Source organism: uncultured Oscillibacter sp., assembly GCF_900544955.1.
GTDB lineage: Bacteria > Bacillota > Clostridia > Oscillospirales > Oscillospiraceae > Oscillibacter.
Map to the genome: position 1 here is coordinate 1 of NZ_UQXD01000010.1, position 56,263 is coordinate 56,263.

Genomic DNA, 56,263 nt, shown 5'->3' on the forward strand with positions numbered 1-56,263 from the left:
CGGCCGCGGACGCCGCGCCCCCGGCGCCCCCCTCCCGGAGCCGGGAGGCCATCACCGCCCAATTGGAGGAGGTCCGCAGCCGCCGGGCCGCGGCCTGTTCCGCCGCCGACCGGCTGGCGGGGCAGCTCCACGCCGGCGGGGACCCGGTGGTGCTCCGCTCCGCCGCCGACCATCTCTCCCGGCAGATCGGCGGCCTGGAGGCGGAGTACGGCGCTATTCAGCTGGCCATGGAGGCGCTGGACCAGGCCAACACCGCCCTGCAAAACCGCTTCTCCCCCGCCCTGGGCCGCCGGGCGGCCCAGATCTTCCGGGAGCTGACGGAGGGCCGGTACGGCGGCGTGGTGCTGGACCGGAGCCTTCATCTCTCCGCGGAGCCGTCGGGGGACGGCGTGTACCGGGATGCAGGGCTGCTGTCCGCCGGCACGGCGGATCAGCTCTACCTGGCCGCCCGGCTGGCCATCTGCGACCTGGTTTTGCCGGAGGAGGCCGCGGTGCCCCTGGTGCTGGACGACGCCCTGGCAAACTTCGACGACCGCCGCTGCGCCGCCGCCCTCCGCTGGCTGAAGGAGGCCGCCGGAAGGCGGCAAATCCTCCTCTTCACCTGCCACAGCCGGGAGGCCGCCTTTTTTGCCGAAGACGGGGAGGTTTCCATCCGGCAGTTGACGGACGCGGCGGAGTTGGTATAAGATAGAGAAGATTATTGAACAATCGCCACCGGAACGGTAAGACATCAATAAAGGAGATCAGACTGTTATGAGCGAATGCACCCATGATTGCGCCTCCTGCGGCGAGAGCTGCGGTGAGCGGCAGGAGCCCCAGACCCTGCTGAAAGAGCACAACCCCGCCGCCAAGGTGGGGAAGGTCTACGGCATTGTGTCCGGCAAGGGCGGCGTGGGCAAGTCCATGGTCACCAGCCAGCTGGCCGTCACCATGCGCCGCCGGGGCTACCAGGTGGGCATCCTGGACGCGGACATCACCGGCCCCTCCATCCCCAAGGCCTTCGGCGTCCACGGCCAGGCCATGGGCAGCGAGCAGGGCCTCTACCCCATGGAGTCCCGCACCGGCATCCAGATCATGTCCACCAACCTGCTGCTGCCCAACGAGACAGACCCCGTCATCTGGCGCGGCCCCGTCATCTCCGGCGTGGTCCAGCAGTTCTGGACCGACGTGCTGTGGAACTGCGACTACCTGTTCGTGGATATGCCGCCCGGCACCGGCGACGTGTCCCTCTCCGTGTTCCAATCCATCCCCCTGGACGGCATCGTGATCGTGGCCTCCCCCCAGGAGCTGGTGGGCATGGTGGTGGAGAAGGCCGTGAAGATGGCCGAGATGATGGAGGTGCCCATCCTGGGTCTGGTGGAGAACATGAGCTACGTCTCCTGCCCGGACTGCGGCAAAAAGATCCACCTCTTCGGCGAGGGCAAAACCGCCGAGGCCGCAGCCCGCCACCGCCTGCCGGTGCTGGCGGAGATGCCCATCGACCCGGCCCTGGCCGCCCTCACCGACGCCGGGGACATCGAGTCCTTCCAAGGCGACTGGCTGGACGGCGCCGCCAACCGGCTGGAGGGCAAGTAAGATTTCCAGAAAAAGCCGCGCCGTGTCCTTCCACGGCGCGGCTTTTCCATCCCTTTTGTCCATTTCATACAAGATCGCTCCTGCCCCGACAGGGGAAGGCCCCTGTTTTTGTCTGGAAAAACAGTTGCAAAACCTGGGATAATTGGCGATAATAAAAGGTAAGCGACACTTCGTCAAAAATCGACAATATCATCAGGAAACAGAGGGGGAGCAACGCATGCAGGAACTGAAGGACCGCATCGTGCAGGAGGGCAGAGTGCTGCCCGGCAACATCATCAAGGTGGACGGCTTTTTGAACCACCGCATCGACACGGGGCTGATGACCCACATCGCCGAGGAGTTCGGCCGGCACTTCAACATGGACGAGGTCACCATGATCCTCACGGCGGAGGCCAGCGGCATCGCCCTGTCCGCCATCGTGGCCCAGCACTTCGGAAAGCCCATGATCTTCGCCAAGAAGGCCAAGAGCGACAACATCGAGGGCGGTCTGTATCAGAGCGACATCTTCTCCTACACCTATAAGAAAAAGGTCACCCTGCTGGTGAGCAAGGAGTGGCTCTCCTCCGAGGACAAGGTCCTCATCATCGACGACTTCATGGCCAACGGCGAGGCCATGCGGGGCCTGTGCGATATCGTCACCTCCGCCGGCGCCACTCTGGTGGGCATTGGCTGCGCCGTGGAGAAGGGCTTCCAGGGCGGCGGCGACCGTCTCCGGGCCGCCGGATACAACCTGAAGTCCCTGGCCATCATCGAGTCCGCCGAACCGGGCAACATCGTCTTCCGGGACGAGGACTGACTCCCCCCGCGAACCCCCCCGCCTTCTTTTCTCGTCTTCTCTTTCAGAACGACGAAAGAGGAGGCATTCTGATATGAAACAGCGTCTTTTGCTCCTGGCGGCCGCCGCGCTGCTGTGCGCCGCGCTCTCCGGCTGCCGGCCAGAGGAGCAGACTTCCGCCAAGCCGGTGATCTACCTCTACCCCACGGCGGAGACGGAGGTCACCGTCACCCTGGACTACGGCGGCCGCCTAACCTGCACCTACCCCGCCTACGACGGCGGCTGGACCGTCACCGCCCAGCCGGACGGCACGCTGACGGACGGCGGCGGCCAGACCTACCAGTACCTCTTCTGGGAGGGCGCGGATACGGCGGTCTACGATTTTTCCCAGGGCTTCTGCATCCCCGGGTCCGGCACCGCCGCCTTTTTGGAGGACGCCCTGGCCCAGCTGGGCCTCAGCCGCCGGGAGGCCAACGAGTTCATCGTCTACTGGCTGCCCCGGATGGAGGCCAATCCCTATAACCTCATCGCCTTCCAGGACGAGGCCTACACGGAGCACGCGGTCCTCACCGTCACGCCGGAGCCGGACAGCGTGCTGCGGGTGTTCATGGCCTGGAAGCGCCTGGAATCCCCCGTGGAAGTCCCCGCTCAGCCCCTCCCCGCCTTTGCCCGCACCGGCTTCACCGTGGTGGAATGGGGCGGCGCGGAGGTTCCCCAAGACCATTAAAAAGGAGGAATCCCCTTGTCTCACCAGACTGTCATCGTTCTGGACTTCGGCGGTCAGTACAACCAGCTGATCGCCCGCCGCGTCCGCGAGTGCGGCGTCTACTGCGAGGTAAAGCCCTACACCGTCTCCCTGGACGCGGTGAAGGCCATGAACCCCATCGGCATCATCTTCACCGGCGGCCCCAACAGCGTGTACGACCCCAAGTCCCCCCAGGTGGACCCCGCCGTGTTCCAATTGGGCGTGCCGGTGCTGGGCATCTGCTACGGCTGCCAGCTCATCGCCCACCATCTGGGCGGCAAGGTCATCGCCGCCACCGGCGACTCCGCCCGGGAGTACGGCAAGACCGAGACCTATTTCGACACCGGCTGCAAGCTCTTCAAGGGCCTTCCGGCCCAGGGCATCACCTGGATGAGCCACGGGGACTATATGGAGAAGGTGCCTGAGGGCTTCTCCCTGGTGGCCCACTCCGACGCCTGCCCCAACGTGGCCATCTGCGACGAGGCCCGGGGCTTCTACGGCGTCCAGTACCACCCCGAGGTGAACCACACCCAGCACGGCACCGACATGATCCGCAACTTTCTCTATGAGGTCTGCGGCGCCAAGGGCGACTGGACCATGGGCGACTACAAGGAGACCGCCATCCGCCAGATTCGGGAGAAGGTGGGCACCGGCCGGGTGCTGCTGGCCCTCTCCGGCGGCGTGGACTCCTCCGTGGCAGCGGCCCTGGTGGCCGAGGCCGTGGGCAGTCAGCTGACCTGCGTGTTTGTGGACCACGGCCTCATGCGCCTCAACGAGGGCGACGAGGTGGAGGCCGCCTTCCAGAAGTGGGACATCAACTTCGTCCGGGCCAACGTCGAGGAGCTGTTCCTCTCCAAGCTGGCCGGCGTCTCCGAGCCGGAGCGCAAGCGCAAGATCATCGGCGAGGAGTTCATCCGGGTCTTCGAGGCGGAGGCCAAGAAGATCGGCCAGGTGGACTACCTGGTGCAGGGCACCATCTATCCCGACGTCATCGAGTCCGGCACCGGCGATGCCGCCGTGATCAAGAGCCACCACAACGTGGGAGGCCTGCCCGACTACGTGGACTTCAAGGAGATCATCGAGCCGCTGCGGATGCTGTTCAAGGACGAGGTGCGCCAGCTGGGCCGGGAGCTGGACCTGCCGGAGTACCTGGTCATGCGCCAGCCCTTCCCCGGCCCGGGCCTGGCCATTCGCGTCATCGGCGAGATCACCAAGGACAAGCTGGACACCCTGCGGCTGGCGGACTTCATCTTCCGGGACGAAATCGCCAAGGCCCGTCTGGAGGGCACCATGAACCAATACTTCGCGGTGCTGACCAACATGCGCTCCGTGGGCGTCCAGGGCGACGGCCGGACCTACGACTACACCCTGGCCCTCCGCTCTGTCACCACCACGGACTTCATGACGGCGGATTGGACCAGAATTCCCTACGACGTGCTGGACCGGGTGAGCGTCCGCATCGTCAACGAGGTCCCTCACATCAACCGGATCGTGTACGACATCACCAGCAAACCCCCCGCGACCATCGAGTGGGAATGACGCTTGAAACGGCGCAAACCCGCATGAATACAGGCTTTTTTGCCCGTCCAAAAGGCTCTTGATACTGGATTGATACTATTCGTGTCTGCCCGGTACTCCCAAGAGAATAATCCCAAAAGGACAAGCAAAACCGCCCTGCTGAACGACAAATTCAGCAGGGCGGTTTTTTGCTTGTCTTATTTATTTTTTCGCCATAGAACACTCGGTTCACATTTCCCGCAATCGTCGCAGGTTCTCGGCCAATTCAATTTCCATTCAAAGTATTCGTCCCTGGTGATCTCCCCGGCGTGTAACTCCTGTTGACGCAAGAGCCATTCGTGCATGAACTCGTCTACAAGCCCATAGTTGAAGTAAATGCCCACGGGAGGTTGTGCAGGCCAGTCGTAACTGTCGTTATACTGGACAACGGTTTCTTCTTTGATTTTACCGGGGACACGGACAAGCGGAAACAGGCAGATAGAGCCGGGGCTGTCCTCGTCGAGCCAGAAGAATGTCCGCATGAAGTCCTCAGCACAGCCGGGTCGAATGGTATAGAAGTTCTGGCGGTCTACCCGCAGCGCCTCCGCTATCTTATCCAGCAACTCCCGCTTGGGCACACGGTAATTCGTCTCGTACTGTGCGATACGGTTGTCCGCTCCCTTTTCCTCAAAGCCGATGGCGATCCCTAATTCCTTTTGCGTCATGCCTCGAAAAGCGCGGATTTTCTTTATTTTATCTCCAACTGTCATTATGTAACACCGCCTTTGAAAATAGTATAGCGCAAAAAAGCGAAATACGCAAGAAAAAGTTTAACAAAAAAGCGAATTAAATTCTTGACATTAACTCTGATGTTAATGTATAATGAGGATGCAATCATTAACATATTTGCGAAATATAAATGAGGAGGTGCAGAACATGAGCAAGGAACTGTTTGTAAAAGCGGAGGAGGTAGCCAGCGAACTGGGTATCTCCAAGCCCTACGCCTACAAACTGGTGCGGGAGATGAACGAGGAACTGAAAGAGAAAGGTTTTATCACCATCCCCGGACGGGTGAGCAGGCGCTACTTCGAGGAAAAATTCTACGGACTGCGGGACAGGCAGTAAGGAGGGAACGACAATGCCAGCATACAAAGACAAGGCAAAGGGTACATGGTATGCGTCCTTTTACTACGAGGACTGGACAGGCAAAAAGGTCAAGAAGATGAAACGGGGGTTTCCCACCAAGCGGGAGGCGCTGGAGTGGGAGCGGACATTCCTGCAACAGCAGACCGCCGACCTGGAAATGACCTTTGAGAACTTCGTGGCCATCTATGTAGCGGACATGAAAGGCCGTATCAAGGAAAACACCTGGGGGACAAAAGAGCACATCCTCTACAAGAAGTTGGTGCCCTACTTCGGCAAACGGAAGATGTGCGACATCCACTCGAAAGAGGTCATGGCGTGGCAGAATGAAATGCTCAACCACCGGGATGAAAAGGGCAAACCCTATTCCCCGGTGTACCTGAAAACGCTCCATAATCAGTTGAGCGCCGTGTTCAATCATGCGGTGCGGCACTACAATCTGAAAGTCAATCCCGCCGCCCAGGTAGGCAACATGGGCAAGGCCAAGGGCCGGGAAATGCTGTTCTGGACAAAGGCAGAGTACCTGAAATTTGCCGAGGCCATGATGGACAAGCCGCTGTCCTACTACGCCTTTGAAATGCTCTACTGGTGCGGCGTGCGGGAGGGGGAGCTGCTGGCCCTCACCCCGGCGGACTTCGATTTTGAAAAGCAGACTGTTACCATCTCCAAGTCCTACCAGCGTATCAAGGGCCGGGATGTTATCACCGACCCCAAGACGCCAAAGAGTAACCGGGTCATTCAAATGCCTTCTTTCCTCTGTGACGAAATGCAGGACTATATCAAAAGCCTGTACGCCGTGGAGCCGACAGACCGCATTTTCACGGTGACGAAATCCTACCTCCACCGGGAGATGGACAGGGGAGCGAAAGAGGCCGGGGTCAAGCGGATCAGAATACACGACCTGCGGCACAGTCACATTTCCCTGCTGATTGACATGGGTTTTACGGCCCTCGCAATCGCTGACCGGGTGGGGCATGAGAGCATTGATATTACCTACCGCTACGCCCACCTGTTCCCCACCCGGCAGGCGGAGATGGCGGACAGGCTGGACATGGAGAGAAAGGGGGCCTAAATCATGTCAGCGAAAAATCTTGATAACCACAATCGCTGGAGAAATCGTCAGGTAGCGTTCAGACTATCGCCGGAGGAGGCTGATTTACTGGACACCTATGTGCTTCTGTCGGGGCTGACGAAACAGGACTATATCACCCGGCGGCTCTTGTGCCGGGAGGTGATAGTGCAGGGCAATCCACGGGTCTACAAGGCATTGCGGAACGAGTGTGCCGCTGTACTGACGGAACTGCAACGGATAGAGGCCGGTGGTGGTGTGGACGGCGAACTGCTGGACACCATTCGACAGATCGCCGCCATCATGGACGGCATGAGGGGGGATTGATAGATGGATAGAGGAAAAGAGAAAACGACTGCCCCATATCCGCCTGTTGGCGCAGACGGGGGACAGCCGCTCTCACAAAAACCTAACCAAAGTATAGCAGAGGAACAGACCGAACACAAGCCCCAAGAGCGGGATTTTAGGGAAATCCTGCGGCAGATAGACCGGGTCAATGACCCGGCCTATCTGCCCTCTCTCTCCATGAACGAACTTTATGACCGTGTGTTTCCCAGCAAGCCCCCCGTGGTGGAGGGCTTGCTCTATCCGGGGGTGTACCTCTTTGTGGGAGCTCCCAAAGTCGGCAAGTCCTTCCTCATGGCCCAACTTGCCTATCATGTGAGTATGGGCCTCCCCCTGTGGGGGTACGAAGTCCGACGGGGTGCCGTCCTCTATCTGGCCCTGGAGGACGATTACCCCCGCTTGCAGGAGCGCCTATACCGAATGTTCGGGGCAGACAGCGCCGGGGGGCTGTTCCTCTCCATCAGCGCCCACACGCTGGGCGGCGGTTTGGAAAAGCAGTTGGAGGGCTTTGTCCAAGAACACCCGGACACCCGGCTTATCATCATCGACACCCTGCAAAAAATCCGGGAGACCGGGGACGAAAGGTACAGTTATGCCAGCGACTATGAGGTGATAACCAAACTGAAACGGTTTGCTGACGCAAGCGGGGTCTGCGTCCTGCTGGTACACCATACACGGAAACAACAGGCCGATGACAGGTTTGACAAAATCTCCGGCACCAATGGCCTGATGGGGGCGGCAGACGGGGCCTTCCTGCTCCAAAAGGAGCGGAGAACGGACAGCGCCGCCATGCTGGATATTTCCGGGCGTGACCTGCAAGACCAAAGGCTATATCTAAAAAAAGACGAGGAGCGGCTTGTGTGGGAGTTGGAGCGGCGGGAAACAGAACTGCACAAGGAGCCGCCCGACCCGGTTTTAGAGGCCGTGGCCGCTCTGGTGACGGCGGAGCGGCCCGAATGGAACGGGACAGCCACCGACCTTGCCGCTGTCCTGGGGCTGGATATTCAGCCCAATGCGTTGACAAAGCGGCTGAATGTCCGGGCTGGGAAGTTGCTCCTTGACTTCCATATCGGCTATACAAACACCCATATCCGCACCGGGAGCCGTATCAGGCTGGTATGGGTAGAGGAAGTGTGACGATGGTGACGGTTGTGACGATGAAATAGAGAACGGGGCGGTGCCTGAAACATCGTCACCATCGTCACAACCGTCACGAGGAGCGGGGGCGAAAGTCAAGGGGGCATACCTGCGGGTGGAGATTGCCGCAAGGCAATACAACCCGTACCCCTTGACTTTCGGCCCACGGACAACACTCACCGGGTGGGGGAAAAGGCCGCTGGCCTTTCCCCCCTGCCCAACGGCGAGTGACAAAGTTTAGGCGGGGTGCAGGGTGCCCTTTTCAAAGGGCACCCTGCTGGGGGAGCCGTCCGCAGACGGCGGGGGCAAAGCCCCCACACCACCCCGTAGGGCGCAAATGCGCTTTTGATGGCCGTTAGGCTGTCAAAAGTGCTTTTGCGTTACTTTCGCAGAAAGTAACAAAGGCCCGCCGCTGGCGCGGCGGAAAAGGAAGGAGGGATTGATTTGAAAAGGACGATAAGCGTCATGGTGGGGCGTGGCTCGGTCAATCATAACAGCAGGAAGTTTCACGCCAAGAATACCGATCCAGAGCGTTCACACCTGAATGTAACATACTGCCGGGAGAATATCAAGGCGGTGTACCATGAACTCTTTGACGAGGCTTTGGAGCGATACAACGCCAAGCAGACCAGGGCAGACCGCAAGATTGAAAACTACTATGAGAAAATCCGATCCGGCAAGCAGGAAAAGCCGTTCCATGAAATTATCCTGCAAGTGGGCAACAAGGACGATATGAGCGCCGATAGCGACGAGGGGCGGCTTGCCTTGACGGTGCTGGACGAGTATATGAAAGCGTTTCAAGAGCGCAATCCCAACCTCCGTGTATTCTCGGCCCACCTCCACATGGACGAGGCTACGCCCCATCTGCACATCGACTTTGTGCCGTTCACTACCGGGAGCAAGCGGGGGCTGAACACACGGGTATCTCTGAAACAGGCGTTAGCGGCCCAGGGCTTCAAGGGCGGCACCAGGGGCGACACGGAGTGGAGCCAGTGGGTACGCTCTGAAAAGGAACAGCTTGCCGCTGTGATGGAGCGCCACGGGATAGAGTGGGAGGACAAGGGCACCCACGACAAGCACCTGTCTGTGCTGGACTTCAAGAAGGAGCAGAGGGCGAAAGAGATCGCCGCCCTGGAAACGGTCAAAGCGGAGAAAGAGGGTCAGGTGGAGCGGCAGGAGCGGCGGCTGAAAGAACTGGCCCCGGCGGTGAAGAACATGGAGCGGCTGGCGGCGGACTTCTCCACTGACCCGGAGGAAATATTGCCGGAGGCCGGGACGCTGGAGAGCGGCAAGTCCTACCGGGAGAAAAAGGCAAAGCCCCTGCTGGCGAAAATTGTCCAGGTGTTGCGCTCTTTGTACCGGGCCTACATCGAACTGAGCGAAAGGCTGGTGGATGTTCAGATGAAATATAACCGGGTATGTGGGGAGAACAGCCGCCTGAATGATCGAATGACAGAAATATGGCTGGAGAACAAGAAACTGAGGCAGATCTCCGCCGACTATACACGGGTCAAGCGGGTCTTTGGCCCACAGCAGGTAGCGGCGGCGGTGGAGGCCGACAAGCAGAGGGAACAGGCAGAGAAAGGCCGCAAGCGGCCCCGGCGTTCTCTTGAGCGTGGCGGGCGTTGACTTCAAAAAATTTTGATTGAACTGTTGACAAATGCTTACCTGACACATATACTAATTACATCAAAATAATTTGATGCGAGGTGAGACATGGATACGGCATATCAGGAGCAGGCCAAGGTATTTAAGGCTCTCTGCGATCCAAAGCGCCTTGCGATTTTGGAACAGTTAAGGAGCGGTGAAAAGTGTGCCTGTGTCCTGCAAGAGCCGTTAGGCTTGACACAATCTGGGCTATCCTACCATATGAAAATCCTCTGTGACTCTGGCATTGTTGCCAGCCGTCAGGAGGGTAAATGGACGCATTATCGCCTAAGTTCTTCGGGACGGGATTATGCGGTGGAACTACTGAAAAAGTTGACAACTCCAAACATAGAGCCAGAGGTGTCCTGTTCTCGGTGCGGATAGAAACGCCATCTAAGTAGATGGCGTTTCTATCCGCACGATACATCAAAAATTTTTGATATATTTCTATCTATGGAAAGTGAGGTTTTTTTATGGGCTTGTGGGATTTCATTCAAGACCAGGTGCTTGGCATGAAATGGCTGAATGAATTTCTTGGCGGTGGGCTGTCGGCGCTGGGCTTAGATGTAAATGGACGCATAGGCGGCAGTATTCAGTTTTTCATCTATGATGTTTTGAAAATCACGGTGCTGCTCTGTGTGCTGATTTTTACGATTTCCTATATCCAAAGTTATTTCCCTCCAGAACGGAGCAAACGCATTTTAGGGCGTTTCCGTGGGATTTGGGCAAATATCATTTCCGCTCTGTTGGGAACTGTAACGCCTTTTTGCTCATGCTCATCTATTCCGCTGTTTATTGGTTTCACAAGTGCGGGGCTTCCTTTGGGCGTGACATTTTCTTTTCTGATTTCGTCTCCAATGGTTGATTTAGGAAGTCTTGTCCTGCTCATGAGCATTTTCGGGGCAAAAGTGGCTGTTGTCTATGTGATCCTTGGGCTCGTGATTGCGGTAATCGGCGGTAGCATGATTGAAAAGTTTCGTATGGAAAAGTATGTTGAAAGTTTTGTACTTTCGGCTGGCAGCGTTGACATTGAGTCTCCAGACCTGGCGATCCGGGAACGGCTCACCTACGCAAAGGAACAAATGCTTGGCACATTCAAGAAAGTGTTTCCCTATATTTTAATCGGTGTCGGGATTGGCGCTGTGATCCACAACTGGATACCGGAAAGTTGGATCGAAATGGTGCTTGGCAGCAGTAATCCCTTTGGTGTGATCCTGGCTACTATCGTTGGTATTCCGATGTATGCGGATATTTTCGGCACAATTCCTGTTGCGGAGGCATTGCTTTCTAAGGGGGCACAACTCGGCACCGTCTTATCCTTTATGATGGCTGTTACTACCTTGTCTCTGCCGTCCCTTATCATGCTCCGCAAAGCCGTCAAGCCAAAACTGCTGGCGTTGTTTATCGCCATCTGCACCATTGGTATCGTCATCGTCGGCTATCTGTTCAATGTGTTCCAATTCATTTTGATTTAATTTTTAGGAGGTAATGAAACATGAGACTGTTCAGCAAGAAGAAAGAAGAACCCGCGTCCTGCTGCTGTGGCGGCAACTGCACCCCAGAAACGATGGTCCATGCAGAGGCGGTCAAGGCTTCCGGTGGCGTTAAGGTGCTTGGCTCCGGGTGCGCCAAGTGCAACGCTTTGGAGGAGGCCGCCCGTGAGGCGCTGGCCGAGTTGGGGATGGACACCGCTATCGACCATGTAACAGATTTCACGCAGATTGCCGCCTACGGCGTAATGACGACTCCTGCTCTTGTGGTGGATGGTAAGGTCGTGTCTTATGGTAAAGTTTTGAAAAAGGGCGAGGCCAAAGCCCTCATTCAGAAAGTCAGAGGATAATGTATGGGGCAAAAACCCAAGGTGGCATTTATCTGCGTCCACAACTCCTGTCGGAGCCAGATGGCCGAAGCACTTGGAAAGTATCTGGCCTCCGATGTATTTGAAAGTTACTCCGCTGGTACGGAGACTGTGCCGCAGATCAATCAGGACGCAGTTCGGCTGATAAAACAACTCTATGGCATTGACATGGAACAGGCGCAATATAGCAAATTGCTGAACGAACTTCCGCCTGTGGACATTGTCATAACAATGGGGTGCAATGTGACCTGTCCCTACCTGCCCTGCAAGCATCGGGAGGATTGGGGGCTTGATGATCCAACTGGGAAAGTAGACAAAGTATTTTTAGAGATAATCCAGTCCATTAGAGAAAAAATTAACGATCTAAAAAATCGAATAGAGCAGAACACTTTTTTAGACGGATAGCAAAACCAGCCATGGCTGTCAATGGTCGAGATGAACGGCGCACAAGTGCGCCGCCATTGACCGCTCCGCCCGGTCTTGCTTTTCAGTTATCAAGGCGTGCAAGCCCCAAGGGTGCTTGCACGCCTCCTTTGATTTTGGGCGGGAGCCGGTGGTCGAATTGTGTCTCATGGTGGGATTGATTTCCGCTGGGGGCGGAAATCAATCCCCTATTGCCTGGGTGCGTCTACGCTCCCAGGCGGTGGTCGAAATCGGTCTCGAATTGAGACCGATTTCGACAGAAACTTACATCAAATTGAGGTAAGTTTTGATTGTGGCCGTTTATGGCCTGAAAACCTTGCAATTTCAGGATTTTTGTGATACTATTTTGATACTAAGAAAATGAACTGCCCCAAATAAGCGGGCGAAATATTAACATATTTGCGAATGTTTTGCCTATAAAATTACCCTAAATACACCCCCATATACTTGAATTTGCCGAGTGGGAATAGTGACAGGAGCTGTCAAGCCGCTGCAATGCAGCGGCTTGACAGCTCCTTTTTTCTGAATAGCAGTATTTTGACAAGTGAGAAATCCCGCCACTGTCTCTGCGGGAATCCCCCATCCGTCAGGGAAACCGTCCAGCCATGCAGCGTAAATCGACTTTTGGTCGGTTACAATCCCCCTGATCCTAAAAGGTAAATTCATCCGGCGCATCTTGCCCGTCTAACCCTGACACACCAGCCAAAACCGCTGTCCCGCAGCATAGTCCGCAGAGCACACCGCACGTTCCTGCGTGCGCGCATAGCAGGCGTCGAACCGAGCCGCCGTGTCCGCCGCCTGTCGGTAGAACCTGCGCCCCAGCTTCTCCGAGCGGTATGCTCCGTCCTCCCGCCACAGGGGAAAGTCCCGGGGAAGTGCCAGATGCAGCCTGTCGGTCTCCTCGGCCCGTTTTTTGCAAAACGTCCAGGCCCCTACTGCAAAGGCAAACCACTTCTCCTAGTCCCACAGCCGTATCCCATAAGAGAGACACCGCTGGAGCAGGCCCGCCCCGCGATCCGGCGCGATAAAGGCCCAGCACCGCAGCACCGCCCCCAGATACCCCCAGTCGCCGGGGTCCTCCGGCGCGCTGGCCGCAGACAGGGATTCCGCCAGGGATTCGGCTTTCGATCGCTGGCCGAGATCCAGCGCCTGCTGGAGGTAGAGCAGCCACACGTTGCGGGGCACCTCATGGCACTTTAGCAAGTCGTCCCAAATGGGACGGGCCAGCTAAGCGGCGCGGGCCAGGTCTCCCATTTGGAAAAACAGGCGCACCACATCCGCCTGTTCGCAGGCGCTACAGTCTGAGAAGAAGTCCCGCCGGGTGCTCTGGAAAAGTCCGAACTGCTCCAGGGCCTTCTGGGTTCTGATGTTCCCGTAGAAGCGGAACGCCCGCTGATAATAGAGCTGCAGCCCCCAGCCCTGAGACCGGAGCATCTGCTCAAACTGCTGCATCATGGCCTCGGCCTGCCGGAGCGTGATCTGGGGCAGGTAGTTCAAAAGCTCCAGACCGAAGTCCGCCATGAAGATCAGGTCAGAATCTCCAAAGGCCTCCACGGCTGGCGCCTCCTTCTCCCGCAGGGTCAGGTACTCTGCCGCAGTGGGGAAGGCCTTGCCCGCGTCGCCATACCCCATCCGCTCGGAGGCATAGGTGCGCCGCAGGCTCATTTGGAGGCCCCGCGTCTGGATCAGGTCGGCCTGGCGGATCAATTCCGAATAGGCGGCGATCCGCTCCTTGCCGTGGGGCAGCGACTCGCACGCCCGCAGACGGGACAGCAGGGCTTCCTCCGTCATCTTTCAACACCTCGCCCTTCTTCCAATCTGAGGGTCACGTTACCGCGCGCTGTGGTCGATCATGTTCAGCAGTTCCTGGTTGAGGGTTTTCAGCTCCCCGCCGCGCAGGGGATGGCCCCCGGCCAGAAGTGCCTCGCCGTAGTCCCGGAACACCATGCGGCGCCCCGGCGTCAGGAAGATCGTGAACTTTCCGCCGCTCCACCCCGGCTGCTCCTTCTGCCGCAGGGTGACGGCATCCACGCCGTTTTGCAGGCGCTCCCGCAAAAAGACTCCGGGCTCTTATAGAGATGGTTGGACAGCACGTCCAGCATGCCGCCCAGGTTCACTTGGAAATGATACGCTTCCCCCACCTTGTCCTCTCCTCCCTGCGTCTCAGGTCCTTCCGGAGCATTTCGTCAAAGCCCTTCCCCGGCAAATTTCCGGCAAAGGCGGTCAACTGAAGTTCCCTTACTCTACTGTCCGCCCGGTGAACTGTCAAACGGCTTCCCCTCTTTCGCCGTACCGCCTTGGGATTCTCCGCTGAGCAGAGGCATCGGCGCTGCAAAGGGGAGCCAAAAAGCGGAGCGGGTCATCCTTTCGGATGACCCGCTCCGTCTCCTCATCCCGGCAGCACGTTTCGTTTCATGCTCACATAGGCCAGGAGAATATATACGAAGTAGATGAAGAAAAAGATGCCCAGGGTGGCACCCAGAACCAGCAGAAGCTGCGCCGGTCCGGTCAGCACGCCGGGGTCCAGGGCACTGCCCAGAGCCAGGATAAAGGGAACGCCGATCAGCAGCGGCGGCACGGCGGGCATGGTGTAGTAGATGGCAAACTGACGGTTCAGCGTCCGCCGCATCTCCCGCCGGTCCATGCCCAGCTTCTCCAAGAGCTGAAACTGCCGGCGGTAGCGGTCGGTGTCGCTGAGCTGCTGAATGGTCAGGATCGTGGCGGATACCATGGTGAGCACCAGCGCCAGATAGAAGAGCGGGAAGACGATCACGGCGTACATGGCGGCGTTTTCCGCCTCTGCGGCGGCCTTGGAAAAGAGCGTGTCGTAGCTGTCCGCAAGGCCGCCCCGGGCATCCCGCAGGTCTTGCATGGCCTGGAAGTCGGCCGCGGGCACCGGCTGGGGCGTCATGGCGGCGTAGATATGGTGGCTGACGGGCCGGCTCTCCGCCACGGCGTCGGGCACCACCAGGATAAAGCCCCGGCCGTTGCCGTCCCAGAGGGACTGGGTGAAATGCTCCGTGCGGACGCCGCCCGGAGTCAAGGTCGCCCCGCCCACCGTCAGCGGCTGGGCGTAGGCGGTCATCGCCTCCTCCAGATACGCCATGCAGTGGATCAGATACTGCCCCGGCCCCAGCGTGACCGCCGGGTAGCCCAGCATGGCCCGCAGGGCGGCATAGTCGCTGGCCCTCATCAATGTGTCAAATTCGAAAGTCCTGTAATAGCCGGTGTTTTCCTCGATATATTTCGTCACCTGTAAGTCCGCGCCCCGATAGACGGCGTACGTGTGGGACGCGTCCACCGGGACATGTCCGTCCAGATAGGCGAGGTACTGGTCAAAGCGGGTCTCGTCCCGGCCCGTGGAGGCGATGAAGAGGTCGAAGCAGGTGGTCTGCTCGGCCCGGCTCTGGAACAGGGCGTTGAACACCATTCCACTGCCCTCGGAGATCAGCGTGGCGGTGAACAGCAGCGCAATCGTCGCCATCGCGACGCCCATGGTGGCCAGCTTGGCCGAGAGGCCCCGGAAAATGAGGAGCGTGTGGCCCCGGTACTTCCGCTCTTTGCGCCCCTCAAAATAGGCGGGCACGCCGGAGGAGAAGCTGATGAAAAACCCATAGAGAAAGAAGATGATGAAGAGGGCGCCCAAAATGCCCAGGGTCAGGTTCCGGAGAAGCAGCAGCGCCGTGCCGACGACACCGGAGACGAGGGAGGCCGCAAAAATTCTTCTGCGGCGGCGGCTCTTCTGGATGACCGCCTCCTCATTCTGCCGGTCCAAGGAGAACAGGTCGCAGATCTTCATGCCGCGGATGCGGCGGCGGCTTTTGAAAAGGGCCAGCAGATAGATCAGCCCGAAGTAGAGCAGGGTCAGCCCCACGGCCCGGATGGAAAAGGAGAAGCCGAAGGTGTACGGCACGTGGAACAGCGCCAGGGTCACGGCCCGCAGCGCCTGAAAAACCAGATTGCCCAGCAAGGTGCCCAGCACCAGGGCCACGCCGCCCACGGCCAGATTTTCCAGGAAGAAGAGCCTTGCCACCTGCCTGTTTTCCAGGCCGATCAGGATATAGGTGCCCAGCTCCCGGCTGCGGCGGGAGAGCATGAAGCCGATGGTGTAGTGCACCAGCCAGCCCAGAATGCCCACCACCGCGATGCTGACCAGCACGATGACCAGCGGCAGGCTGTCCATCATGCCGGAGAGGGCCCGGATCTCCTGGGAGAAGACCAGGCCGTTGAAGGCGTAGACCAGGGCGGCGGCCATGACGATGGTAGCGAAGTACACCAGGTAGTCCTGCGCCTGCCGCCGGGCGTTGCGCAAGGACAGCTCAGATAACGTCACTGACGTCACCCCCCAGCAGCGCCAGCACGTCCAAAATCTCGTGGTAAAACACCGGCCGGGTGCGCCCGGCGCGGATCAGCTCGTTGAAAATGCGCCCATCCTTCAGGAAGAGGACCCGGGAGGCGTAGCTGGCGCTGTAGGCGTCGTGGGTGACCATGAGGATGGTGGCGTGCATCTCCCGATTCATCCGCGTCAAAATCTCCAGCAGGTTTTTGGACGCCTTGGAGTCCAGCGCCCCGGTGGGCTCGTCCGCCAGCAGCAGCGACTGTCCGGCCACGATGGCCCGGGCGCAGGCCGCCCGCTGCTTTTGCCCGCCGGAGACCTGATAGGGGAACTTCTCCAGGATGTCCTCGATGCCCAGCTTTTGCGCCGTCTGCCGCACCTGCCGCTCCACGGTCCGGGCGTCCGCATGGTTGATGGTGAGGGCCAGGCCGATGTTCTCCTCCAGGGTCAGGGTGTCCAGCAGGTTGAAGTCCTGAAAGACAAAGCCCAGCCGCTCCCGCCGGAAGCGGGCCAGTTCGCTCTGGGGCAGCTCCGCGATGTTCTCCCCATCCAGCAAAATGCTGCCGGCGCTGACGGTGTCGATGGTGGAGATGCAGTTGAGCAGCGTGGTCTTGCCGCTGCCGGAGGCGCCCATGATGGCGATGAACTCGCCGTCGTCCACCTGGAAGGAGATGCGGTCCAGGGCCTTGGTGACGTTGTTCTTGCTTCCGTAATACTTTTCGATGTTCTCTACTTGCAGCATATCGTTGCCTCCTTTGTTCTTCTCCAGTGTACGCCAAAAGCAACGACGGTGGTATCGAATCGGTATGGCGCTCCCTTACAATTTTGTAAGGTTTTCCTGGGCGGGAAACGTCAAGACGGCCTCGGTCCACTGGCCCTCCTCGGACCGGATGCGCAAATCAATCTCCAGCGCAGCGGCAACCTTGCGGCAAAGGTACAGCCCGATGCCGGTGGAGCCGCCCCGGCTGCGGCCGTTGCTGCCGGTAAACCCCCGCTCAAAGACCCGGGGCAGCTCGTGGGCCGGAATGCCGATGCCGTTGTCCCGGACCGTCAGCTCCACCCGATGCCCCAGCTGCCGGGCGGACAGGGCGATCACCGGGTGCTCCCCTCGGTAGCGCACCGCGTTTTGCAGCAGCTGTCCCAGCAAAAAGCACGCCCACTTGCCGTCGGTAAACACGGTGCGCTCCAGGCCCTCCGTGTCCACGCGCACGCCGCTTTGGATCAGCAGCGTCCGGTGCTGCCCGATGGCCTGGTCCGCCAGCTCCGAAAGCTGCGTCCGGCGGATGACCAGGTCCTTTTCCGGGCTCTCCGCCCGGGCATAGAACAGTGCCCGCTCCACATGGGTTTCGATCCGGGCCAGCTCCGCAGACAGGGCCCGCCGCGTCTCCGGCTCCGCGCTGCGGCAGAGGAGCTGGGCCGCGGTGATGGGCGTTTTGATCTCATGGACCCAGCTCTCGATATACGCCCGGTACTCCCGCTGGGCGGACCGGGCCTCGGATACGGCCCCGATCATCGCCCTGCCCGACCGGCGCATCAGCGCGAAGAGCCCGCGCTCATAGGCCCCCCGGGGAGGCGGGGCGCACTCGGCGAAGAGCTGCTTTTGGTCCAGCCCGTCCATGACGGCCTCCAGCTCCTCCAGCCGGCTCCGGCACCGGAGATAGTCCGCCGCCTGCACGCCGGCAAAGAGCAGCCCCCCGGCCAGCAGAAGAATCGCCAAAACGCCCGGCGCTGTGCCGGTGGCCAGCAGAAACACCCCTCCGGCGGCCGCGCCCCCCAATTGGAGCACCAGCCGCCCCAGCCGGTCGGATAAAAATGCGCCAACGCTCATAGCTGATACCCCATTCCCCGCCGGGTCTTGATCGCGCCGGGCAGGCCCAGCTCCTCCAGCTTTGCCCGCAGCCGGGTCATATTGACGCTCAGCGTGTTGTCGTCCATGTAGATCTGGCTGTCCCACAGCGCCTCGATCAGATCCGCCCGGGAGACGATCTCCCCGGGGCGGCGCATGAGATATGCCAGAATCCGAAGCTCGTTCCGGGTCAGCTCCACAGACCGCCCCCCAGCGGAGGCGGTACCCCGCGTCAGGCTGAGGGTGATGCCTGCGGCCTCCAGCAGCTCCGGGTCCGGCGCACCGCCCCGCCGCCGCAGAACGGCCTTCACCCGGGCCAGCAGGACGGGGATGTTATAAGGCTTTGTGATGTAGTCGTCCCCGCCCAGGCTCAGCGCCCGGAGCTCGTCCAGGGCGGAGTCCCGGCTGGTGACGAAGATGACCGGCGCATCGGACGCCCGGCGCAGCTCCGCGCACAGGGAAAATCCGTCCCGGCCGGGCAGGCCCACGTCCAGCAAAACCAGGTCCGGCCCCACCTCCCGCACCTGCTCTGCGGCCGTGGAAAAGTCCGTGACCGTCCGAGTCCGGTAGCCCTCATTCTCCAGCAGCAGGGCCAGTTCCTCCCGGATCACCGGGTCATCCTCCAAAATCATGATGGTCTGCATCTCACGCCGCCTTTACTCCGTTTTTCTCATTTTAGCACAGAGGGAGAAGGGCTGTCCACGGAAGATTGGGAGCGGACCGCCCCCCGGTGCCGTCTTTTCTCGCAAAATAGCGGCAGGGCAGGCCGCGGCGGACCCCCACCCCGTTTTGCACGCACTACATCCGCCGGAGCCGCCACAAATGCGGCCTCCGGCCCTCCCGCTCTTCCCCGGATTCTTTTACGAAAGTTATTGACCACATGGTTTGTTTTTGCTATAATACAGATAATAGACCACGTGGTCAATTATTTTGAGGAGGCGATTCCATGAAACGGGAGGAGAAGAACGCGCTGTCGAGGCAGCGGATCTTGGGGGCCGCCCTGCGGGAATTTTCCGAAAAGGGGTATGCGGCGGCTTCTCTGAATACGATTTGCGCGGAAAACGATATCTCCAAGGGAATCATCTATCACTATTTTGCGGATAAGGATACACTCTATCTCCTGTGTGTAACGGCCTGCTTTGACGCGCTGACGGCCTATTTGACACAGGCGCCGGATGCCGTCAGCGGCTCTGTGGAAACACGGCTGCGAGGCTATTTTGACGCAAGACTCCGCTTTTTTGCGGAAAACCCGCTTTATCTCGGAATATTCACCGATGCCGCGCTCCATCCGCCGGAGCACCTGATTGCCAGGATATCCGAAACGCGAAAAAGCTTTGACGACCTGAATATCCGCATCTTGACCGGGCTTTTGGAAAGCGCCGCGCCCCGCAGGGACCTGAACATCTCCGCGGTGGCGGACGATTTCAGACTGTACATGGACTATTTCAACCTGCGGTTCCAGCGGGAGCTGGCGGGAATCCACTCCCCGGAGCAGGCGCTCCGCGAACACGAGGAAAGGTGCCACCGGCAGATTCATATCCTGCTGTACGGGGTGTTGGGTGATCGGGATGGCACCAGATAACAGCGCGGAATCCCTGCTGGCCTCGGCGAAGCCGTCGCGCGCCATCGTCCGTCTCGCCGTGCCGGCCACGCTGGCCCTGCTGGCAAAAGCGGTCTACAACATCGTGGACACGGCATATATCGGGATGCTGGACAGCGATATCGCCCTTGCGGCGGTGGGCGTGACCCTGCCGCTGCTGCTGATCATGGTTTCGGTGGAAAACATCTTCGCGGCGGGGGCGTCGGTGCTGGCGGGCAGGCAGCTGGGCGCAGCGGACAACGAGGGGGCCAGCCGCACCGTGACCACCGTCGTCGGAATCTCCATGCTGATCGGCGTCGGTCTCTGCGTATTTGGAATTCTTTTCATGGAGCCGCTGCTGCGGGTGTTCGGCGCCTCCGATGCGGTCTTGCCCCAGGCAAAGGACTACGCTTTCTGGATGTTGATCGCGGCCCTGTTCAATCTGCCCGCCCAAAGCCTCAACTGCGCGGCCCGGGCGGAGTCCTCGGTCAAGATCTCCTCTGTCGCGGTCATCACCGGCGCGGCGCTGAACGTGGTGCTCGACCCGGTGTTCATGTTCTCGTGGGGCCTTGGCATGGGGGTGGAGGGGGCCTCCCTCGCCACAACGGTCTCCCAATTGGTCACCTATGGAATCCTGCTGTGGTTCTATCTGAGCGGCCGCTCCATCATCCAGGTCCGGCCCCGGTATTTCAAGTGCTCCGGCAACCTGGTGTGGACCGTCGTCTCCATCGGAATTCCAACGGCGGTCATTCAAATCTGCCTCGCGCTGGCGACCTCACTGACCAACATCGCCGCGAAGCCCCTGCCGGACGCCGACCTGATCATCGCGGCCTACGGCGTGGTCCAGCGGCTGATCCTGATTGGCTGCTATGTCATCATGGGATTTATGCAGGGGTATCAGCCGGTGGCCTCCTATGCCTTCGGCGCGAAGCAGGAAGAGCGGTTTCACCAGTCGGCCCGGTTCGCCCTGCGGGGAGCCCTGCTGCTCACCGTGGCGGTGGCGGCGGTCTATATCGCGCTGGCCCAGCCGCTGATCCTGCTGTTCAACCGCAATCCGGCGGTGGTGGCGTTTGGAAAATGGCTGCTGATCTCACAGGTGGCGCTGTATCCGGCGTTCGGACTGTGCTACATGATGACCATCACCTTCCAGACCATCGGCTCCTCCAAAATGGGGCTGCTGCTCTCCCTGATCCGCCAGGGGCTGTTCTATGTGCCGTTTATTCTGGTGCTGCCGCGGGTTTTCGGCGTGTCCGGCATCTACTTTTCGCAGCCCGCCGCCGATATCCTGACGCTTTTGGTCTGTGCTTTCCTGGTCCGGCCCATGAGACGGATGGCGGCGAGAAACATGGCGGCGCATGAGCAGAAGGCCGCAGAAACCGGCGGCGGAGAGCGTGGCGAAGATGGATAAAATTGTTGCGATCAGCCGCCAGTACGGCAGCGGCGGCAGACGGATCGGACAACTTGTGGCGGAACGGCTGGGCATTCCCTTTTACGACAAAGAGATCATTCAGCAAGCCGCCGGTCAAAGCGGCATCCACGCAAGCCATTTTACAGAGGCCGATCAAACCGGAGCGGGAAGCCCCCTGTATCCCCTCGCCCCCGGCGTGCCGTTTGAATTGCCCATCCAGGACCGGCTTTACTTCGCCCAGCGCAGCGCCATTCTCGCGTTGGCCGCCCCAGGGCCCTGCGTGATGGTGGGCCGCGGCGCCGGCGAGGTGCTGAAAGGCCGGCAGCCGCTGCTGCGGGTGTTCATCTACGCAGAGATCGAGGCAAGAATTCAACGCGCATTGGAAGAATATCAGGCGCCGCCGGAACACATTGAGCGGCGGATCAAGGAAATTGACAAAAAGCGCATGGCCTACTATGCCTTCTACGAGGGAGCTTCCAAGCAGAGAACGGACCATTTTGACCTCTGTATCGATAGCGGCAGCCTTGGGATCGACGGGGCCGTTCGGGTCATCCTGTCTGCCTGTCGTTAGAAGTCCGCGGCTGCGAAAAATCGCTTCCCATTCTCCTTGCAATCCCGCTTCAAAAGCCGACGGGGACCCCGCAATGCAGGGTCCCCGTCGGCTTTTTCAAGAAGGCGGCCTCATCTCCCGCCCCTGTTGGCCAGGTCCTGATAGCTCTCCCCCCAGGCCTGCATGGCGTCCAAAATGGGCCGCATGGACTCCCCCAGCTCCGACAGGGCGTACTCCACCCGGGGCGGCACCTCCGGATAGACCGTGCGGGTGATGATGCCGTCGGCCTCCATGGAGCGCAGGCTGTCCGTCAGCACCTTTTGGCTGATGCCCGCCAGGTCCTTTTTCAGTTCATTGAACCGCCAGGTCCGGCTGCACAGGTTCCGGATGATGAGCAGCTTCCACTTGTTGCCGATGATCTGCACCGTGGTGGCCACAGGGCAGGCCGGAAGTTCCTCCTTGGTCAGCATTCCGCATCCCTCCTCCCAGGATTTCCATGGTCTCATTATAGGGCAAGCCCCCGCCGCTTGCAAGCGGTCACCAAAAGGTGACTCCGTTATAAAAAAGTGCGTACTGTTCAGCGGCCCTCCTTTGCCCTATCATCTCAATCAGAGGCCGGGAGGCCGGTTTCAAATTACAGAGAGGAGGATATGCATGGGACTGGAAAAACTGTTTGACTGGACCGCCAAACAGGCGGACCAGGCGGCCGGCTCCGCCTGCGCCAGCGCCTGCGGCGCCGGAGACCCCAAGCCCGCGGAGCCCCCCACCGCCTGCGGCAGTGCCTGCGGCGCCGGGGACCAGACGTAAGGCACCCCTTCCCCGCGCTCCCGCGGGAACCCTTGCGGGGGCACGGCGCCGGGAGGGCGGTCTCCCGCCGCCTTTTGGGCGCTGCGTCCTCAGCCCACACCAACTGGAGGCATCCCCTATGAACGACTTCGCCTTTCAATGGCACATCACCGAGAGCTGTGACCAGCGGTGCAAGCACTGCTACATCTACGCCCAGGGCTCCCACGCGCAGTTTTGCGAAATGCCCCTGGCGGACATGGAGAACGTCCTGGAAAACTGCCTGGCCTTTTGCCGGAAGGCCGGGAGGCGGCCCTACTTCTACCTCACCGGCGGCGATCCCCTGCTCCACCCCCAGTTCTGGGCGCTGGCGGAGCGCCTGCGGGAGCGGGACCTGCCCTTTGCCATTCTGGGCAATCCCTTCCACCTCACCGACGAGGTATGCCGGCGGCTGCGGGCCTGCGGCTGCCGGAAATATCAGCTCTCCCTGGACGGCCTGCGGGAAACCCACGACCGCATCCGCCGTCCAGGCTCCTACGACGCCACCCTGGCGGCCATCCCCCTGCTCCGCCGGGCGGGCATCCGCGTGGCCGTCATGGCCACCGTGTCCCGGTGGAACCACCTGGAGATTCCGGAGCTGATCGACGTGGCGGTGGCGCACCGGGCGGACCTCTTCGCCTTCGCCCGCTACTGTCCCTCCCGGGAGGACCGGGACACCCTCTGCTCCCCCCAGGAGTACCGGGCGCTGCTGGAGCGGTGCTGGGAGAAGTTCCAGCGGTACGAGGCCCAGGGCTGCCGGACCGTCTTCTCCCGCAAGGACCACCTGTGGACGCTGTTCTTCTATGAAAAGGGGCTTTTCGACCCCGGCGCCTACCCGGCGGACGGCCTGATCCACGACGGCTGCGGCTGCGCCAACCGCCACATGACCATCCTCTCCGACGGGGCGGTGTACGCCTGCCGCCGCATGGAGAGCCGGGTGGGCAACGCCCTGACCGACGATCTCTGGACGCTGTTCACCGGCGAGGCCTTCGACGCCTTCCGCCGGTACGACGCCTTTGAAACCTGCAGCAACTGCGAGCTGCTGCGGTTCTGCCGGGGCTGTCCGGCGGTGGCCGCGGGCTGCTGCGGGGACCCCTACGCCCCGGACCCCCAGTGCTGGAAGGAGGTGGCGGGATGGACGCCCAGACCTGTCTGAAAAAGCTGAAGCAGGCGGGCGTGCTGGCCTTTGCCACGGTGGACGCCCAGGGCGCCCCCCAGGTCCGCAGCATCAGCGCCATCCACTACGAGCCCGAGGCCCTCTTCTTTTTCACCGCCCGGGGCAAGGACTTCTGCCGGGAGCTGCTGGCCGACGGACGGGTGCAGATTCTGGGCCTCACCGCCTCCAAGGAGATGATCCGCCTGTCCGGCCAGGTGGCGCCGGTCCCGGAGGCAGAGCAGTCCCGCTGGATCGACGCCATCTTTGCCGAACAGCCCTATCTCGCCAACGTCTACCCCGGCGAAACCCGCCGCGCCGGCATCGTGTTCGCCCTCCGGCAGGGGGAACTCTCGTATTTTCACCTGGGCGTGCGCCCCATCTTCCGGGCCTCCTATGCCCTGGGCGGCGGAGCCGTCCGCCCCAAGGGCTACCGCATCACGGCGGATTGCACCGGCTGCGGCCTGTGCGCCGCAGGCTGTCCCCAGAGCTGCATTCTGCCCGGGACGCCCTATGCCATCCAGGAGCACCACTGCCTGCACTGCGGCGCCTGTGCCCGGCTCTGTCCCGCCGGGGCGGTCCGGCGGCTGGGCGATGGGTGAACATCCCCTCCGCCCCGGGGTCCCGCCCTGTTCCAAGATAAGAAAGGAGCCATCCCCCATGCCAGATAATCGGCAATCCCCATTCCCCGCCCGGGAGACAGCGCGGCTGCGCGCCGCCCTGGAGGCCGCCGACGCCATTGTGGTGGGCGCCGGGGCAGGGCTGTCCGCCTCCGCGGGCCTCTCCTACGGCGGAGCGCGGTTCCACCGCCACTTCGGCGATTTTGAGGCCCAATACGGCTTTCACGACATGTACACCGGGGGCTTCTACCCCTTCCCTTCGCCGGAGGCGCACTGGGCCTATTGGAGCCGCCTCATTCTCCTCAACCGCTACCAGGACGGTCCTCTGCCGGTCTACGAGGCCCTGCGGTGCCTGCTGGCGGGCAGGGAGTTCTTCGTCCTCACCACCAATGTGGACCACTGCTTTCAAAAGGCGGGCTTTGACAAAGAGCGGCTGTTTTACACCCAGGGGGACTACGGCCTGTTCCAGTGCTCCGGCCCCTGCTGCCAGCGGACCTGGGACAATGAGGACGCCGTCCGGCGCATGGCGGCGGAACAGGCGGAGGGGCGGATTCCCCAGGCCCTGCTGCCGGTGTGCCCCGTCTGCGGCAGGCCCATGGCCATGAACCTGCGCTCCGACGACACCTTCGTGGAGGACGCGGGCTGGCACCGGGCCGCCGTGCGGTACCGGGACTTTCTCCGCCGCCACCGCACGGGGCGGGTGCTGTTCTGGGAGCTGGGCGTCGGGTACAACACCCCCGCCATCATCAAATTCCCCTTCTGGCAGATGGCCGCGGCCAATCCCCGCGCCGTCTACGCCTGCGTCAACAGCGGCCAGGCCGGCTGCCCGGAGGCCCTCCGGCGGCAGGCCGTCTGCATCGACGCCGACATCGGCGCGGTGCTGCGGGAGCTGGAAGCTCCGGCGGCGCCGGACGGAGAGGGAGGTGTCGGGCATGGACCGGTTGCATGAGATCGAAGCCCTGAACGCCCAGCTCCTCGCGGAGCTGCCGCAGTACCGGGAGGCGGCGGCCCGCTTCCCCGGCGACCTGCCCTCCCGGCGGCGGCTGCTCCGCAGCCTGATGAACCTGCGCCCGCCCATGCCTCTAAATCCCGGCTTTCTCGCCCGGCAGGACAGACTGCTCTCGGCGGAGCGGGAGGAGCGGGGGGTGGTGGACGCCATGGACCTCCCCCCTACCGCCGCCGATCCCCGCATCGCCATCTGGCAGGGGGACATCACCCGCCTGGCGGCCGGCGCCATTGTGGACGCCTGCAACAGCGCCCTGCTGGGCTGCTTTTGCCCCTGCCACGGCTGCATCGACAACGCCATCCACTCGGCGGCGGGCCTCCAGCTGCGGGACGCATGTCACCGCCTCATGGAGGCCCAGGGCCATCCGGAGCCGGTGGGCCGGGCCAAGCTGACCGAGGGGTACAACCTGCCCGCCGATTTTGTGCTGCACACCGTGGGCCCCCTGGTCCAGGGCCCCCTCACGGCCCGGGACTGCCGAGACCTGGCGGCCTGCTACCGCGCCTGCCTCCGCCTGGCGGCGGAGCGGGGAATCGAGAGCGTGGCCTTTTGCTGCATCTCCACCGGGGAATTCCACTTCCCCCCGGAGCGGGCGGCGGAGATCGCGGTGGAGACGGTGCGGGACTTCCTCTCCCGGGACGCCGCGCTGCGCCGGGTGGTATTCAATGTGTTCACCGATGCAGACTTGGACTTATACCGCCCGCTGCTGGCCCGCTGACGTCCCAAACCGCCGGTTTTCCCATCCGCCCCCCTGTTTTGCCCCGCCCAACGGCACAGCCGGTCCAAAAAGTGGACCGGCTGTGCCGTTTTTTTGCCGGAGCGGCCGGGTTTTCTCCGCTTTACCTGTCAACTTTCTGCTAAAATTCAAAAATCGTTTCAATACGCCCCGGAAGAAACCCTCTATAATAAAACCAAATCATTCATCCGCGCCGTCCCAGCCGCCCAAATTTTTTAGAACCAACAGGGAGGAACCGCACATGAGCCCCAAAGAACTGCTGTTTGCCGCGCTGTCCCACAAACCCACCCCCCGCCCCGCCTGGGTGCCCTTTGCCGGGGCACACGCCGCCAAGCTGCTGGGCTACACCGCCACGGAGTTCCTGCAAAGCGAGGACAAGATGGTGGAGTGCCTGCTGGAGGTCCACCGGATGTTCAAGCCCGACGGCGAATGCTGCATCTTCGACCTCCAGGTGGAGGCCGAAATTTTAGGCTGCGACCTGGTGTGGGCGGACAACGGCCCGCCCTCCGTCTCCTCCCACCCCCTGGCCTGCGACGAGGACGACGAGCCCATCGTCCCCTGTGAGTGCACCATTCCCGGCCCCGGCGACGGCCGCATTCCCAAAATCTGCAGCGCCATGCGCCGCATCAAGGCCGCCGTGGGCGACACCACCGCCCTCTACGGCCTCATCACCGGTCCCTTTACGCTGGCCTCCCACCTCCGGGGCAGTGATATCTTTATGGACATGTTTGACAATGACACCTACGTTCACGACCTGCTGCACTACTGCAACCAGGTGGCCTGCAAAATGGCCGACTACTACATCGACGCAGGCATGGACGTCATCGCCGTGGTGGACCCGCTGATCTCCCAGATCTCCACCGCCGCCTTTGAGGAGTTCATGACGGAGCCCTTCTCCGCCCTCTTCGCCCACATCAAGGAGCGGGGCGCCTTCGCCTCCTTCTTCGTCTGCGGCGACGCCACCCGCAATGTGGAGGCCATGTGCCAAACCGGCTGTGACGCCATCTCTGTGGACGAAAACGTAAACCTGAAGGCCGCCAAGGCCATCTGCGACCGGCACGGCGTCAGCATCGGCGGCAACATCCCCCTGACCACCACCATGCTCCACGGCACCCAGCAGGACAACATGAAGTGGGTGGTGGAGCTGCTGGACTCCATTGAGGACAAGACTGGCCTGGTGGTGGCACCGGGGTGCGACATGCCCTTCGACATCCCCTTTGAAAACACCATCGGCTGCGCCCAGGCGGTCTTCCAGACCGACGCGGTGCGGGAGATGGTAAAGGATTACGTGGCGGTGGACGACACCATGGATGTGGACTTGCCGGACTACGCCCACCTGGACCGCCCCCTGGTGGAGGCCTTCACCCTGGACCCGGCCACCTGCGCCGCCTGCACCTACATGGTGGCCGCCGCAGACGAGGCCAAGGCGGCCTTCGGCGACCGGATTCACTACAAGGTCTACAAGTACACCGTCAAGGAGGACATCGCCCGGACGAAAAAAATGGGAGTGCCCAACCTCCCCTCCCTGTATATCAACGGCCAGCTGGCGTTCCAGTCCATCATTCCCTCCAAGGAGGAGCTGGACGCCGCCATTCTCAAGCACCTGTAACCCGCCCCGGCAAACTGCCCGGCCACTCTTTTTTTGACGAGGTGAATCCCATGCCCATGCTGCCCGACTCCCATCAGATGGACCTGATGGAGACCGCCTGCCTCGCCCTCTTTGACGAGGGCCGCCCCCTGTCCGCCCTGGCGGCGGCGGAGGCGCTGCTGGCCCTTCCCGACCTGCCCATGCACTGTCCCGGCCACCACTATCTGACCCCCGCCGCCCTGCTGACCGCCGCCCACCGGGCCTGCGGCAGTCCTCGGGAGCGGCTGTGCGCCGACCTGAAGCTGGCCAAGGAGCGCTCCGCCATCATCCCCGGCGGCGTCTGCGGCCAGTACGGCTGCTGCGGCGCGGCCATCGGCGCCGGTATTTTCGCATCCGTCTGGCAAAAGACCACCCCCCTGTCCAAAACCGGCTGGGCCGCCGGAAACCGGATGACCGCCCGGTGCCTGGACGCCATCGCGTCGGTGGAGGGCCCCCGCTGCTGCAAGCGCGTCACCTATCTCACCCTCTCCGCCGCCGTATCCGCCGCCCGGGAGCTCCTGGAGCTGGACCTGGGCGCCGCCGGGGACATCCGCTGCCCCTACTCTGGGAAAAACCGGGAGTGCCGAAAAGACGCCTGCCCCTTTTTCCGGGCAGAGCCCGCCAAGGAGGAAGCCGTATGCTGACCATCGCCCCCCAGCTCCAGGCCATTTTGGACAAGGCCGCTCAGCGCCTGCCCCTCACCCGGGAGGAGTGCCGATACCTCCTGCTCCAGCCGGCGGCGTCCCTCGCCTCCGGCGTCATCCGCAGCGCGGCCAACGCCCTGATCCGGGAAAAGACCGGGAACGCCGCCATTATCATCGGCCAGGTGGGCATCGACATCCACCCCTGCGAGGCCGCCTGCCGGTTTTGCTCCTTCGGGGAGGGCCACACCGCCATGCCCGCCCTGCGCCTGGACAAGCCGGCCCTGAAGGCGGCGCTGGACGGCTTTCGCCAGGAGGACGACCTGTACGGCATGTACCTGATGACCATGGCCGACAGCGAGGAGGCCCTCCTGCTGGACATGGTGTCCTACGCCCGGTCCGTCACCCCCGCCACCACCCAGATTTGGGTGAACACCGGCGACCGCGACCGGTCCTTTTTCCGGGAACTGGCCGCCGCAGGCGCCAGCGGCGCCTACCACGTCTGCCGCCTGAGGGAGGGCACCGACACCCGCCTCTCCCCCCAGGCCCGCCGGAAGACCATGGAGGCCATCCGCTCCGCCGGTCTCCAGCTGTTCAGCTGCTGCGAGCCCATCGGCCCGGAGCACACGGTGGACGAGCTGGTGGAGAGCATCTTCCTGTGCCTGGATCTGGAGGTCTCCCAGTTCGGCGCCATGCGCCGCATCGCGGTGCCCGGCTCCCCCCTCTGGGACAAGGGCCAGATCAGCAATCTGGAGATGGCCCACGTGATGGGCTGCGTGGGCCTGGTGTACGCCTCCGTGGAGAGCGCCCGCTTTTTCGGCGTCCACGAGCCCTGCGAGTCCGGCTACCTCTCCGGCGCCAACTTCGTCACCGCGGAGACCGGGGCCAACCCCCGGGACACCCGGCAGGACACCAGCAAGGGCCGGGGCTGGGACATGAACCGCTGCCGGAAGCTGCTGTTCGAGTGCGGCTTCACCAGCCTCCTCCGGGGGGACGAGAGCCGCATCCCCCTGGACTACGCGTATCTGGCCCAGACAGATTCCCTCATGTAATTTGAAAGGTTGGAGGCTGCTCCCATGGCAAAGCTCTATCTCATCACCGGCTTTCTCGGCGCGGGAAAGACCACCTTTCTCCAAGAGCTGGTCCGCCTGTTTCCAGGACAAAAAATCGCCCTCATCATCAATGAATTCGGCAAGACCGGCGTGGACGGCACCCTGCTCCAAACGCTGGGCATCGCCCTGACGGAGATCAACAACGGCTCCATCTTCTGCTCCTGCCAGATCGGGCAGTTTGAGGAGGCCCTCCGGGCCGTGGCGGACCAGGCGCCGGACCTGGTGTTTGTGGAGGCCTCCGGCCTCTCGGACCCCACCGCCATCTGCGGCATCCTGGCCCAGCCCCAGGTGGGCCGGAAGCTGGAGTACGCCGGGGCCGTCTGCCTGGTGGACGGCGTCCGCTTCCAGAAGGTCTACCAGACCGCCCGGGTCTGCCGGATGCAGCTGGCGGTCAGCGACCTGGTGCTCATCAACAAGGCGGACCAGGCCACCCGGGAGCAGTTGGACGCCATCCGCGCCGTCGTCCAGGCCCAGAGGCCCGGGCGGCCCGTCTATGAGACCACCTTCGGCCGGGTGGAGGCGGCCTGGCTGGAGGCCATGGCCTGCCCGGCGGAGGGTGCCTCGGACCTCCAGATTCACACCCGGGACATCACCCTGCAAAAACTCACATTGGAGGTGGGCGGCTTCGACCTCACCACCCTCACCGCCTTTCTCAGGATGTTCGCGGAGGACACCTACCGGATCAAGGGCTTTGCGGACCTGCCGGAGGGCCGGTACTTCGTGGACTGCGTGGGGCCGCTGGTGGCGCTGCACCCCTTCTCCGGCCGCGTCCGGGAGCCCGGCCGCCTGGTGGTGCTGTTCGGCAACGGCCTGCCCGCTCGGAAGAGTATCAAGGCCGCCTGCGTCTGGTACCCGGACTGCACCGTGACCATGGCCTGAGCCCCCGAAAAAAGACCGCCCGCACCCGCCGAAACGGCGGGGGCGGGCGGTCCTCGTTTTTCCTCAGTGCTGCTTTTTCGACCAGCCCTGCTCCCGGTACTTCCCCGGGGCAATCCCGGTCTGGCGCTTGAAAATCCGGGTGAAGTAGCTCTGGTCGCCAAAGCCCACGGCGCTGGCGATCTCCGCAATGGGGACGTCCGTGTTGCGGAGGAGGTACTTGCTCCGGTCAATGCGCAGGCGGTTGACGTACTCCGTAAAGGTGCAGTTCAGCTCCTCCTTGATGATGCGGCAGAAATAGGACTTGGAGAGGTACACCCGCTCCGCGGCCTTGTCCAGGGAGATCTTGTCCGCCAGGTTCTCCTTGATGTAGGCCGTGGCCTTGAAGATCACGTTCTGGTGCTTGATGTCGTTGAAGTCGAAGACGAAGCTGATGAACTTGTTCAAAATGGCCCCGATCCAGCGGTTCAGCATCTCCACGCCGCTGAGGGACTCCACCTCGTTGGCGTACTGCTGGCACAGGTTCAGAATCTCATCCACGTCCGCGCCGCCGTCGATGGCCGCCCGGCCCATGAGGATCAGCAGCTCCCTGGCCCGGGACTTCATGCGCACCACGTCGTTTTCCGACTGGTCGAAAATATAGGCCAGCAGTTCGTTGAGCAGGTGCTGGGCGGCGGCCTTGTTGCCCGTGCGGATATGCTCCTGCAGCTGCCGTTCGCTCTCAATGGGGTATACCTTTGCGTGGGGGGCGGTCGTCAGATCGTACATCATTTGTAAAAGCTCCGCCTGGCTGCCGGAGTCCACATCAGGCGGAAGGGTCTCCATGGTACAGGCATTCACCGCCATGCTGAGGGTCTCGCTGAGGGCGCGGACCTGCCGGGTGGTCATGCGGGGGACCTCCGGCGTCGCGCAGACGTTGTTCAGCGGGTCTTCAAAAGGCTCGTTGTCGTTGGTCATGATGATGGGGCCGGCAATCACGCAGTACTCCATAGGGCCCTCCAAAAAGGCCGCCGTGGCGGCGACAAAGGTGAAGCCCCGGGGACAGTAGTAAATATATTTCCCATCCCAGCGCTCCGCCTCGCAGGCGCCGTAGAAATGGGTTTTGTAGGCGCTGCACTGCGCCGGCTCCAGCGGGCACGTATCCGTGAAGGCGGGGACCACAAAGGTGCCGGACGGAACGTCCATCAGCGCCGTATGTACAGTTGTCAACTCCTGGATGTACTCGCAAAGTCGCAGATACCGGTCCAACAGCTCCATCTTCACCCCTCCTCAGCTCCGCTGGCAATTCCATCCGTCGTTCGTTTAGTATTGTATTTTATATGGGGGTCGAAGTCAACATTTCATTTTTTCCAGCTTCAGTTTCCGGAAGTTTCCGCCGGGTTTTTGGTGTTATATTTTTATTTTTTGGAGTATGTGATGCAAAGAAGTTGGAAGTATTGCAAGAATTGAAGACGATCGATTACAATCGCTTTAGTGATTGTGACGGCAGGCAGCCACGCGGAGCGGACGGGCGGATTTCCCCAGCTCCCCCCGGCGGCGAAACGGCGGACCGGTCCAGAGAGAGGTCCGCTGTCCCGCCCGCACCGGAGCGCGCAGCAGCGGCAACAGCCGCTCCCCGGGGCAGGGCCGCGCCCAGCAGTCCAACATGAAAAGGATGGGGAAAAGACATGAAAAAGCTTCTCACAATCGTTCTGGCCCTCGCGCTGCTCTCCTCTCTTGCGGCCTGCGGCGGCAAACAAGCCGACACCGCCCCGCCTCCCGCCGATCCCGGCACCAGCGCCCCTGCCGACACCGGCGGCGATACCGGCGGCTATACCGGCGGAGAGTACAAATTCGTCACCTCCTCCCACATCGCCAAGGAGGAGCTGGCCACCGTATACATGGACCACTTCTGCGATCTCGTGGAGGAGCGGACCGGCGGCAAGATCACCTTTGACCGCTTCTACTCCGGCCAGATCGCCAACCAGGCCGAGTCCGCCGAGGGCCTGAAGGTGGGCTCCATCGACATCGCGGTGAACGACTGGCCCAGCATGTCCTCCGTCAACGGGTTTGCCAAGGGCGACATCATGGCGCTGGGCTACCTGTTCAACAGCTTCGACCACGTGAAGGCCTTCGCCGCCAGCGACGACTACAAGCAGATGTGCGACGAGCTGGTGGACCAGGTGGGCATCCGCTGCCTGGCCGTGGGCGCCAGCGGCTTCCGCCAGGTGGCCACCAAAAACGCCCCCATCACCTCCATCGACGACTTCCAGGGCCTGCGCATCCGCGTCCCCGATATCGCCATCTACGTGAACACCTTCCAGGCCCTGGGCTGCGCCACCACCATCGTGGCCAACTCCGAGGTCTATACCGCCCTCCAGACCGGCATGGTGGACAGCGTGGAAAACCCGGTGCAGGGCATGTACAACATGTCCTGGTATGAGCAGCTGGACTACATCAACGAGACCAACCACATCTTCTGCGACATCGACCTCTTCATGAACGAGGAGCGCTTCCAGAGTCTGGACGCCCAGGCCCAGGCCGTCCTGCTGGAGTGCGCCCAGGAGGCCAGCGCCGCCAACCTGGAGCTGACGGAGAGCAAAAACGACGAGTACGTGGCGCTGTGCGAGGAGGCCGGCACACAGTATAACACCTTCGACACCGCCCCCATCGTTGACGTGATGAAAAACGAGGTGTGGCCCGCATACTTTGCCGCCGTCGACGGCGGCGAGGAGCTGGTCAACAGAGTCCTGGCCCTGGGCTGATTGTTTCGGCGCGGCCCCGGCCCCTCCCCCCACGTCTCCGCGCGGGCTTCGCCTCCTCTCCAAACAGGTGGAAGGAGGCGGAGCCCGCCGGCGGTTTTGCCCGCCCGCAAGGCGCTTCCCTCCGGGGGCGCGGCACCTGCGCCGCCCCTCCTCCGGCCCCCGTTTTCCGGAAAACCGGGCTTGGCAATTTGTGTTATATTTTTATTTTTTGGAGTATGTAACGCAAAGAAGTTGGAAGTATTGCAAAGATTAGAAATAGTATATTACAATCGTTTTAGTGATTGTGACGGCAGGCGGCCGCGCGGAATAATCTTACAGTTTTTCCCAGTTCTCCCGGCAGTTTACCGGCGGACTTTCTCTGGATGGTCCGTCGTCTTGCATATGTCGGGACAGCCGCAGCCCCACTCCGCGAGGCACGCCGCGCCCAGCAGTCCAAAACAAAAAGGATGGAGAAAAGATATGAAAAAGCTTCTCACAATCGTTCTGGCTCTCGCGCTGCTCTCCTCTCTTGCAGCCTGCGGCGGCAAAAAAACCGAGACCACCCCGCCCCCCGCCGACACCGGCGCCCCCGCTGAGACCGGCGGCGACACCAGCGGCTACACCGGCGGAGAGTACAAGCTCACCGCCTCCTCCCACATGGCGCCGGAGGACCTGGTCTCCGTTTACATGGACGACTTCTGTGACCGCGTGGAAGAGCGCAGCGGCGGCAAGATCACCTTTGACCGCTTCTATTCCAGCCAGATCGCCAACCAGACCGAGTCCGCCGAGGGCCTGAAGGTGGGCACCATCGACATCTCCCTCAACGACTGGGCCACCATGGCCTCCGTCAACGGCTACGCCAAGGGCGGCGTCGTCTCCCTGGGCTATCTGTTCAACAGCTACGACCACGTGAAAGCCTTCGCCGCCAGCGACGATTACAAGCAGATGCAGCAGGAGCTGATTGACCAGACCGGCGTCCGGAACCTGGCCATCGGCGCCAGCGGCTTCCGCCAGGTGGCCACCAAGAACGCCCCCATCTCCTCCATCGACGATTTCCAGGGCCTGCGCATCCGCGTCCCCGACATCGCCATCTATGTGAACACCTTCCAGGCCCTGGGCTGCGCCACCACCATCGTGGCCAACTCCGAGGTCTATACCGCCCTCCAGACCGGCATGGTGGACAGCGTGGAAAACCCGGTGCAGGGCATGTACAACATGTCCTGGTATGAGCAGCTGGACTACATCAACGAGACCAACCACATCTTCTGCGATCAGGACCTCTTCATGAATGAGGAGCGCTTCCAGACCCTGGACGCCGAGGCTCAGGCCGTCATCCTGGAGTGCGCCCTGGAGGCCAGCGACGCCAACCTGGAGCTGGCGGAGACCAAGAACGACGAGTTCCTGGCCAACTGCGTGGACGCAGGCGTGGAATATGTCACCTTCGACGTGGCCCCCGTGAAGGAAGTCATGAAGGAAAAGGTTTGGCCCACCTTCTTTGAGTCCGTCGAGGGCGGCGAGGCGCTGGTGAACAACATTCTGGCCCTCTCTTAACGCCCCCCGGGTTCCTCTCTGCGGCGCGGCGGTGCATCCCCGCACTGCCGCGCCGCCGTTTTGAATGCCTCGCTCCCGCCGCACATCATAAGGAGATTGACAGATATGCAGAAATTTTGCAACTTGATTGATCGGACATACAAGGGCTTCTTCTACCTCTCCGCCGCGTTTCTGGCGAGCATGTTCGCCGTGTGCGCGTACAGCGTCATCATCCGCATCCTGGGCTCCCCCTCCATCTGGGCGGACGAGCTGATCCGCTTTCTCATGGTGTTCATGGCCTTTTCCGGCGCCCCTTACATGATCTGTACCAAGACGGACCTGATGGTCGACCTGACGGAGATCTTCTTCCCCAAGCGGAAGAAGCTGCTCCACAAAACCCATCTGATCGGCGATCTCATCCTGCTGGCCATTTTGATCTATCTCATCTTCCCCACCTGGGACATGTCCATGAAGAACATGACCTCCGCCACCTCCGCCATGCAATGGACGCTGGGCTATGTCTACCTGTGCATGCCCGCCAGCTTCGCATTCTGCGTGGTGGCCGAGGTGAAGAACATCATCCAGCTCTATATCCTGCCGAAAAAGGCGGCCGGCATCGCCGTGAAGGGAGAGTAATACGCATATGGTTTTGGCATTACTGTGCTTCGGCATTTTCCTGTTCCTGCTCATCTTTGCAGTCCCCCTGGGCCACGCCATGGCCGCCGCCGGCATCGTGGTGATGGCGGCGGACGGCATCAACGCCGTGGGCGCCGTCCAGCGGATTTTTGCGGGCATCAACTCCATTTCGTTGATCGCCGTGCCGTTTTTCATCCTCTCCGGCCTTCTCATGGAGGGCGGAAACATCTCCAAGGGCATTGTGGACTTCGCCCGGGCCTTTTTCGGCCACATCCGCGGCGGCCTGGGCCACGTCTGCGTGGTGTCCTGCATGATCTTCGCCGCCGTGTCCGGCTCCGCCATGGCTACGGCCCTGGCCTTCAGCAACCTGCTCTCCCCGGCCATGAAGGAGGACGGTTATGAGACGGAGTTCATCGCCGGCCTCCAGGCCTGCGGCGGCACCCTGGGCCCCATCATTCCGCCCAGCATCCTGATGATCATGTACAGCTCCTTCGCCGGCATCTCCGTCTCGTCCCTGTTCATGGCCGGCATCGTCCCGGGCCTGCTGATGGGCATCGGCCTGATGATCTGCTGCTACCGCTACGCCAAGCGCCGGGACATCCCCCTGCTGCCCAAAATCGCGGGCAAGGAGCGCGCCAAGATCGTCGGCAAATCCGTCTGGGCGCTACTGATGCCCGTCATCATCATCGGCGGCACCATGGCCGGCTTTTGCAGCCCCTCCGAGGCGGGCATGGTGGCCTGCCTGTACGGCCTGATCGTGGGCAGCGTCGTCTACAAGGGCCTGAAGCTGAAGGACCTGCCCAAGATCTTCGGCAAGGCGGCCATCACCTCCAGCACCGTTTTGATTCTGATGGGGCTGGCCAACATGATGGGCTATATGCTGGCAAGACTGAATTTTGCCTCCATCATCGCCGACTTCTTCGCCTCCTTCACCGACAGCGCCATCCTGGTCTTCATCATCATCGTGATCTTCCTGCTGCTGCTGGGCATGGTGATGGAGTCCAACGCCGCCACGGTCATCTTTGCGCCGGTGCTGTACCCCGTCGCCAACGCCTTCGGCATCAACCCCATCCAGTTCGGCCTGGTGGTGGTCATCTGCGAGTGCATCGCCCAGATCACGCCGCCCGTCGGCGCCCTGCTCTCCGCCACCGCGTCCATTCAGGGCGTCACGCTGCAAAGCACCATCAAGCACGTGATCCCCATGCTGATCGCCCAGGTGGCCGTTTTGATCCTGGTCATCTTCATCCCGCCCCTGTCCACGCTGCTGCCCAGTCTTCTGGCCGGCTGACCCCAGTTCCGGAGGACGCACGGTTTTTTGTATGGAGGTACATCAATGATTTCTTACACACAACAGGATGTGGACCGGCTCCGCGACCTTGGCCGCAAGGTCCGGGAGCTTGCGGACCTCCCCATCCAGCAGGAGCGCATCGCCCTGTGGCGAAACGTCAACGACCTGCACATGACCAAACCCGTCCTGTACCACCGGGACACGCCCCCCGCCGTTTTGAATTATGAGAACGAGCTGACCACCGAGATTTCCGACCCGTTCCTCGCCGCCGTGGAGGCAGACCTCCTCATGCGGCTGTACAACTGGAAGCACATGCCCCTGGACTATGTGGTGGTGGACTATGTGAAGTGCGAGTGCGCCATCAGCGACAACGGCTGGGGCGCCCTGGTCCAGTACGACTCCGATTTAAGCAAGGACCGCCAGGGCCAGGCCACCATCCACTTCCACTCCGTCATCGACACCATGGACGACGTGGAGAAGATCCCGGCGCCGGTGGTGACCCACGACGAGGAGGAGACCCGGGAGCGCTGGCGGGTTCTGAACGAAATCTTCGACGGCATTTTGAAGGTCCGCCTGTTCGGCCGCTGCTATTTCAACATCGCCCCCTGGGACGACATCCTGGAGTGGATGGGCATGGGCGACGCCATGATGCGCTTTTACGAGGACCCGGACCTGATGCACGCCTGCGCCAAGCGGTATCTCGACTGCTGCATCCAGCGCTTCCAGACCTACGAGAAGATGGGCCTTCTATCCTCCAACAATGAGTATGAGAACATCATGAACAACCACCCGGGCTACACCTCCCAGCTGCCGCCGCCCACGGAGAGCGGCATCGGCTGCGCGCTCAAGGACATGTGGGGCGGCTGCTCGGACCAGATCATGACCTCCGTCAGCCCCGCCACCTCCCGGGAGTTCGGCTTCGCCCACGAGCGGCCCTACGCGGAGCTGTTCGGCAAGTTCGGATACGGCTGCTGCGAGCGGCTGGACCACAAGATCGCGGACCTGATCGAGGCCTTCCCCAACCTGCGCATGGTCTCCATCTCTCCCTTCAGCAAGCTGGAGCCCGCCCTGGAGGCCCTGGGCAGCGGGTACACCGTCTCCTTCAAGCCCAACTCCAACTACCTCTTCCAGCCCAACTTCGAGGAGGCCAAGGAGCTGCTCACCAAGGAGATGGAGACCGCCCTCCAGCTCTGCCAGAAGTACCACAGCAACATGGTCATCAACATGAAGACCATCATCACCCTGCGGGACGAGCCCCAGCGGCTGTGGTGGTGGAGCGAGATGGCCCGGAACATGGTGGAGAAGTACTACAACTGAACCGGACCTGCGGGGCGGCCATTCCGGCGCCGCGCAATGGAAATAGGGGATAGCGACCATATCGCCATCCCCTATTTCCCGTTTCCGCGGCAAATCCGCCCTCACTCGGCCTCCGCCAGGGTCATCGCATCCAAGTAGCGGTCCATGAAGACGGGGCTTTCGGAGAGGGAGAGCTCCTCCGCAGCCGCCGCCAACGCCTCCGCCTGCCGCCGCAGGGCGCCGTTCAGCAGCAGCATCACCGCCCCGCCCAGGGCGCCGTTGCCGATAAACGCCGTCTTCGGCCCCAGCGCCGCCGGAAACAGCCCGACGGCCACGGCGGCCTCCTGGTTCAGGGAGCTTCCAAAGCCCCCGGCGATCACGAAGCGGTCCACGTCCGCCGCCGTCAGCCCCTCCGTTTGGAGCAGCGTCTGGATGCCGGCGCAGATGGCGGACTTTGCCAGTTGAATTTGCCGGATGTCCCTCTGTATAATCGAAATACCGCTGTCGCCGATGGTCCAGGGCGCCTCCAGGTAGCCGGATTCCTCCAGGATCTCCGCCCGCCGCATCACCGCCAGGGCATCCAGAATGCCGGAGCCGCAGATGCCCGCCGCGGGCCGGCGGTCCACCGTCTCGTAGACGGCCCGGCCCTCCTGCCAGTCCACCGCCCGGATCGCCCCGGCGGAGGCCGGCATCCCGCAGCTGAGGCCCGCCCCCTCGAAGGCGGGGCCCGCCGCCGTGGCACAGCAGATCAGCCGCCCGTCTCTGGCCAGGACGATCTCGCCGTTGGTGCCGATATCCGCCAGCAGCTGGGTCCCTCCCCCTGTCAGCCCGGCGGCCAGCACCGCGCAGACGATGTCCGCCCCCACATACGCCCCCACGCAGCGGGGCAGGTAAACCGGCTTCCCCGCCAGCGTCCGGCGGCTCCGGCCCCCGAAATGGGACTGCACCGCAAAGGGGGCCACGGCCAGGGTGCTGGGGTCCAGCCCCTCGTAGAGGTGCAGCATGGTGGTGTTCCCCGTGACCACGGACTCCTCCACACCGTCCACCCCCGCCTCCTCCAGGCAGGCGGCGGCCATGGCCTCCAGCTGGTCCCCGATCCGGGCGGAGAGGGTGTCCAGCCCGGCGGTCCGGCAGGCCTCTATCCGGGAGATCACGTCGGCGCCGAAGCCCCGCTGGGCGTTTTCCGCCAGGCGCTCGGCGGCGACCTTGCCGCTGCCCCGCTCCATCAGCCGAACCACTACGGTGGTGGTCCCGATGTCCACGGCGAAGCCAAAGCCCGTCTCCGTCCGCCGGAAGGGGGGCACGTCGTACCAGGCGAGGACCTTCCCCGCCTCCTCCGCCGGGGGCGTCACCGCCACGTCCCCCAGGACGCGGCAATCGCAGGCCAGGCGCAGGCCCTGTCCCAGGGCCGCCTCCCCCAGCAATGCCCGCTCCTCTCTGCCGGGCCGGGAGACCCGCCCCCGGACGCGGACGCGGCATTTGCCGCAGGTGTGGTTTCCGGCGCAGGGCATGGCGAAGCCGGGGACATGATGCCGGAGGACCTCCGACAGGAGGGTGTTCTCCTCCGCCTCCGCGGCAACGACGCCCGCCCTTGTGTGGATGGTTACGGAATACATGGCGCTCCTCCTTCTTGCAGCAAACAGGTTTCGGCGGTGACGGAGATGGAGAGCCCCAGCTTCACCGTGCCCGTGCGCAGCGGCGCCGTCTCCTCCCGCCTCTCCACGGTGAAGGACAGGGGGCCCTCCGCCCCCTGGGCCCGCACCCGGCGGGCAGTGGACGCCCGCAGCCGCTCCACGGCCCAGGCGGCGGCCGCCGCCTCCCCGTCAAAATAGCGCACCGCCTCGCCGTCGCACAGCACCTCATAGTCCAGCCCCCTCCCGTCTGCGGGAGAGCAGCCGTGGGGCGAGATCCTGGCGGAGCCGGAGGCCGTCATCCGCCCCGTCACCGCCCCCACCGCGTTGGCCACCGCGGCGCAGGGGGGAATCCGGCAGCCGCACCCCAGCGCCCGGGCCGCCTCCGGCAAAAACAGGTGCACCGGGCCGCCGATGCCCACCAGCTCTGCGGGCATATGGAACCGGTAGTGCAGCAGGGCGGTCCCGCCCGTCCCCCGGTTCTCCCACTGCAGGCGCAGCAGCTCCTGAACCCCCGGGTCCACGCCGTGGCGCCGGTAGTAGGGGGAGGCGTGCTCCAGCAGCAGGCGGCTCACCCCGTAGAAGACCTCCCGGGAGACCCGCTCATAGACCAGGGCACCGAAGGCCTCCATATCCAGGTGGAGGGAGTTGGCCGCAAACCGGGCCGCCAGGGCGGCCGCCCGCCGGTCGTAGGCCGTGTAGTCCCCCCGGACATGCATGATGTCCGTGGGCGTCAGCCCCGCCCGGAGCACGGCGCCGCGCTCCTCCAGGGCGCGGGTGTCCAGGCGGTACTTGTCCACGCCCAGAAGGTCCGCCGCCTCCTGCACGCTCAGGGGACCCTCCTCCAGGGCGCGGCAGAGCGCCGCGCCCGCCGCCTCCATGGGGATTGTCTCCCAGTCCCTGCGGTTCAGCGTCAAAAACTCGTGGAGCGGCAGCGTGTGCAGCGGAACGCGCCGCACCTGCTGCTCCAGCCGCTCACAGAGACCGGGGCACCGGGCGGACAGCACGCACAGGGGGATCACCCGCTCCGGCCCCAGGGTCAGTTGGTTGTTGCGGTCCCAGCGGATCACGCTGTCGCCGCCCAGGGCGAAGGAGGCGGAGAACAGCCCCGCCACCTGGGTCTTCCACTTGCCCACCCGGATGCCGTCCGCCGCCGGCAGCGGCGCCCCGTCCTCCACAAGGGCGATGTCCGTCGTGGTGCCGCCGATGTCCACCACCACCGCATTGCGCTGCCCGGTGAGGGCGCTGCCCCCCAGGGCGGAGGCGGCGGGGCCGGAGAGGAGGGTCTCCACCGCGTGCTCCGCGGCGTACCCCAGGCCCATCAGGCTGCTGTCGGAACGGACGATATAAAGCTTGGCGCCAATTCCCCGGCGCCGGAAGGCCTGGCGCACCGCCTCCAAAAACGCCTGGGTGATGGGGAGGAGGCCCGCGTTGAGCACGGCGCCGGCCGCCCGCTCCAGGCTGGAGAGGCCGCCGAACAGCCCGCTGGCGCACACCGCGGGAAGGCCCGTCTCCTCCTCCAGAATCCGGGCCGCCTTCCGCTCCAGCACGCCGCCGTTGCGGACGCCGTAAATCTCGCAGACCGTGCAGCTCTCCATGCCCGCAAACCACGCCTTGGCATTCGCCCGGAGCAGCTCCCAGTCCGGCTCCTGCCAAATCTCCCCGGTGATGGAGCTGCCGCAGGGCAGATAGCGGATATCGTCCGGGTCCGTGAGGCCGTACGCCGCCCCGAAGCGGGCGATTCCCGTGCGGTCGATGCCCAACAGCAGCAGCCGCGTGCGGCGGAACTTCCCCTCCACGCAGGCATTGGTGGCCAGGGTGGTGGAAAGCCCCGCGGCGACGGCCTGGCGGCACAGCGGCCCGTCCAACTGGTCCAGCGCCTGCAAAATGCCGCGCGTCAGGTCATCGTAGGTCGTCAGGGCCTTGCCGTGGCCCAGGATGGCATTCGCCTCCAAATCGTATAGAACGGAATCCGTATAGGTCCCGCCGGTGTCGATTCCAATGGCCAGCTTCATCGCGTCTCTCCTCCGTCCCGGCTGTCTCCGCCTCTCTCTTTCATTATAAAAACGCCCGGAAAAAAATATAGAACAATTATCTACTGCTTATCACAAAATTGTCCGAATTTTTCGGCCAGCAAAGGAGGTCCCTATGCGTATCGCTCTGGTCGGCTGCATGGTCATGTGCCGGGAAATCAGTTACCTGATCTCCAAAAGCCCGCAAATTGTCCGCCCGTGGTGGCTGAAGCAGGGGCTACACAACACGCCGGACATCCTGCACGCGGAGCTGCAGCGGCTGATCGGCGAAATCGAGTTGGAAAACCAGAAGCTGCCGCCCCACCAGCGGTTCGACACCATCGTGTTCGCCTACGGTCTTTGCTCCAACAGCCTCATCGGCCTGAAAAGCCAGTCCCTTCCCATCGTGGTCCCCCGCTGCGACGACTGCATCGCCCTGCTGCTGGGGTCCGTCCAGCGCTACCGGCAGTACTTTCAGGAACTGTCCGGCACATTTTGGTACAGCAGCGGCTGGATTGAGCACGGGGACCCGCCCTCCCGGGAGCGGTACGCCCGGGAGCGGGCGGAGTACGCGGAGAAATTCGGCGAGGACAACGCGGACTACCTGATGCAGTGCAGCAACCACTGGCTGACCAGCTACCGCCACTGCGGCTACATCACCTGCCCCATGGGGGACTTTCCGGAGCATCTGGCCTACGCCAGGCAGGCCTCCCGGGACTTCGGCTGGTCCTACGAGGAAATCCCCGGGGACCTCTCCTACCTCTCCGCCCTGGTGAACGGCCCCTGGGACGACGGCCGCTTTTTGACCTGCCCGCCGGAGAGCCGCATCGAGGCGGAGTACTCCAGCCGGAAGTTCCGCAGCGTCCCCTGCCCTTCTCCCTACCCCGGCGGCGGTTCCGGGGCAGAAGAGAAAATTGTTCAAAAAGATCGCAAGGAATTTCAAGATCTTTCCGCGAAAAACGATTAAAGTAGATGATATCAAGGAATCGTTCTGCCCGGCACTTGTGAAATCTAACAATGGAGGAATTCATCGTGACAACTTTGAATGAAATCAGTTCTGCGCTGCAACAGGGCCGCGTCCCCAAGGTGAAGGAATTTGTGCAGAAAGCTCTGGACGAGGGAATTCCTGCCGGCGAAATTCTGGAGCAGGGCCTTTTAAGCGGCATGAACATCATCGGCGAGAAGTTCAAAAACAACGAGGTCTTCGTCCCCGAGGTGCTGATCGCCGCCCGGGCCATGAGCAAGGGCACGGACATCCTGCGCCCCTATCTGGTGGCCGCAGGCGTGGAGGAGAAGGGCACCGTGGTCATCGGCACCGTCAAGGGCGACCTGCACGACATCGGCAAGAACCTGGTCCGCATGATGATGGAGGGCAAGGGCCTGAAGGTCATCGACCTGGGGGTGGACGTCCCCGTGGAAAACTTCTTGAACGCCGCCCGGGAGAACGACGCCCAGATCATCGCCTGCTCCGCCCTGCTGACCACCACCATGGGCGAGATGCGGAACATCGTGGAGGCCGTGGAGGCCTCGGAGATGAAGGACAAGGTGAAGGTCATGATCGGCGGCGCCCCCATCACCCAGGCCTACTGCGACCAGATCGGGGCCGACTGCTACACCCCCGATGCCGCCACCGCCGCCGACGCGGCGCTGGCGCTGTGCACAGGCTGATCTCTCCTCCTTTTCTACGCACCCTTTGGGGCTCCGAACCGCTTTCGGGGCCCCATTTTTTTGGCCGTGTCCCCGCTTCCGCACGGACAGCCGCCTCCCGGGCGGCGCCCCGGCGGGGGCCTTGGCCCACCCCCGCCGGACGCACCTGCCGCAGGGAGACCCCTCCACGGGATCAGGCGGCCCTCTCCGCGGAGGGGAGGCGCCCGGCCCGGACGGCGGAGCTGCCCGCCTCCCCCGCAGTCCCGGCAACACGACGGCCCGCGAAAAGGCCCCCGCTCACAGGAGCGGGGGCCTTCCTCTTTATAAACGGCCCGGTGTGCCGGGCGACAAGGCCAGTGCGCCGGGCAGCATGGCCGGTGCACCGCACATGCCAGGGGCGCCGCACCTGGCGGAGGCGGTCCGCCCCACTGTGTGCGGGACGGCGACAGCCAGGCGGTCCCGTCAAACCGCACCGCCGCGCCAGGTGCGGCGCCGCCTTAGCGGCGGCCGTCCGTACAATTCCCTCCGGCTCCCGACGGGCGCAGTTCCCCGGCGGAAAACATTCCCCCAGGGGAATGTTTTTTGTGTCGTTTTTGCGAAAAAATTGTCGAAAAAAGCCATGGCAGCCGGAAAAACACGTAAAAATTAGCGGTTTATTTATGCAATATTTCCATGTTGACCATGACGCATGTCGGGAGCCTACACTAAAACCAAACGGGGGATTCCACGGCGGAAAGCCCACGGGAAACGGATGAAATTCCAAGGGATTTGATCCGGTGCAGCAGGCGTCCCCCCATGCGGGAACCCCGTCCGCACAGGGGCCCCCGCAGACGAATCGTCCAAACAGGGAGGGAGCTATGGAACATTCCGATCTTGTGAGAAACTGGTCGTTCATCAACCCCGGCGACTATCCCCACTACTACAGCAACCAGGACGGCCTGTGCAGCGGGGAGCTGGCGGGCATCATCATTATGGGGGCGTGGCTGCCCAATCCGCCCGGCCACATCTGCAACGCCTACACTTTTGATTTTCCGGTCCGCTACCAGAAAGCACAGGGCACCAACCAGCAGAAGGTCCACGGCGGGGAGACCTCCATCCTCGGCAGCATCATTGCGGCGGCGCAGCAGCTGGAGCGGGACGGCTGCCGCTTCATCTGCTCCAGCTGCGGCTATTTCGGCAATTACCAAAAGGAGGTGGCCGCCTCCGTCCGCATTCCGGTCTACCTGTCCAGCGTCCTCCAAGTGCCCTGGATTCGGGCGGGCCTCAGGCCGGATCAGAAAATCGGCATCCTCTGCGGCGACGCCCCCCATCTCACCTACAAGCTCTTCGAGGCCTGCGGCGTCTCCCGGGAGGACTACGACCGCTGCGTCATCGTCGGGGCCCAGGACCAGCCGGAGTTCAACAAATTCGACAAGAATGTGGGCAACTACGACGCCGCCAAGGTCCGCGGCGAAATTGTGGGTCTTGCCAAACGCCTTCAGCAGGCGCACCCTGACATAGGCGCCATTCTGCTGGAGTGCACGGACATGCCCCCCTACGCGGCGGACGTGCAGGCCGCCACAAACCTGCCCGTGTACGACGTGGTCGGCATGGTCAACTACCTCTACCACGCCGTCACCCAGCGCCCCTACGGCGGCTTTGTCTGAGCCGCCGGCGGAGCTTTTCCCATCACCATTCATTTGCCTTTCGGCTGATCAAACAAGGAGGACGTTATGGACAATTCAGATCTGGTGCGGAACTGGGCCTACATCAATCCCGGTGAGGACCGCCACTACTACAGCAACCGGGGCGGCCGCTGCGGCGGCGAGCTGATCGGCATCATCTCCCTGGAATCCTGGCTTCCCATCCCGCCGGGCCACATCTGCCACGCCGGCACCTTTGATTTCCCCGTGCTGTACATGGAGGCGGACGGCACCAACCAGAAAAAGGTCCACGGCGGCGACAGCTCCATCGTGGACAGCATCATCGAAGCCGCCCAAAAGCTGGAGCGGCACGGCTGCCGCGCCATCTGCGCAGACTGCGGCTATTTCGGAAACTTCCAAAAGGAGGTGGCCGCCTCCGTCCATATTCCGGTCTATCTCTCCAGCGTCATTCAGGTCCCCTGGATTCGGGTGGGCCTCAGGCCGGAGCAGAAGATCGGCGTCATCTGCGGCGACGCCCCCCATCTCACCTACAAGCTCTTTGAGGCCTGCGGCGTCTCCCGGGAGGACTATGACCGCTGCGTCATCGCCGGCCTTCAGGATGAGCCGGAGTTCTTCAAGTTCGACAAGAACGTGGGCAATTTCGACTCCGCCAAGGTCCGCAGCGAAGTGGTGGGCGCGGCGAAGCGGCTCCAGCAGGAGCATCCCGACATCGGCGCCATCCTGCTGGAGTGCACGGACCTTCCCCCCTACGCGGCGTCGGTCCAGGCCGCCACAAACCTGCCCGTGTACGACGTCATCGGCATGGTGAAATACGCCTACCATGCCATCGCCCAGCGCCCCTACGGCGGCTTTGTCTAAGCCCGCATCCGCCCTGGGGATGTCCCGGCATCGCGTGCCCCATCCATCGCATGGAAAAAGAGAACGAGAGAAGAGAGAGGGATTTTCATCATGAGTGAACAGAAAAGCTCCTTTTTTGGCGGCCGTGTCAGCTTCAAAGACAAACTGCTCTATATGTGCGGAAACGCCGGAGACAGTCTCCCCTATGCCCTGTTCTATACCTACTTCATGTTCTATTTGACCGATGTCGCCGGCATCAACGCCGTCATCGCCGGTCTCATCGCAGGCGTCGCCGCGTTCTGTGACGGCGCCGTGGACCCCGCGCTGGGCATGCTCTCCGACAAGAGCTACCGCAAACACGGCACCCGCCGCCCGGTCATGGCCAAGAGTCTGCTCCCCCTGTGCCTGGTCACGATTTTCATGTTCCTGCCGGTGGATTTCGGCGCCGTCGGCCTGTTCTACTACATTTTGATCGCCTGCTGCTTCGTGGCCCTGTACTCCCTGTTCACCATGAACTATGTGGCCATGGGCGGTGAGATGACCGACAATCCCATCGAGCGCAACAACATCCGCCTGATTTGCAGCCTCAGCTCCCCCCTGTGGAACTATATCGGCCGCGGCGGTCCCCAGCTGGTCCAGAACGCCATGCCGGACCTGGCTCCCAAAATGCAGTGGTTCATCATCGCCCTGATCGTCACCGCCGCCTATGCCGTGTTCTCCGTCGTCCCCATCTTCATGGCCAAGACGAAAAAGCAGGTGGCGGAAATGCGGGAGCGGGGCGAGGTGGAGCTCATTCCCGTGGAAGAGGAGGACGACGACGAGGACAACGGCCTCGGCTTCCTGGCCAACATGAAGTCCGCGCTGAAGCTCAAGCCCCTGCGCATCAACTGTGTGATGATCGTCATGTACACCCTTTCCGAGGGCTTCCTGTACGCCCTGATCGCCTACGTTCTGGATTACTCCGTGGGCCTCACCCCCGCCCAGCAGGCCACCTTCTACCTGGTGGGTTCCATCTTCAACTACGTCGGACTGATCGGCGGCACCTGGATCGCCAACCACTTTGGCAAAAAGACGGTGTTCTGCGGCTCCTTCCTCCTGGCCGCCGCCCTGTGCGCGGTGTATCTCTTCATCGGCATGCACACCCTCGTAGAGGCCTGCATCTTCTATGCGCTGTGGATGTGCGTGGAGACCCCCTTCTGGGCGCTCTACTGCACCAACGGCTACGAGATCGCCGACCTGGACGAGTTCATCAACGGCAAGCGGCGCACCTCTTTGATGCTGTCCATCGCCTCCTTCTTCGTAAAGGTGGGTCCCACCTGCTCCCTGATCTTCACCGGCGCCCTTTTGAAGGCCATCGGCTACATCGAGGGCGGCGCCGTGCAGCCCGAAACTGTGGCGGCGGGACTGAACGTCCTCGTCTGCATCATTCCCGCCATCTGCCTGAGCGTGGGCGCCGTCGCCTTCCTCCGCTACCCCATCAACAACAAGAACCTGACCGCCCTCACGCAGGCCCTGGAGGCCAAGAAAGCTGGTCTCCCCTACACAACCGAGGGCTTCCAGAATCTGCTCCCGAAGGACTACAAGGGCTGAGCCGAGATGCCTCCCACCTTGTGACAAGAGCAGCAGAAGGACCCGTTTCACGACGTGAAACGGGTCCTTCTGCTGTCTGCGGAGTTCGCTCCGCATTTGCCGGGCTTCTACTGGGAGCGAGCGGAGGGCTGCTCAAGGCCGTTCCGGCGGCGGGGCAGTCGCGGCTTGTCCCATCCCGCCCCCGGACATGGCGCGCAGCAGTCGGGGCACCGGGCAGTTCCTCTGCCGCGCCGCGGGCGCTCCGCAGCAGGGACGCCTCTGGGAGACACACCCTCGGATGCGGTCCCGAGGGTTACCAAGACACCAGGGCCTAAGGGCGGTCCGCTCGAGGTCGCCCCGGCAGCGGGGCAGGGACGGTTTGTCCCATTCCGCCCGGTCCTGGACACGGCGCGCAGCGGACGGGGCATTTGGTCAGTTCCTCCTCCACGCCGCAGGCGCTCCGCAGCGGAGATGCCCCTGGAAGCCACGCCCCCGGATGCGGTCCCGAGGGTTGCTAAGACACCAAGGCCCGGGGCGGCCTCTCCCGCCGCGGGTCTCCAGTTGCGGACGGTCTGTTCCCCGTCCGCCCTCTTGGCCGGAACCGACCGCCCCCATCGCCGTCCCCAAGCCAAAAACAGGAGCCTCTGCGAAACGTCCCGTTTCGCAGAGGCTCCTGTTCCTCCGGCAGAGGGATCAGGCGCAAAAGGCCCACACCAGCAGGTAGCCCACCGTCACCGCCACCAGGGTAAAGGGGACGCCGATGCGCATAAACTGCCCGGTACTGACCTCATATCCCGCCTTGCGCAGAATTCCGCCGGCGGCAATGTTGGCGGACGCCCCCACAGGGGTCAGGTTGCCCCCCAGCGTGGCGCCGGTCAGCAGCCCGAAGCACAGCACCGCCTGGTCCACGCCCATGGCCGCGGCCACTCCCCCTACCACCGGAAGCATGGTGGCCGTGTAGGGGATGTTGTCGATAAACGCGGAGGCCAGGACGGAAAACCACACGATGATGGTATAGGTCCAAAACAGGCTGCCGCCGCCCAGGTGGGCGATCAGCTGGCTCACGTCGCCGATGATGCCCACCCGGTTGATGCCGTCGATCACCAGGAACAGACCCGCCAGCAGCAAGAGCGTCACATAGTCCACGCCCTTGAGGACCTCCACCGCCAGTTGGGCGTCGCGGTGCCGGACGCACTCCGCTGCCAGGCCCACCGCGAAGAAGGCCATACAGATGGCCCCGTTGGTAATGCCGGGCTTTTCCGGCAGAAAGGAGGCCAGAATCAATCCGGCCACCGTGCCCAGAAGGCAGAAGGAGGGCAGGTAATCCGTAACCGGGGTGAGCTGTGTGCCGCGGAGGGCCCCCTTCTCCTTGCGGAAGAGGAACATCATCACCGGCACCGTGGCAACCGCCCCCGCCTGCACCACCCAGAACATTCCGGGGGCGCCCTTGTAGGCGAAGAAATCCATGAAGTCCATGCCCATGTGGCCGCTCAGCAGAATGGAGGTGGTGTCCCCCACCAGCGTGGCCGCCCCCTGCAGGTTGGAGGAGACCGCAATGGCCAGAATGGGCGCCACCGGGGAAATTCTCAGCTTTTTGGCGATGGCCATGCCCACCGGCGCCAGCATCAGCACCGTGGCCACGTTGTCCACAAACGCGGAAACAAACCCTGCGAACAGCGCCAGCACAATGATCAGCGCCTTGACACTGGGCAGCACCCGCACCAGCTTGTCCGAAAGGCGGTTTGGCATCTTGGAGCGTATAAAGAGGTCCACCGTCCCCATGGTGCCCGCCAGCATCAAGAGCACGTTCCAGTCGATGGTGGACAGCGCCTCCCGGGCCGGAACGATCCCCAGCGCCAAAAACACCACCGCCGCCGCCACGGCCACCGCCGCCCGGTACTTGGGCAGAAGCAGCAGCAATCCATAGACCGCGATAAACACGATCAGCGCAATCGTTTTTAACATTCTTGATTCCTCCCGCCGGCGAAGCGGACGCAACGCGTCTCCGCCGTCTCTTTTCTCTCAGGCGCCCCGTCTCTCAGTCTGCGCCCTTTCTTTGATATCGCACAAAAAGGAACACCGTCAGGCACAGGCACACGCTCTCTGAGAGCAGCGGCGCCCACCAAACGCCCTCTCCGCCCAGGAGATGGATCAAGAGCACCAGGCTGCCCAGCAAAAACACCACGCCGCGTCCCAGGGAAATCAGGGTTGCGGATCCCGCGCGCTCCACGGAGGTGAGGTAGCCGCTTATGACAATGTTATAGCCCACCAGCAAAAACGACAGGAGGAAAATGCGCAGAACATGGGCCGAGTACTCCCGCAGCTCCGGCAAATCCGCCCCCACATAGGCGGAGACGATCACCCCCGCCCCGGCGCTGCACAGCACCAGCGCCGCCGTGCAGAAAATCCCCGCGGAGACCACGCCGTACCGCAGCAGCCTCCGGCACGCCTCCGGGTTTCTCTGTCCGTAGCAATAGCTGATCAGCGGCTGGCTGCCCTGGGCAATGCCGGTGGCGGACAGCACCACGATGCTGTTGATATAGGAGACGATGGTATAGCTGACCAGCGCCTCTCGGGAGAGGTAGCGCAAAATCACCTGGTTGAACACAAAGACCACCACACCGGCGGAGAGCTCCGTAAGGCCGGAGGAGAGGCCGTTTCGGATCTGTCTGCCCAAAACGGCGGGCTGAAAGCGAAACCGCCGGAACCGGAGCTGCCCCTGTTTGCCCAGGAAGTGCCAGAGGTACAGCAGAATCACCGTGCACTGGGAGAGGCTGGTGGCAAAGGCGGCCCCCGCCACCCCCCGGTGCAGGACGATCACGAACAGCCAGTCCAGCACCACGTTCTCCAGAGCGCCCACCGTGACGATCACCACCGCCCGCTTGGGAAATCCGTCGGTCTTCATCAGGATCTCAAAGGTGTAGGACAGGAGGAACGCCGCAGAAAACGGCACGATATACGCAAGGTACTCCCGGACGTACCCCAGGGTCTCCGGGTCCCGCGCCCCCAGGAACCCCGCCACCTTGTCCAGGTTGGCCATCACGCCGATGGAGAGCCCCGCCGCCACCACCAGTTGGGTGACCACATTCTGCGTGAACACCTGGTGGGCCCGTTCCATCCGGCCCTCCCCCATACAGATGGCCACGATGGTGGACGCGCCCACGGCGAACATCAGCGAGAGCGCAAACATCGTCTGCACAAGGGGGTTGGACAAGTTCACCGCCGTCAGCGCGATCTCGTTGACGCCCCTTGCCACAAACATGCCGTCCACCATGGTGTACAGCGCATAGACCCACTGCGCCAGGATCGACGGAATCACATAGTGAAAAAATTTCTGTTTTAACGAACTGTCATCCAAGGACATCATGTATCTCTTCTTCCTTTAACACCGTTCCACCAGCTCTTCCAGGGGTTTGCGCAGGGCGTGCTGCTCCCCGGGGCCCTCCTTGTCATATCCCAGCATCAGCATACAGGCGGGCTCCCAGTTTTCGGCCAGGCCGAAGGTGCGCTTCGTCTCCTCCCCGTCAAACCAGCAGACCCAGCAGCTGTCCACCCCCAGCTCCGCGGCCGCCAGCATGGCGTGGGTGGCTGCGATCACGCTGTTGGTCAGCCCCACGTCCACCCCGTTGATCTCCAGGGCGGAATCCGGGTGCCCCCGGTCATAGGAGAACAGCAGCACCGCCGGGGCGCCGTACACGCAGGTACTGCACCGCTCCGCCCGCCGGAGTCCCTCGGCGCTCTCTATCACCAGCACCTTCCACTGCTGCGCGTTGCAGCCGGTGGGCGCCAGCCGCGCCGCCTCCAGAATGGCCGTCATGCACGCCGCCGGAACCGGGCGGCTCCTGTCGAAGGCCCGGGCGGAATAGCGTTTTGCACAAAGCTCTGAGAAATTCATACCAACTCTCCTTTTATGAAATCCACCGGCGGCAGCGCCGCGGTCTCCCGCAAACGCCGCCCCCGGTATCCTGCGGGGCCGCATGTTCCGCCCCGCGCCCCGGGGCGCCGGGGCATACACCGGGCGGGCGCCGCCCCGCCCAACAGGGCGGCGCCGCAAATCCTCTGCGGGAGATTCGAAGCGGGGGGGCCCCTCCTCCGAATCACCGCCGCAGGAATCGCGGCGCCGAAACTCTCCCTATCCAATCGCAGCGCGCCGGGCGAAACCCGCGGGTGCGGCTCCAAAATGCATCCGTCCGCACCCCGCCCAAGGGGCCTTATGCCCTCCCCCGCCGGAGAGGGAGGCGCTCAGTCCTTCAGGCCCACAAAGATGGCGATCTCAAACAGCAGCTTCTCCTCCACCGGCGGCGCCACCACGGTATACCGGGCAGGGCCCGCCTCCTGGTCGCCGAAAAACTTGAAGTAGGCGGTGTTCATGCCGTCAAAGTCCTCCACTTTCTGCAAGAAGCAGCGGCACATCAGGGCGTCGTCCAGCGTGCCGCCGGCCGCTTCGATGATATGCTTGGCGTTTGTGATGGCCAGCTCCACCTGTGCCTCGATCCCCTCGGGCACGTTGCCCTCCAGGTCTTCGCCCACCTGGCCGGAGACGAAAAGCACGTTGCCAAAACGGATGGCCTGGGAAATTCCCCTGCGGGGGATGTCCACCAAGGCCGTCTCAATCTTTTCCTTTTTCCACTCCATGTCGCGTCCTCCTTCTCAGTTTGTCTCCGCCGCGGACCGCAGAATTTCCACGGTTCCGTTGATCCCGTCCAGGCGGATGTAGTCGCCGTCGTGAATCTCCGCGCAGGGGTCCACGCCGTCGGGGAAATCGCAGACGCAGGGACAGTTGTTGACCAGGACCACCACGCCGCATTTGGAGTCCATCTTGGTGAAGATATAGCCGATGGGCCCCACGCCGTTGATATGGCTGTTGATGAAATAGTCCGACCACCCCAGAGAGCCGCGGCTGCAGGGGACCACCAAAATCTTCCCCGCAAAGCTGTCCCCCTCGTGCACGTGGCCCTTTTCCAGCACCACGCCGGTCTTGACGTCGATGGAGGACCACCCCTGAATGCTGGTGGGGCAGACAAAGGCGGCTCCCTCCACCACAGGGCCCAGCGCCGGCCGGCCCTTGAGAATTTTGCCGTTCATACAAAGCACCTCCTATCGAACCTGCCAGTAGCCTGAGATGGCGGCGTCCATCACTTCCCGCTCCGTGCCGTAGTACACCGGCACGTCCCGCTCCGTCTTGCTGTAATGGGCCAGCTTGGCCGCGGAGAGGCCGATGCCCTTGGCGCCGTAAGCCACGTTGACGCACCGCAGGATGCAGCCGCTGGTGAGGACCTCCACGCCGCTCTTGCGGAGGGACTCAATCAGATGGGACAGCCTTGCCAGCTCATACTGGGCCACATTGGTGAACACGCAGAAGCGGACGCCCTCCTTCACGTGTTTGCCCCGCATGTACCGCTCGATCTGCTGAATCTCCTGTACGGAGCTGTTGGGGCAGCCGATCTGCAAAAAGTCCACCGGGCCCGACACCGGGTGGCAGAGCTCCCTCCGGTAGCCCTCCAGCATCTCCTCGTCAATGTCGAACTCCGCCGCCGGCGCGTGGCCGGCCATGGCCGCCTCGTAGGTGGGCGCCTCGGGAGAGGTCCCCACGATCAGGCACATCTCGCAGCCGCTGGCCGTGGCCAGGGAGGTGAACATGGTCTTGAGCTTGATGAGATCCGGCGGATCAAACTCCCCCGTCAGCACAGGGATGGCGTTGGGCGCCAGGCGCCGCCCCACGGCGATGCCCACCATGTCCCAGAGCAGCTTCGTATCCAGCTTGCTGTGGATGCGGAAGACGTGGGTCCCGTGCCGGTTTTCCGTGAGGTGCAGCCCCCACTTCGGCGCCCGGCCGCACACCGCCGTCATCATGGAGGTGGCGCCGCCGCCGCCGTTGCCCCGGGCCCCCAGAACGGAGTTGCAGTAGAGCACGTTGGAGGACTCCGTGGTGACGAAGTACTCCCCCATGGTGGGCAGCCAGCCCGCCAGGTAGGGGGCGCAGGTGCTGCCCGCCACACAGCCGTTTGCAATGGCCGTCTCCATGATCTGCTGATTCATCTCCCAGAATTCCTTGGTCTGCTGGGTGTACGCCCACTGATAGCTGTCGCTGGTGTGCACATCGTCGATCAGCAGCGCCTTTTCATAAAATCCGGAGAACTCCCCCCGGTTCAGCTCGGGCAGGAAGTGTTTGATGTGGTGGTCGTAAAAGTCCTCTTTCAGATAGTCCTCCCGGTTCAGCTGTCCGTCCGGGAAATCCGCCGGCACCGCCTCGCTGCCGCAGCAAAGATGGGTTTTGGTGACCTCCACCAGCTCCGTGGCACCCAGGATTTCGGCGTACCGGATGATCCCCTTCAGTGCAGCCTGCTTGCTCTTTCCGCACTTCCCCTCCAGCATGTCCTGTTCTTCCGATGTCAGTTTTACCGCCATAGCCAGCCCCGCTTTCTTGTTGTTTCTTGAGGTGTTTTTCCAGTTCCAGTGTATCTGTCCGACACGCGTCATAGTCAACACGGAAATATTGCACAAAGAATCCCCTCCTTTTTTCGGGCAATTTTCTTCTATCCTATGGCAATTCTACGATTTTCTGCAAAAGGACAGGAAAAAAACTCTCCCTCAAGGGAGAGTTTTTTCGCCTTTTTGACATTCCCACCGGCCGATGCTATAATCCGTTCATAAAGAACGGCCCCGGACGGGGCCGGAAGTGAGGAGGGGCTTCCCTTGTCAAACGACCACCTGACCATCGGCAAGGTCTCGGCTTTGACGAGCATCTCTGAAAAGCGCCTGCGGTACTACGACCAGCAGGGACTCTGTTCCCCGGCCTACCGGGACCCGGCCACCGGCTACCGGTACTACACCGCAGAGCAGATTCCCCGCCTGATGTGGATTTCCTATATGCGCTCCCTGGATCTCCCGGTGAGCATCATCGCGGAATTTTTCAGCGCGGACGACCTCCTCTCCCTCAAAAAGGCGCTGGACGTGCAGGTGGCCAAAAACCAGGAGGCCTTTTCCACGGCCCAGTACCGCTATGAGCAGATTTCGGAGTTTCGCCAGCGGTTCAGCATCGGCCTCTCCCACATCCGCTCCCGGGACCAGCCGCGCTTTGTCTCCCTGGTCCATACGGAGCCCTTCCCCGTGCTGTGCCTCGACTGCGACGTGGACAGCGGGGAGATGACCGGCGCCTACCGCCTCCGGATGTTCAACCTGCTGGACGAGCAGACTCGGAAATATAAGTTCGTCTCCGTGGGCGGCCACGACATCATCTACCGCAACTCCCCCCTGCTGGGCGCTTCTCCCGCCAGGCCCGGCAAGACCACGTTCGACATCCAGATCAAGAATCCCCCCTCCGTCCCCATGGAGTTCGTCCGATACAACAAGGGCTTTCTGGCGGCCACTGCGGTCCACGTGGGGCCCTATGAGACCCTCCCCGACACCTACCGCCTCATCACAACCTGGGCGGCGGAAAACGGGCACAAGCTGAACACCGACGCCCTGGAGGACTATCAGATCACAAGCCAGATGGTCAACGACCCCGAGCTGTATGTCACCCAGATTTATGTCCCTCTGGCCGGGCACAGCCTCTGACCCGGCGGGTCTGCGGGCACATGGCGCCCTCCGCCAGTAGGCCCGCCGACCCCCGCTTTTGCAGGTGCATCCGCCCTCCAAGAAAGAGCCCCGGCCGCATCCAGGATGCGGCCGGGGCTCTCTTTGCCAGAACCGCCCTCCACCCGGACCGCCGGTTTCCGGGGGCGCAGGCCTGCCCTCCACGCCCGGGAAGGGCCGCAGTGCTTTTTGGGCGGAGGTCCTTCTCACCAGCCCCGCCGGACCGGGTCCAGAGTGTCCTCCGCCAGGTAGAGCAGCGCGTTGCAGATGGCGGCGGCCACGTTGCTGCCGCCCTTGCGCCCCAGGGCCACGATGGCCGGGACGCCGTGGGCCTCGCAGGCCGCCAGCAGCCGCTCCTTGCTCTCCACCACGTTGACAAACCCCACCGGCACGCCGATCACCAGCGCCGGGCGGGCGCCCTCCTCCAATAGCGCGGCAATGCGCAGCAGCGCCGTGGGCGCGTTGCCCACCGCCAAAATCCCCCCAGGCCAGCGGCGCAGGGCCTCCTCCATGCACACCGCCGCCCGGGTGGTGCCCCGGGCCCGGGCCGCATCGGCCACGGCCTCCTCCGCCATGAGGCAGTGGACCTCCCCGCCCAGATGGGCCAGGGCCGGCTTGCTGACGCCCGCCCGGGCCATATTGGTGTCCGTGATCACCGCCGTCCCCCGCCGGAGGGCCTCCACCCCCCGCTCCACCGCGCCAGGGGTGAAGCGGAGGCTGGTCCCGTAATCGAAGTCCGCCGTGGTGTGGATGACCCGCTTCACCACCGCCTCCGTCCCCGGGGCGGGCACCATCCTCCGCTCCGCCAGCTCCCTGGTGATGATCTCCATGCTGGCCCGCTCGATGTCGGCGGGCCGGGTGTGCTTGAGACTCATGCCCTCTCTCCTTCCAGAATGCGCCGGACGGCCTCCATGTCCAGCGCCTGCCGCAGTCCCCGGGCCAGCAGGTCGTACTGCCGCTCCTTGTACGCCCGGTGGGACAGGGGGGCGGCGTCCCCGGAGTCCAGCCCCTTCCTGGCGCAGAGCCAGCGGGCCAGCCCGTCCGTCAGCTCGCCGCTGTCAAACAGGCCGTGGAGATAGGTCCCGAAAACCGTACCTTGGCAGCAGCCGTCCCAGCGGCCGTCCTCCAGGCGGCAGAAGGGGGCGCCGGAGGCCTCCGTATGGCCCATGTGAATCTCGTAGCCCTCCAGTTTGGCGCCGGCAAAGGGGCCGGCGGAGACCTCCGCCCGGAGCTGGGTCCGGGTCTTTTTGGGGGTGAAGAGCGTCCGGCAGGGCAGCAGGCCCAGTCCCCGCAGCGCCGTCTGCTCCCCCTCCACCCGGTCCGGGTCCTCCAGCAGCTCCCCCAGCATCT

Annotated in this window: 56 protein-coding genes and 1 pseudogene (1 of these 57 cut by a window edge); 37 read left to right on the forward strand and 20 right to left on the reverse strand. The window is 62.8% G+C overall.

All coding sequences use genetic code 11. The annotated features are described in order from the left end of the window. The 5 genes and pseudogenes from QZS21_RS03845 to guaA all read left to right on the forward strand — a co-directional run. Positions 1-686 (forward strand): annotated as a pseudogene (locus QZS21_RS03845) (hypothetical protein); the annotation flags it as partial. Positions 687-753: 67 nt separating this feature from the next. Next, on the forward strand, positions 754-1,575 hold the full coding sequence (locus QZS21_RS03850; protein WP_295580486.1) for an Mrp/NBP35 family ATP-binding protein: 822 nt from the start codon (positions 754-756) through the stop codon (positions 1,573-1,575). 217 nt (positions 1,576-1,792) lie between these two features. Then, on the forward strand, positions 1,793-2,371 hold the full coding sequence (locus tag QZS21_RS03855) for a xanthine phosphoribosyltransferase (protein WP_295580488.1): 579 nt from the start codon (positions 1,793-1,795) through the stop codon (positions 2,369-2,371). A 73-nt stretch (positions 2,372-2,444) separates the two neighbouring features. Further along, positions 2,445-3,077, forward strand: coding sequence for a hypothetical protein (locus QZS21_RS03860; RefSeq protein WP_295580490.1), 633 nt, complete (start codon positions 2,445-2,447; stop codon positions 3,075-3,077). A 15-nt stretch (positions 3,078-3,092) separates the two neighbouring features. Further along, positions 3,093-4,634 carry a glutamine-hydrolyzing GMP synthase gene (gene guaA / locus QZS21_RS03865; RefSeq protein WP_295580492.1) on the forward strand — a complete coding sequence of 514 codons (1,542 nt, stop codon included), beginning with the start codon at positions 3,093-3,095 and terminating at the stop codon, positions 4,632-4,634. A gap of 176 nt (positions 4,635-4,810) precedes the next feature. On the opposite strand, the gene QZS21_RS03870 is transcribed toward guaA, so the two are convergent. Beyond that, positions 4,811-5,362, reverse strand: a complete 552-nt coding sequence (locus QZS21_RS03870) for a helix-turn-helix domain-containing protein (RefSeq protein WP_295580494.1) — start codon at positions 5,360-5,362, stop codon at positions 4,811-4,813. A gap of 166 nt (positions 5,363-5,528) precedes the next feature. Here QZS21_RS03870 and QZS21_RS03875 point away from each other — a divergent pair, with 166 nt between their 5' ends. The 9 genes from QZS21_RS03875 (at position 5,529) to QZS21_RS03915 (ending at position 12,196) form a co-directional block, all read left to right on the forward strand. Beyond that, the gene (locus QZS21_RS03875; RefSeq protein WP_295580496.1) at positions 5,529-5,717 is read left to right on the forward strand and encodes a DNA-binding protein; all 189 of its coding nucleotides are present in this window, start codon (positions 5,529-5,531) and stop codon (positions 5,715-5,717) included. Between the two features lie 13 nt (positions 5,718-5,730). Further along, the gene (locus tag QZS21_RS03880; RefSeq protein WP_295580498.1) at positions 5,731-6,807 is read left to right on the forward strand and encodes a site-specific integrase; all 1,077 of its coding nucleotides are present in this window, start codon (positions 5,731-5,733) and stop codon (positions 6,805-6,807) included. A gap of 3 nt (positions 6,808-6,810) precedes the next feature. Then, positions 6,811-7,131, forward strand: coding sequence for a plasmid mobilization protein (locus QZS21_RS03885; protein ID WP_295580500.1), 321 nt, complete (start codon positions 6,811-6,813; stop codon positions 7,129-7,131). A gap of 3 nt (positions 7,132-7,134) precedes the next feature. Then, positions 7,135-8,286: a helicase RepA family protein gene (locus tag QZS21_RS03890; RefSeq protein WP_295580502.1), complete on the forward strand. Its 1,152-nt coding sequence runs from the start codon at positions 7,135-7,137 to the stop codon at positions 8,284-8,286. Between the two features lie 444 nt (positions 8,287-8,730). Further along, positions 8,731-9,915, forward strand: coding sequence for a plasmid recombination protein (locus QZS21_RS03895; protein WP_366557573.1), 1,185 nt, complete (start codon positions 8,731-8,733; stop codon positions 9,913-9,915). A gap of 87 nt (positions 9,916-10,002) precedes the next feature. Then, positions 10,003-10,317 carry a helix-turn-helix transcriptional regulator gene (locus QZS21_RS03900; RefSeq protein WP_295580504.1) on the forward strand — a complete coding sequence of 105 codons (315 nt, stop codon included), beginning with the start codon at positions 10,003-10,005 and terminating at the stop codon, positions 10,315-10,317. An 89-nt stretch (positions 10,318-10,406) separates the two neighbouring features. Next, positions 10,407-11,408, forward strand: a complete 1,002-nt coding sequence (locus QZS21_RS03905; protein ID WP_295580506.1) for a permease — start codon at positions 10,407-10,409, stop codon at positions 11,406-11,408. A gap of 20 nt (positions 11,409-11,428) precedes the next feature. Continuing rightward, on the forward strand, positions 11,429-11,773 hold the full coding sequence (locus tag QZS21_RS03910; RefSeq protein WP_295580508.1) for a thioredoxin family protein: 345 nt from the start codon (positions 11,429-11,431) through the stop codon (positions 11,771-11,773). 3 nt (positions 11,774-11,776) lie between these two features. Further along, on the forward strand, positions 11,777-12,196 hold the full coding sequence (locus QZS21_RS03915) for an arsenate reductase ArsC (RefSeq protein WP_295580510.1): 420 nt from the start codon (positions 11,777-11,779) through the stop codon (positions 12,194-12,196). A 975-nt stretch (positions 12,197-13,171) separates the two neighbouring features. Here the strand turns inward: QZS21_RS03915 and QZS21_RS03920 are convergent. The 7 genes from QZS21_RS03920 to QZS21_RS03950 form a co-directional block, all read right to left on the reverse strand. Next, a complete protein-coding gene (locus QZS21_RS03920) occupies positions 13,172-13,417 on the reverse strand; it encodes a hypothetical protein (RefSeq protein ID WP_295580512.1) in 246 nt (81 codons plus the stop codon). 24 nt (positions 13,418-13,441) lie between these two features. After that, positions 13,442-14,005, reverse strand: coding sequence for a hypothetical protein (locus QZS21_RS03925; RefSeq protein WP_295580514.1), 564 nt, complete (start codon positions 14,003-14,005; stop codon positions 13,442-13,444). Positions 14,006-14,044: 39 nt separating this feature from the next. After that, a complete protein-coding gene (locus QZS21_RS03930) occupies positions 14,045-14,269 on the reverse strand; it encodes a hypothetical protein (protein ID WP_295580516.1) in 225 nt (74 codons plus the stop codon). A 334-nt stretch (positions 14,270-14,603) separates the two neighbouring features. Further along, positions 14,604-16,547, reverse strand: a complete 1,944-nt coding sequence (locus QZS21_RS03935; protein WP_295580518.1) for an FtsX-like permease family protein — start codon at positions 16,545-16,547, stop codon at positions 14,604-14,606. Then, entirely contained in the window at positions 16,534-17,292 is a 759-nt protein-coding gene (locus tag QZS21_RS03940) for an ABC transporter ATP-binding protein (RefSeq protein ID WP_295580520.1), read from the reverse strand. The genes QZS21_RS03935 and QZS21_RS03940 overlap by 14 nt, the downstream gene beginning before the upstream one ends. Before the next feature lie 75 nt (positions 17,293-17,367). After that, entirely contained in the window at positions 17,368-18,378 is a 1,011-nt protein-coding gene (locus QZS21_RS03945) for a HAMP domain-containing sensor histidine kinase (protein ID WP_295580522.1), read from the reverse strand. After that, positions 18,375-19,040, reverse strand: coding sequence for a response regulator transcription factor (locus QZS21_RS03950; RefSeq protein WP_295580524.1), 666 nt, complete (start codon positions 19,038-19,040; stop codon positions 18,375-18,377). Before QZS21_RS03950 ends, QZS21_RS03945 begins: the two co-directional genes overlap by 4 nt. A 302-nt stretch (positions 19,041-19,342) precedes the next feature. Here QZS21_RS03950 and QZS21_RS03955 point away from each other — a divergent pair, with 302 nt between their 5' ends. From QZS21_RS03955 to QZS21_RS03965, 3 genes are read left to right on the forward strand one after another with little or no spacing between them, the layout of a single operon-like run. Next, the gene (locus tag QZS21_RS03955; protein WP_295580526.1) at positions 19,343-19,978 is read left to right on the forward strand and encodes a TetR/AcrR family transcriptional regulator; all 636 of its coding nucleotides are present in this window, start codon (positions 19,343-19,345) and stop codon (positions 19,976-19,978) included. After that, entirely contained in the window at positions 19,965-21,383 is a 1,419-nt protein-coding gene (locus tag QZS21_RS03960) for an MATE family efflux transporter (RefSeq protein WP_295580528.1), read from the forward strand. The genes QZS21_RS03955 and QZS21_RS03960 overlap by 14 nt, the downstream gene beginning before the upstream one ends. Next, on the forward strand, positions 21,376-21,954 hold the full coding sequence (locus QZS21_RS03965; RefSeq protein WP_295580599.1) for an AAA family ATPase: 579 nt from the start codon (positions 21,376-21,378) through the stop codon (positions 21,952-21,954). Before QZS21_RS03960 ends, QZS21_RS03965 begins: the two co-directional genes overlap by 8 nt. A gap of 110 nt (positions 21,955-22,064) precedes the next feature. Here the strand turns inward: QZS21_RS03965 and QZS21_RS03970 are convergent, their stop codons facing one another. Then, positions 22,065-22,403, reverse strand: a complete 339-nt coding sequence (locus tag QZS21_RS03970) for a helix-turn-helix domain-containing protein (protein ID WP_295580530.1) — start codon at positions 22,401-22,403, stop codon at positions 22,065-22,067. A gap of 184 nt (positions 22,404-22,587) precedes the next feature. Here QZS21_RS03970 and acgA point away from each other — a divergent pair, with 184 nt between their 5' ends. The 9 genes from acgA to QZS21_RS04015 all read left to right on the forward strand — a co-directional run bounded on the left by acgA (position 22,588) and on the right by QZS21_RS04015 (position 30,526). After that, positions 22,588-22,740: an ACGX-repeat peptide gene (gene acgA, locus QZS21_RS03975; protein ID WP_295580532.1), complete on the forward strand. Its 153-nt coding sequence runs from the start codon at positions 22,588-22,590 to the stop codon at positions 22,738-22,740. A 118-nt stretch (positions 22,741-22,858) separates the two neighbouring features. After that, the gene (gene acgM / locus QZS21_RS03980; protein ID WP_295580534.1) at positions 22,859-23,911 is read left to right on the forward strand and encodes a radical SAM/SPASM domain protein, ACGX system; all 1,053 of its coding nucleotides are present in this window, start codon (positions 22,859-22,861) and stop codon (positions 23,909-23,911) included. After that, on the forward strand, positions 23,890-24,510 hold the full coding sequence (locus QZS21_RS03985) for a 4Fe-4S binding protein (protein WP_295580536.1): 621 nt from the start codon (positions 23,890-23,892) through the stop codon (positions 24,508-24,510). The genes acgM and QZS21_RS03985 overlap by 22 nt, the downstream gene beginning before the upstream one ends. A 58-nt stretch (positions 24,511-24,568) precedes the next feature. Continuing rightward, entirely contained in the window at positions 24,569-25,477 is a 909-nt protein-coding gene (locus tag QZS21_RS03990; protein ID WP_295580538.1) for a Sir2 silent information regulator family NAD-dependent deacetylase, read from the forward strand. Next, complete coding sequence (locus tag QZS21_RS03995) at positions 25,461-26,249, forward strand: protein-ADP-ribose hydrolase (RefSeq protein WP_295580540.1); 789 nt, start codon at positions 25,461-25,463, stop codon at positions 26,247-26,249. Before QZS21_RS03990 ends, QZS21_RS03995 begins: the two co-directional genes overlap by 17 nt. A gap of 259 nt (positions 26,250-26,508) precedes the next feature. Next, complete coding sequence (locus QZS21_RS04000) at positions 26,509-27,876, forward strand: uroporphyrinogen decarboxylase family protein (protein WP_295580542.1); 1,368 nt, start codon at positions 26,509-26,511, stop codon at positions 27,874-27,876. A 50-nt stretch (positions 27,877-27,926) separates the two neighbouring features. Next, the gene (locus tag QZS21_RS04005) at positions 27,927-28,538 is read left to right on the forward strand and encodes a DUF5714 domain-containing protein (protein WP_295580545.1); all 612 of its coding nucleotides are present in this window, start codon (positions 27,927-27,929) and stop codon (positions 28,536-28,538) included. Further along, positions 28,532-29,587, forward strand: coding sequence for a hypothetical protein (locus QZS21_RS04010; protein ID WP_295580547.1), 1,056 nt, complete (start codon positions 28,532-28,534; stop codon positions 29,585-29,587). The genes QZS21_RS04005 and QZS21_RS04010 overlap by 7 nt, the downstream gene beginning before the upstream one ends. 24 nt (positions 29,588-29,611) lie before the next feature. Next, a complete protein-coding gene (locus QZS21_RS04015; protein WP_295580549.1) occupies positions 29,612-30,526 on the forward strand; it encodes a GTP-binding protein in 915 nt (304 codons plus the stop codon). 63 nt (positions 30,527-30,589) lie between these two features. Here the strand turns inward: QZS21_RS04015 and QZS21_RS04020 are convergent, their stop codons facing one another. Further along, positions 30,590-31,780, reverse strand: coding sequence for an AraC family transcriptional regulator (locus QZS21_RS04020; protein ID WP_295580551.1), 1,191 nt, complete (start codon positions 31,778-31,780; stop codon positions 30,590-30,592). A 410-nt stretch (positions 31,781-32,190) separates the two neighbouring features. On the opposite strand from QZS21_RS04020, the gene QZS21_RS04025 reads away from it, so the two are divergent. The 5 genes from QZS21_RS04025 (at position 32,191) to QZS21_RS04045 (ending at position 38,017) form a co-directional block, all read left to right on the forward strand. Continuing rightward, complete coding sequence (locus QZS21_RS04025) at positions 32,191-33,267, forward strand: TRAP transporter substrate-binding protein (RefSeq protein ID WP_295580553.1); 1,077 nt, start codon at positions 32,191-32,193, stop codon at positions 33,265-33,267. Between the two features lie 459 nt (positions 33,268-33,726). After that, positions 33,727-34,797: a TRAP transporter substrate-binding protein gene (locus tag QZS21_RS04030; RefSeq protein ID WP_295580555.1), complete on the forward strand. Its 1,071-nt coding sequence runs from the start codon at positions 33,727-33,729 to the stop codon at positions 34,795-34,797. 105 nt (positions 34,798-34,902) lie between these two features. Beyond that, positions 34,903-35,412, forward strand: a complete 510-nt coding sequence (locus tag QZS21_RS04035; protein ID WP_295580557.1) for a TRAP transporter small permease — start codon at positions 34,903-34,905, stop codon at positions 35,410-35,412. A 7-nt stretch (positions 35,413-35,419) separates the two neighbouring features. Then, entirely contained in the window at positions 35,420-36,700 is a 1,281-nt protein-coding gene (locus tag QZS21_RS04040) for a TRAP transporter large permease (protein WP_295580559.1), read from the forward strand. A 45-nt stretch (positions 36,701-36,745) separates the two neighbouring features. Continuing rightward, positions 36,746-38,017, forward strand: a complete 1,272-nt coding sequence (locus QZS21_RS04045; RefSeq protein WP_295580560.1) for a hypothetical protein — start codon at positions 36,746-36,748, stop codon at positions 38,015-38,017. A 101-nt stretch (positions 38,018-38,118) separates the two neighbouring features. Here the strand turns inward: QZS21_RS04045 and QZS21_RS04050 are convergent, their stop codons facing one another. Beyond that, positions 38,119-39,612 carry an ASKHA domain-containing protein gene (locus tag QZS21_RS04050; protein WP_295580562.1) on the reverse strand — a complete coding sequence of 498 codons (1,494 nt, stop codon included), beginning with the start codon at positions 39,610-39,612 and terminating at the stop codon, positions 38,119-38,121. Continuing rightward, entirely contained in the window at positions 39,600-41,642 is a 2,043-nt protein-coding gene (locus QZS21_RS04055) for a hydantoinase/oxoprolinase family protein (RefSeq protein ID WP_295580564.1), read from the reverse strand. The genes QZS21_RS04050 and QZS21_RS04055 overlap by 13 nt, the downstream gene beginning before the upstream one ends. 133 nt (positions 41,643-41,775) lie before the next feature. On the opposite strand from QZS21_RS04055, the gene QZS21_RS04060 reads away from it, so the two are divergent. The 5 genes from QZS21_RS04060 (at position 41,776) to QZS21_RS04080 (ending at position 47,356) form a co-directional block, all read left to right on the forward strand. Continuing rightward, positions 41,776-42,606 (forward strand): DUF1638 domain-containing protein, encoded by an 831-nt coding sequence (locus QZS21_RS04060; protein WP_295580566.1) that lies wholly within the window; start codon positions 41,776-41,778, stop codon positions 42,604-42,606. A 65-nt stretch (positions 42,607-42,671) separates the two neighbouring features. Continuing rightward, complete coding sequence (locus QZS21_RS04065; RefSeq protein ID WP_295580568.1) at positions 42,672-43,307, forward strand: corrinoid protein; 636 nt, start codon at positions 42,672-42,674, stop codon at positions 43,305-43,307. Between the two features lie 836 nt (positions 43,308-44,143). Next, a complete protein-coding gene (locus QZS21_RS04070; RefSeq protein ID WP_295580570.1) occupies positions 44,144-44,932 on the forward strand; it encodes an aspartate/glutamate racemase family protein in 789 nt (262 codons plus the stop codon). Positions 44,933-44,998: 66 nt separating this feature from the next. Further along, on the forward strand, positions 44,999-45,787 hold the full coding sequence (locus QZS21_RS04075; protein ID WP_295580572.1) for an aspartate/glutamate racemase family protein: 789 nt from the start codon (positions 44,999-45,001) through the stop codon (positions 45,785-45,787). 90 nt (positions 45,788-45,877) lie between these two features. Then, complete coding sequence (locus tag QZS21_RS04080) at positions 45,878-47,356, forward strand: MFS transporter (RefSeq protein WP_295580574.1); 1,479 nt, start codon at positions 45,878-45,880, stop codon at positions 47,354-47,356. 672 nt (positions 47,357-48,028) lie between these two features. Here QZS21_RS04080 and QZS21_RS04085 read toward each other — a convergent pair. The 6 genes from QZS21_RS04085 to QZS21_RS04110 form a co-directional block, all read right to left on the reverse strand. Beyond that, the gene (locus QZS21_RS04085) at positions 48,029-49,300 is read right to left on the reverse strand and encodes an SLC13 family permease (RefSeq protein WP_295580576.1); all 1,272 of its coding nucleotides are present in this window, start codon (positions 49,298-49,300) and stop codon (positions 48,029-48,031) included. A gap of 73 nt (positions 49,301-49,373) precedes the next feature. Then, positions 49,374-50,702, reverse strand: coding sequence for an MATE family efflux transporter (locus QZS21_RS04090; protein WP_295580578.1), 1,329 nt, complete (start codon positions 50,700-50,702; stop codon positions 49,374-49,376). A 15-nt stretch (positions 50,703-50,717) separates the two neighbouring features. Continuing rightward, the gene (locus QZS21_RS04095; protein ID WP_295580580.1) at positions 50,718-51,230 is read right to left on the reverse strand and encodes a nitroreductase family protein; all 513 of its coding nucleotides are present in this window, start codon (positions 51,228-51,230) and stop codon (positions 50,718-50,720) included. 347 nt (positions 51,231-51,577) lie between these two features. Then, positions 51,578-51,970 (reverse strand): RidA family protein, encoded by a 393-nt coding sequence (locus QZS21_RS04100; protein ID WP_295580582.1) that lies wholly within the window; start codon positions 51,968-51,970, stop codon positions 51,578-51,580. A gap of 15 nt (positions 51,971-51,985) precedes the next feature. Next, positions 51,986-52,420, reverse strand: a complete 435-nt coding sequence (locus tag QZS21_RS04105; protein ID WP_295580584.1) for an aconitase X swivel domain-containing protein — start codon at positions 52,418-52,420, stop codon at positions 51,986-51,988. 12 nt (positions 52,421-52,432) lie between these two features. Further along, positions 52,433-53,743, reverse strand: a complete 1,311-nt coding sequence (locus QZS21_RS04110; protein WP_295580585.1) for an aconitase X — start codon at positions 53,741-53,743, stop codon at positions 52,433-52,435. 288 nt (positions 53,744-54,031) lie between these two features. Between QZS21_RS04110 and QZS21_RS04115 the strand changes: the two genes are divergently transcribed. Beyond that, positions 54,032-54,895: a MerR family transcriptional regulator gene (locus QZS21_RS04115; protein WP_295580587.1), complete on the forward strand. Its 864-nt coding sequence runs from the start codon at positions 54,032-54,034 to the stop codon at positions 54,893-54,895. Between the two features lie 224 nt (positions 54,896-55,119). Here QZS21_RS04115 and QZS21_RS04120 read toward each other — a convergent pair whose 3' ends face one another. Both QZS21_RS04120 and QZS21_RS04125 read right to left on the reverse strand, forming a co-directional pair. Next, on the reverse strand, positions 55,120-55,788 hold the full coding sequence (locus QZS21_RS04120; RefSeq protein WP_295580589.1) for a precorrin-8X methylmutase: 669 nt from the start codon (positions 55,786-55,788) through the stop codon (positions 55,120-55,122). Next, positions 55,785-56,263: the 3' portion of a cobyric acid synthase gene (locus QZS21_RS04125; protein WP_295580591.1), read on the reverse strand. Its footprint extends 1,006 nt past the window's final position; 479 of the gene's 1,485 nt are visible here — the last part of the coding sequence; its start codon lies beyond the right edge, outside the window — the gene reads right to left on this strand; its stop codon occupies positions 55,785-55,787. The genes QZS21_RS04120 and QZS21_RS04125 overlap by 4 nt, the downstream gene beginning before the upstream one ends.

Bases quoted from the DNA above. Each gene is read 5' to 3' on its own strand.
- QZS21_RS03855 (WP_295580488.1), top strand. From the start codon at position 1,793: ATGCAGGAACTGAAGGACCGCATCGTGCAGGAGGGCAGAGTGCTGCCC.
- QZS21_RS03945 (WP_295580522.1), bottom strand. From the start codon at position 18,378: ATGAGCGTTGGCGCATTTTTATCCGACCGGCTGGGGCGGCTGGTGCTC.
- QZS21_RS03985 (WP_295580536.1), top strand. From the start codon at position 23,890: ATGGACGCCCAGACCTGTCTGAAAAAGCTGAAGCAGGCGGGCGTGCTG.
- QZS21_RS03995 (WP_295580540.1), top strand. From the start codon at position 25,461: ATGGACCGGTTGCATGAGATCGAAGCCCTGAACGCCCAGCTCCTCGCG.
- QZS21_RS04085 (WP_295580576.1), bottom strand. From the start codon at position 49,300: ATGTTAAAAACGATTGCGCTGATCGTGTTTATCGCGGTCTATGGATTG.
- QZS21_RS04015 (WP_295580549.1), top strand. From the start codon at position 29,612: ATGGCAAAGCTCTATCTCATCACCGGCTTTCTCGGCGCGGGAAAGACC.
- QZS21_RS04055 (WP_295580564.1), bottom strand. From the start codon at position 41,642: ATGAAGCTGGCCATTGGAATCGACACCGGCGGGACCTATACGGATTCC.
- QZS21_RS04045 (WP_295580560.1), top strand. From the start codon at position 36,746: ATGATTTCTTACACACAACAGGATGTGGACCGGCTCCGCGACCTTGGC.
- QZS21_RS03915 (WP_295580510.1), top strand. From the start codon at position 11,777: ATGGGGCAAAAACCCAAGGTGGCATTTATCTGCGTCCACAACTCCTGT.
- QZS21_RS04105 (WP_295580584.1), bottom strand. From the start codon at position 52,420: ATGAACGGCAAAATTCTCAAGGGCCGGCCGGCGCTGGGCCCTGTGGTG.
- QZS21_RS04075 (WP_295580572.1), top strand. From the start codon at position 44,999: ATGGACAATTCAGATCTGGTGCGGAACTGGGCCTACATCAATCCCGGT.
- QZS21_RS04040 (WP_295580559.1), top strand. From the start codon at position 35,420: ATGGTTTTGGCATTACTGTGCTTCGGCATTTTCCTGTTCCTGCTCATC.
- QZS21_RS03965 (WP_295580599.1), top strand. From the start codon at position 21,376: ATGGATAAAATTGTTGCGATCAGCCGCCAGTACGGCAGCGGCGGCAGA.
- QZS21_RS04000 (WP_295580542.1), top strand. From the start codon at position 26,509: ATGAGCCCCAAAGAACTGCTGTTTGCCGCGCTGTCCCACAAACCCACC.
- QZS21_RS03905 (WP_295580506.1), top strand. From the start codon at position 10,407: ATGGGCTTGTGGGATTTCATTCAAGACCAGGTGCTTGGCATGAAATGG.
- QZS21_RS04090 (WP_295580578.1), bottom strand. From the start codon at position 50,702: ATGATGTCCTTGGATGACAGTTCGTTAAAACAGAAATTTTTTCACTAT.
- QZS21_RS04060 (WP_295580566.1), top strand. From the start codon at position 41,776: ATGCGTATCGCTCTGGTCGGCTGCATGGTCATGTGCCGGGAAATCAGT.
- QZS21_RS04030 (WP_295580555.1), top strand. From the start codon at position 33,727: ATGAAAAAGCTTCTCACAATCGTTCTGGCTCTCGCGCTGCTCTCCTCT.
- QZS21_RS03970 (WP_295580530.1), bottom strand. From the start codon at position 22,403: ATGCTGACCAAGGAGGAACTTCCGGCCTGCCCTGTGGCCACCACGGTG.
- QZS21_RS04100 (WP_295580582.1), bottom strand. From the start codon at position 51,970: ATGGAGTGGAAAAAGGAAAAGATTGAGACGGCCTTGGTGGACATCCCC.
- QZS21_RS03900 (WP_295580504.1), top strand. From the start codon at position 10,003: ATGGATACGGCATATCAGGAGCAGGCCAAGGTATTTAAGGCTCTCTGC.
- QZS21_RS03860 (WP_295580490.1), top strand. From the start codon at position 2,445: ATGAAACAGCGTCTTTTGCTCCTGGCGGCCGCCGCGCTGCTGTGCGCC.
- QZS21_RS03880 (WP_295580498.1), top strand. From the start codon at position 5,731: ATGCCAGCATACAAAGACAAGGCAAAGGGTACATGGTATGCGTCCTTT.
- QZS21_RS03960 (WP_295580528.1), top strand. From the start codon at position 19,965: ATGGCACCAGATAACAGCGCGGAATCCCTGCTGGCCTCGGCGAAGCCG.
- QZS21_RS03925 (WP_295580514.1), bottom strand. From the start codon at position 14,005: ATGACGGAGGAAGCCCTGCTGTCCCGTCTGCGGGCGTGCGAGTCGCTG.
- QZS21_RS03870 (WP_295580494.1), bottom strand. From the start codon at position 5,362: ATGACAGTTGGAGATAAAATAAAGAAAATCCGCGCTTTTCGAGGCATG.
- QZS21_RS04005 (WP_295580545.1), top strand. From the start codon at position 27,927: ATGCCCATGCTGCCCGACTCCCATCAGATGGACCTGATGGAGACCGCC.
- QZS21_RS03940 (WP_295580520.1), bottom strand. From the start codon at position 17,292: ATGCTGCAAGTAGAGAACATCGAAAAGTATTACGGAAGCAAGAACAAC.
- acgM (WP_295580534.1), top strand. From the start codon at position 22,859: ATGAACGACTTCGCCTTTCAATGGCACATCACCGAGAGCTGTGACCAG.
- QZS21_RS04070 (WP_295580570.1), top strand. From the start codon at position 44,144: ATGGAACATTCCGATCTTGTGAGAAACTGGTCGTTCATCAACCCCGGC.
- QZS21_RS03955 (WP_295580526.1), top strand. From the start codon at position 19,343: ATGAAACGGGAGGAGAAGAACGCGCTGTCGAGGCAGCGGATCTTGGGG.
- QZS21_RS03850 (WP_295580486.1), top strand. From the start codon at position 754: ATGAGCGAATGCACCCATGATTGCGCCTCCTGCGGCGAGAGCTGCGGT.
- QZS21_RS04010 (WP_295580547.1), top strand. From the start codon at position 28,532: ATGCTGACCATCGCCCCCCAGCTCCAGGCCATTTTGGACAAGGCCGCT.
- QZS21_RS03910 (WP_295580508.1), top strand. From the start codon at position 11,429: ATGAGACTGTTCAGCAAGAAGAAAGAAGAACCCGCGTCCTGCTGCTGT.
- QZS21_RS03875 (WP_295580496.1), top strand. From the start codon at position 5,529: ATGAGCAAGGAACTGTTTGTAAAAGCGGAGGAGGTAGCCAGCGAACTG.
- QZS21_RS03890 (WP_295580502.1), top strand. From the start codon at position 7,135: ATGGATAGAGGAAAAGAGAAAACGACTGCCCCATATCCGCCTGTTGGC.
- QZS21_RS03990 (WP_295580538.1), top strand. From the start codon at position 24,569: ATGCCAGATAATCGGCAATCCCCATTCCCCGCCCGGGAGACAGCGCGG.
- QZS21_RS04050 (WP_295580562.1), bottom strand. From the start codon at position 39,612: ATGTATTCCGTAACCATCCACACAAGGGCGGGCGTCGTTGCCGCGGAG.
- QZS21_RS03885 (WP_295580500.1), top strand. From the start codon at position 6,811: ATGTCAGCGAAAAATCTTGATAACCACAATCGCTGGAGAAATCGTCAG.
- acgA (WP_295580532.1), top strand. From the start codon at position 22,588: ATGGGACTGGAAAAACTGTTTGACTGGACCGCCAAACAGGCGGACCAG.
- QZS21_RS04035 (WP_295580557.1), top strand. From the start codon at position 34,903: ATGCAGAAATTTTGCAACTTGATTGATCGGACATACAAGGGCTTCTTC.
- QZS21_RS04120 (WP_295580589.1), bottom strand. From the start codon at position 55,788: ATGAGTCTCAAGCACACCCGGCCCGCCGACATCGAGCGGGCCAGCATG.
- QZS21_RS04020 (WP_295580551.1), bottom strand. From the start codon at position 31,780: ATGGAGCTGTTGGACCGGTATCTGCGACTTTGCGAGTACATCCAGGAG.
- QZS21_RS04080 (WP_295580574.1), top strand. From the start codon at position 45,878: ATGAGTGAACAGAAAAGCTCCTTTTTTGGCGGCCGTGTCAGCTTCAAA.
- QZS21_RS04110 (WP_295580585.1), bottom strand. From the start codon at position 53,743: ATGGCGGTAAAACTGACATCGGAAGAACAGGACATGCTGGAGGGGAAG.
- QZS21_RS04025 (WP_295580553.1), top strand. From the start codon at position 32,191: ATGAAAAAGCTTCTCACAATCGTTCTGGCCCTCGCGCTGCTCTCCTCT.
- QZS21_RS04095 (WP_295580580.1), bottom strand. From the start codon at position 51,230: ATGAATTTCTCAGAGCTTTGTGCAAAACGCTATTCCGCCCGGGCCTTC.
- QZS21_RS03950 (WP_295580524.1), bottom strand. From the start codon at position 19,040: ATGCAGACCATCATGATTTTGGAGGATGACCCGGTGATCCGGGAGGAA.